Genomic DNA, 41559 nt, shown 5'->3' on the forward strand with positions numbered 1-41559 from the left:
GGGTTGGCAATCCGCGAGTTGGCAATCCAATCCGGCAGCGCAAGCCTCGCCTCCCGCGGGGACCCAACCCGGCTCATGGCGACAGCCGAACCCGGCATCGCCATTCGGGTGGGGGCCGCCGTTCGCGCCGCAGCCATCGGCGTACCCCGTTGCGCCGCCTCCATCGACCACAGGCGCCGGATGGGCGCAACAGCCCGCTGCCAACGGCGANCCGCCGGCAGCGCGCCCNCCGGCTCCGCCCCGGCCGGCTTCGCCGCCTGCGGGATGGTCTACCGTCAGTGACGACAGCGGCTCCGGCGCCCGTCGTTCGCGCGGATGGCCGGCCGGACCCGCGGGGAGCAGCGACGAGGGGCGTCGTTGAGCCCGCTGCCCCGCTTCGCCTCCCCGCAAACCGCTTCGCGCCTGCAAGCTTCCTGCATGGACGGATTTTTACGCTCGATCGGGTCAACCCCAATCGGACGCAGCCATGTCGCTCGCTCCCAGCGTGCAACAGTTTCTCCTGCGACGCGCGAGCGCCGGCGCGCAGACCTTCGACGCCATCGACGTGCGCGACGCGCGGCAGCGCTTTGCTTACTACACGCCGCTCGGTGACGTACCGCCGCGCGCGCTCGCAGCCGTCGAGGACCTCAGCATCGAAACGCGCGACCACGCCCGGCTCGACGCGCGCATCTACTACCCCGCGCCGCCCTGCTGGGCCGATCCGCAACCGGCGCTGCTGTTCTTTCATTCGGGCGGCTATGTGGTCGGCAGCATCGCGAGCGCCGACGCCCTATGCCGCACGCTCGCCGACGAAGCGGGTTGCGCGGTGGTCTCGGTCGGCTATCGTCTGGCACCGGAAAATCGCTTCCCCCGCGCCGTCGACGATGCACTCGACGCGCTCCACTGGCTGCATCGCAACGCGGCTTCGCTCGCCGCCGACGGCACGCGGCTTGCCGTCGGCGGCGAAAGCTCGGGCGCCACGCTCGCGGCGGTCTGCGCGGTCCACGCACGTGACAGCGGCATTCGCCTCGCGCTGCAACTGCTGGTCTATCCGGCGCTGTCGGCGGGAATGGAGACGCACGCGCATCGCCGCTACGGCGACGGCTATTTCCTGTCGCTCGACATCATCCGCTGGATCCAGCGGCATTACCTCGCCGACGCCGACGACCGCCGCGACTGGCGCTTTGCACCGCTCGACGGCGACCGCGACGCGCCGCGTGACTGGAGCTCACTTGCGCCCGCGTGGCTCGTCTCGGCGGAATACGACCCGCTGCAGGACGAGCACGCATGCTACGTCGACAAGCTCAGGCGCTATGGCAACGAGGCGAGCGTCGTCTATTACCCAGGCATGATTCACGGCTTTTTCTCGATGGGCGGCATGATTCCCGAGGCATCGCTCGCGCATCGCGACGCTGCCCGCATGCTGCGCTCAGCGTTGCGCATCCCTTGAAGCGGACACGCGTTCGATCCCGCCAGCGCTTGCGCGCCGCTCGGGCAGCACGTTCCACGAACGCAGGATCGCCGCGATCTGCCGCGCGTAGCGATCGCGCAGTGCGGGCGTCGCCGAATGGTAGGCGCCCACCGCTGCCCACGTGTTGCCGTACTTCACGATCATCCGGCGCAATTGCCAGGCGGCGATGTAGATGTTCTTGCACGGTGCCATCAGTTCGGCCCGCGTAATGCCATAGCGCGACAGCGCGGCAAGATGGATCGAGTTGATCTGCATGACGCCGTAATCGGTCGAGCCGTTGGCGTTCGCATGCGTCGCGCCCGGCTGGTTGCGCGACTCCTGCCACGCAATCGCGCGCAGTATCAGCGGATTGACATGCTGATAGGCGGCGGCATCGTCGAAACAGTTTGCCCGCGCGGGCGCGGCCGCGCTCGCGGCGCAGGCAATCGCGATCCCGGCGGCATACGCATGCACGCGCGACGCGCAACGCCCGCGCCGAGCGCGCGCGTCAACGCGATCACTCGCGCGGAAGATGGAAGGAGTCAGCGTTGCCATGAGAACGCGCGTTGCGAATGGGGCTCTCATCTTGCCCCGTGCGTCGCGCGCGACACGCTCTTCTCGCGAAACGGGGCGCGGCCAGGCGAAGCGCGCCGCCCGACTTCGCATTCCGTATTCCCTATTCCATCTGCGCAGATTTGCTTACGGCAAAAGATCGGTTCGTCAGGTCTACGCCGGCAGGTACGATGGCCTCGCGTATGCGCTTTTCTCGCGTTTCTCACGCGTTTCTCACTTTTCCGCCTGCCATGTCCAAGATCAAGACACCGAACCACCGCCGCTCGTTCATCCAGCTTTCGCTGGGCGCCGCCGCGGCTGCGGCAGCCGTCGCCGCCGCGCCGCTCGCGACACCGCTCGCCTTCGCGCAGGCGCCGTCCAAAGGCGCGCCGCGCTCGCTGCGCATCGGCAACCAGAAGGGCTACCTGAATTTGCTCAAGGGTCGCGGCACACTGGAAAAGCGGCTTGCGCCGCTCAACGTTTCGGTGAGCTGGACCGAGTTCGCCGCGGGCCCGGTGCAACTCGAGGCGCTGAACGTGGGCTCGATCGATTTCGGCGATGTGGGCGAAGCGCCGCCCATCTTCGCGCAGGCCGCGGGTGCGCCGCTCGCCTACGTCGCGGCCACGGTGCCGCGCCCGCAATCCGAAGCCGTGCTGGTCCCGCCGGGCTCGGCTATCCATACCGTGGCGGACCTGAAGGGCAAGAAGATCGTCCTGAACCGGGGCAGCAACGTCCACTACTTTCTGGTCAAGCTGCTCCGGCAGCACGGCCTGCAATACGCTGACGTCAAGGTGGTGTTTCTCGCGCCCGCCGACGCGCGCGCCGCGTTCGAGCGCGCCTCGGTCGACGCATGGGTCATCTGGGACCCGTTCCTTGCGGCCGCGCAGAAGTCGCTCGGCGCGCGCCTGCTCGCGGACGCGAGCGGCGTCGTCGGCAATCGCGGCTATTACTTCTCGTCGCAGAGCTACGCGGCGAAGAATCCCGACGTGATCGGCATCGTGATCGAGGAAATCGAAAAGATCGACCAGTGGGGCAGCCGCAACAAGGATCAGCTGTCGAGCGAACTGGCGCAGCTGTGGGGCCTGCCCAAAGCCGTGGTGGATGCCGTGGTGGCGCGCCAGCGGTTCGGCACGGAGCGCATCACGCGCGCCATTCTCGGCGAGCAGCAGCAAATTGCGGACGCGTTTCTCGACCTGGGCCTGATTCCGAAACAAGTGGACGTGCTGCGGGCCGGACCGCCAAATCTTGCTTGACCGGCGGACCGCGCGCACAGCCGGGTCCATGCGGCGGCAAGCCGCAAATCATGCGGCTGGCGCTTAAAAGCGCGCTGCATCGAACGCGCGGCAACCGCGTCAATGAAAAGCCCCGCGAAAGCTTGGGTTGCTCTCGGAAGAGCCGTGAACTACATCTAAAGCCGGGGCACGTCCGGTGCGTTCAGCGCGGCCTGGACCGCGAGGGCCGCGCCCCGGCCACACAAAAGGAGACACCGTCATGGGTATGCGCCCCGATCCCACCTTCCACGCGTCGCCCCGGCTCGCCATGGACGCACCGGCGGAAGAATACGCGTACACGCTGTTGCTCAGCCCCGATTTCTCGCAGCCGGACGCGCTCGCCGTGATCGACGTGAAGCCCGGCTCGCCGACCTACAGCCAGGTGGTTCACACCGTGCCGGTGCCGAACAAGGGCGACGAATTCCACCACTTCGGCTGGAATGCCTGTTCGTCGGCGCTCTCGCCGCTTACGGGACACGCCTTTCTGGAGCGGCGCTATCTGATCATTCCGGGCATGCGCTCGTCGCGCATTTACATCGTGGATACGAAGCCGCACCCCACCGAGGCGAAGATTCACAAGATCATCGAGCCCGAGGAAATTTTCCGCAAGACGGGCTATTCGCGTCCACACACCGTGCATTGCGGACCAGAGGGCATTTACGTCAGCACGCTCGGCGGCGCAGGGCCGGACGGCACCGACGGGCCACCGGGCATCTTCATCATGGACTGCGAAACGTTCGAGGTGCTCGGCCGCTGGGAGATCGACCGCGGTCCGCAGCAGAAGCACTACGACTTCTGGTGGAACCTGCCGCGTGACTACATGGTGTCGAGCGAATGGGCGCTGCCGCCGCAATTCGAGAACGGCATCGTGGCCGAGGACCTGCTGGCGAACAAGTACGGACACGCGGTGCACTTCTGGGACCTGCGCGCGCGGCGCAACGTGCAGACGATAGATCTCGGCGCGAATCATCAGATGGCGCTCGAGGTGCGGCCCGCACACGATCCGAGCCGCGAGTACGGCTTTATCGGCGTGGTGGTCGACACGACCAGCCTGGAAGGCTCGATCTGGACCTGGTGGCGCGAAGGCGGACAGTTCCATATCGAGAAGACAGCGACCATCGCGCCCGAGCCCGCCGACCCCGCGTCGCTGCCGCCGTTGCTGCAAGGCTTCGGCGCGGTGCCGCCGCTCGTCACGGACATCGATCTTTCGATCGACGACAAATTCCTCTATGTCGCCTGCTGGGGCACCGGCGAAATGCGCCAATACGACGTGACGGAGCCGCGCAAGCCGAAGCTCGTGGGCTCTGTGCACGTTGGCGGGATCGTGCGGCGCACGCCGCATCCGAACGGCGAGTCGTTCGCGGGCGGCCCGCAGATGGTGGAAATCAGCCGCGACGGCAAGCGGGTCTACTGGACCAATTCCCTCTACTCGACGTGGGACAACCAGTTCTATCCGAACGGCGTGCCCGCGGCACAGGTCATGGCGCATGCGGACCCGGCCGGCGGCCTCACGCTTGCCGACGATTTCTGGGTGAAGTTTCCCGACGGCTATCGTGCGCACCAGATTCGCCTGGAAGGCGGCGACTGCTCGACCGATTCGTTCTGCTACCCGTCGGTGGGCGTTTGAGCGCAAGCTGGTCGCAGGCGGGACTGTGGCTCGCGGTCGTGGCAAGCGGTTGTTATCACGGCGTCAATCCGGCGATGGGCTGGCCGCTCGCCGTATCGAACGCGCTGTTGCAGAGGAAAGCGTCCGCGCTGCTGGGCGCGCTTTGCTGGCTCGCCGCCGGACATCTGCTCGCCATCGTGTTGATGATGCTGCCGTTCGCCGTGCTGGGCATGCTGCTCGCGTGGCAGCGCGAGATCCAGGCGGGTGCGAGTGCGCTCGTCATCGGCTTCGGCGTTCTTCTGCTGCTGTGGCGGCGTCATCCGCGGGTTCTTGCGCGCATTGCGCCGTCGCGGCTCGCGCTGTGGTCGTTCACGATTGCGCTTGCCCACGGCGCCGGACTGATGCTGGTGCCGATCTACCTCGGCCTTTGCCGGGCCGACGAGCTTGACCGCGCGCATCAGGCCGCGCAGGCTCTGATGCAGTCGCGGCTTGGCATGGCGCTCGCCGTGTCAGGCGTGCATGCCGCCACGATGATGCTGGCGGGCGGCGTCATTGCGTGGCTCGTCTACCGTTATCTGGGGCTCAGATTCGTGTCGCGCAGCTGGTTCAATCTGGACACGGTGTGGGCCTGCAGTTTCATCGTAGTCGGCGCGCTCGCGCTGCTGCTGAATGCGAGCGACTTTTCGCGGTGATGAAGGGACGGGACGGCACGCGCGCCGCCCCGTGCGCCAGGTTCATCAAACTGCGCGGCCTGCGGCCCCATCCTGCGCCATGCGTGCCATGCGTGCCATGCGTGCCATGCGTGAGAGATGCGCGAAATGCGCCATACGTGCGATATGCGCGATATAGGGGCGATACGCGCGCTACTCCACGTTCGACGCCTCGCGCATGACAGCCGACACGCTGTCGAAGCTACGGTCAGCCATGCGTTTAAGCACGGCGAGCACTTCGCCATCCGCGCCGTTGCGTTGCGCGAGTTCGACGAGCTTGTCGCGCGTGGTCGGAAACTGAGCGCCTTCGAGCGCACGCGTAATTTCGTCGGGACGCGGTTCGTCGGGGTGCCGGTGGTTTTGCGAGCGAGCGGGATGCTGAGCCATATTCATCTCCTTGACGGTGAAAAATGCTTCGTCACCGTGATTTCGCATAACGTGTGCCGCGCTCGTTTTTCCGCATCAAGTTGTTATGTAAGCTGCCGTTAATCTTGTCGATGTTCCAGGACAGATTCACGCGAACCTACAGAGACAACTATGCACTTTCTGCGCGCACCGGGCGCTTTTACCGCCTTTCTCGCCGTGTTGCCGATTGCCCTCGCCGGCTGCGGCGGTGCGGCCAACCAGCAGCCTTCCATCAGCGGCAGCGTCTATCTCGGGCCGGTTGCGGGCGCGAACGTCGCGGCTTATGCGATCGACTCGAACGGACACGCTGCGGCGACGCCCGTTGCCACCATCGTCACCGACGCCAATGGTCACTTCGTGTTGCCGCGCGCGCTGCATTGGCCGCTGCTGGTGCGCGCGAGCGGCGGCAGCTATACCGAGGAAGCGACCGGCGCGAGCGCCTCTGCCGGTCAGGCTGAGTTGACGGCGGTATATGTCAGCGAACCGTCGAGCATGGTCATCACGCCCTACTCCACCGCCGTCGTTGCCGACGCGATGGCCGCCGGCGGCCTAACCGCGTCGAACGTGGCGGCAGCATCGGCGCGCCTGTCGGCGTTTCTCGGCGGCATCGATCCGCAGCAGACCGCGCCCGCGTTCGTCGCGCCTGGCGCCACTGCGGGCGCGCTCACAGACGGCAACCGCATGGCCCTCGCGCTTGGCGCGGAGTCGCAAAGCCGGGCCGACAACGACACAAGCGTCGCGGCCAGCGTGCAACATATCGTCGCGCAGGCGGCGAAAGGCGACACGCTCGCCGCCTGTCACGCCGGAGCGGGCGACGTTGCCGCGGACGGCTCGCTCGCCGCGCCCGCCGACGACACCTGTCATATCAGCAGCGGCGCCGCGAACTTCGCGGCGAATCCGCTTAACCGCTCGGGCGTCACGACGCTCTCGATGCTCGGCACCACCGCGGCATCCGGCCCGCAGACGGCCAGCGCGTCGGCCAACGCGTGCGGCGACCGCGTCGCCTTGCTCGAGCAGAACCGCTGGCTTTTCGAGGGCCGCAAGAACAGCGTGCAGGCGTCGCTCGTACCGGGCATGACGAGCAGCAACTGGTCGACCTATCCGACCGCCAGCACGTGGGGCCCTCATGCGGCGATCTATGGCACGATCTCGGCGCCGTCGGCCTGCACGAATCTCGACACGTTCCGGCGCGAGCTCGTGATGGCGATCGAGAACTACTGGGTCGACCAGAATCTCAACTACTGCCACCACCACATACCGGGCTGGACCCCGCCCGAAAACACCGCGAGCACGGACTATCGCGATTCGTCGGCGGGCAGCACGAGCGGCAGCTCGTCCGATCCGCATTCGCCGAAAATGACCTGCACCGCGCAGCGCGGCGCCGACGGTTCGCAAAGCGTGCAGACCTCCACTGCGCAAACGCCGGCTGTGATCGGCACGGCGCTCATGTGGAACGGCGCGGACTGCTCGAACTTCACGTCGTGGGTGTACAACTTCGCGGGGCTCGCAACCAATCAGTTGTCCGGCGCAATCGGCGTGCAGGCGTGCAGCACGCCGGCTTCGGGCACGGACCCGCTGACGGGCGTGCTGCTCGACATCAATCGCGGCAATCTGTCGAGCATGGAGCAATACCTGCTGCCGGGCGACCTGCTCTACATCACGCAGAAAGACACGGTGGGCAGCGGCAGTTTCGCCGCCGACTACAAGCTCGCGCACGTGATTACGTGGACCGGCAAGCGCTTTAGCGACCTGCAGGCTGGCGCGGACCGCGCGAAATACGACCTGAGCCGCATCGGCCAGCCGGATTCGCGCCTGGGCGGCGACTTTCTCGCGCTGCTCGGCCCGACCGACACAGCAGCGAACCTGGGTCAGCCGGGGCACGATCCGTGGATGATCATCGACAGCCACTACGCCGGTCCTGCTTATCGGCCGTTTCTCGGCTGGTATGCGGAGCGCCTGTCGCACGTGCGCCGCATCGTCGGTGCGGATCAGGTCGCGAACAATCCGCATCTGGCCGACTACGTGATCAAGCCTTTGCCGCCGACTCGCAAAGGGTGGCTGACGCTCGCCTCGAAGCACGCGAACGCAACGGCCACGAGCGGCTTCCGGCTCATCTACCAGACGAGCGGCACGCAGTCGTGCTACCAGGCGGGCACGCCTTGAAGGCATAGCGCGTCGCGCCGGCGTAACCCGCATCGTCTGACGATAGCGGCGTTACGCCGGCGAAAATTTCAACCGGCGTAGAGCAAATACACGCCGCGCTGCGCATCCTGATGCGGCTAGCGCTGTCGCACGCGGTACAACGCGGGGGCCCGGGGGACTATGGAACGGCATTTGCATGCCGGTTGCCATTGACTTCTGCCGACTGGTTATGAGCGAACCCGACCCCATGCAACCTGCACTGCTCGATCCGCCGTCGCGCGACACCGCGGACGCGCCGCCCGTCGTTCACGACGGCGAGGTGATGGACACGAGTTCGACCTGCGAATGGATCCTGCAGGCGCATCGCGCGAGCGTGCTGATCGACGCCGCCTCGTATTACGCGGTGCTACGCAAGATGATCCCGCGTGCGCGGCATTCCATTTTCATTCTCGGCTGGGACATCGACAGCCGTATCGAACTGGTGCCAGGCGGCGTCGATGATGGTTTTCCAGCCAAGCTCTCCGAGTTCCTCTGCGCGGTGCTCGACGAAAATCCGCACTTGCGCATTTACCTGCTCGGCTGGGATTTCGCGATGCTGTACGCGTTCGAGCGCGAATGGCTGCCTTCCTACAAGCCGGCGTGGCACGCACACCGGCGGCTGTGGTTCCGGCTCGACGGACGGCATCCGCTTGGCGCATCGCATCATCAGAAAATCGTCGTAATCGACGACAGCCTTGCGTTCACGGGCGGCATCGACCTCACCGGCTCGCGCTGGGACACGCCGGAACACCGGCCCGACGATCCGCTGCGCAAAAACCTCGGCAAGACGAGCTACGAGCCGATGCACGATGCCCAGTTGATGTTCGACGGCCCGGCCGCCGCCGCCATCGCGCATCTGGCGCGCGAGCGCTGGCGCCGCTCGCGCCGCAGCGGCAAGGCGGGCCGGCCGTTCAACGGCAAGCCGCCGCCGCGCACGGATTTGTGGCCGGCGGACATCGAACCGGATTTCGTCGACGTCGACCTCGGCATTTCGCTCACCGAGCCCGCCTACGACGGCAGGCCGGCCATCCAGCAGGTGAAGGCGCTGCATCTGGCCGCCGTGGCCGCCGCGCGCCGCAACATCTATATCGAGAACCAGTACTTCACCGCGAATTCGGTCGGCTCGGCGCTGCAAAAACGTATTGCGGAGCCGGACGGCCCCGATCTTGCCGTGGTGTGTCCTTACCGTCAGAGCGGCTGGCTTCAGGAGGCGACGATGGGCGTGTTGCGTGCCCGTCTGCACAAGCTGCTCGAGGCGGCCAACAGCAACGGCCGCTATGCGATGTACGCCCCTGCCGTGGACGCACCGAACGGGCAGTTCATCAACGTGCACAGCAAGATCATGATCGTTGACGAGCGGTTGCTCGTGATCGGCAGCGCCAATCTGAACAATCGCTCGATGGTGCTCGATTCGGAATGCTGCATCGTGATCGACGGGCGCGACAATCCTGAGCGCCAGGCCGCGATTGCGCGCATTCGCAATCGCCTGCTCGCGGAACACCTGGATTCGAGCGAGGCCGATGTTGAACAGGCGCTCGCACGACATGGCCGGCTGAACGCAGCGATAGCGAGCCTGAAGGGCAACCCGGTGCGCACGCTGCAACCGTTGACGCCAGAGGTGCCGCCCGAGCTGCGCGACATTGCCGACAGCGTTCACGTGCTCGATCCCGAGGCGCCGATTGCGGCCAACGAACTGCTCGCGCAGTTTCTGCCCGAGCCCACGCACCGTCCGGTGATCGCCAAACTGCTGGTGCTTGGCGCGCTCGCGCTCGGCGTCGTCGCACTGACCATTGCATGGCGCTTCACGCCGTTCGGCCACGAACTGAGCTTCGCGAAGCTGACCGCCGAAACGCAGCGGCTCGCCGCAACGCATTTCGGCCCGCTCGCCGTGGTGGCGATGTACGCGCTCGCCGCGCTGCTCTCGGTGCCGGTGACCTTGCTGATCGCCGTGACCGGTCTTGTGTTCGGCGCGGTAGCGGGCGCCGCCTACGCGCTCGCGGGCACGCTGATCGCCGCGGCGGCGGGCTGGGCCGCGGGCGCCTGGCTCGGCCGCGACGCCGTGCGGGAGCTGGCCGGCGCGCGCCTGAATCAGTTGAGCGAGCGACTGCGCAGCAAGGGGCTGGTTGCCGTCATCCTGTTGCGGCTCGTGCCGGTCGCGCCGTTTTCGATTGTCAATCTCGCGGCGGGCGCCTCGCATATCCGCTTCAGGGACTTCATGGCGGGTACGGCCATCGGCATGACGCCGGGCGTCGTGCTCGCGACCTCTTTCGCGCGCCAGCTGGTGAGCGCGGTGCGCCATCCGACGCCGCTTTCGCTGCTGCTGGTCGCCGTGATCGGCGTGGCGCTCGTGTCGATGTCGCTAGTGTTGCGGCGCATGCTGATGAGGCGGCAATGAGCGGGCGCGCGAACGAAACCGTCGCCCTCGAAGAAGCGCAACCTGCGCCGCGCGTACAGACGCGGCCCGCCCGCGCGAGCCATGCGGGCGAGCCGCTGCGCATCGTCACGTACAACATTCATGGCGCGGTGGGCACGGACGGCAGGCGCTCGGGAGCGCGCATCGCCGAAGTCATCTCCGCATTGAACGCGGATGTGGTGGCGTTGCAGGAAGTGCCGCTCGGCGGCGCGGCGAGCATCGACATACTGCGCGAATTGCAGGACCTGACCGGCATGCATGCGGTGCCGGGCCCGACGCTCGACGGCCCAGACCGGCGCTTCGGCAATGCGGTGCTCACCAATCTGCCGGTGCGCGCGATCCGCACGCTGGACCTTTCGTTCGGCAGCCGCGAGGCGCGCGGTGCGCTCGACGTGGATATCGACACCGGCAACGGCCTGATGCGGATCGTCGCGACGCACTTGGGGCTGTCGGCGCGCGAACGCCGCGCGCAGGTGAGATTGCTGCTCGAAGCGTTCGATACGCCCGAGCTTCCGGTGATCCTGCTTGGCGATCTGAACGAATGGTTTGTCTGGGGATGGCCGATGCGGGCATTGCTCACGCGTTTTGGCCGGGTGGCTGCGCCGCGCACCTTTCCATCGCGGTTTCCGACCTTCGCGCTCGACCGCGTGTGGGTCCATCCGGCCGCCCGGCTCGTCGACATTCAGGTGGATAAAAGCCGGCCGGCGCGTATTGCGTCCGATCATCTGCCGCTCGTCGCGCGCGTGCTGCGCTAGAGGCGCGATTTGCCGGTTCGTTCTGCGGGTTTGGCTCCTATGTGGCCATGCGCGAACGCGGTGGTCGCAACGTTGGAACGGCGCGTGCTGGGTATGTGGGGTGTGCCGTGTGTGCCGTGTGTGCCGTGTGTGCCGAGCGTACCCGAAACATCACGCGCAGATGCCGTTCGCTACCGACCTCAGCCAGGAGACGACTCATGACCGAGCAGCAAGACCCTTCTTCCAATCCGGCTTCCAACGCAACTTCCAACGCAAGCTCCAACCCGCCCCCGGAGCCTGCCGCGCCGCCCTCGCCGTCCACGCCCTCGCGCGAAGGCTTGTCGGGGCCCGGGCCGGCCCAGCCGCAGCCGATCCCTTCGCCCGCGCCGGGCACGCCGCGCACGCCGGGCGGCAACCAGCTCGACGCCATCGACGAAAAAGACGCCGACAAGGTCGTGCCGAAGGATTCCAAAGAGACGCAACTGCGCGACCCAGGCTCTGCACCCGGCGCCGGCAGCCATAGCGTGGACGATGCGGGCTCGCCGCCGAAACCGTTGTGAGCCGACGCGGCTTGCGCCTGCCCCGCAAAGCGGCAAACCCGCAGACTTGCGCAGCCGTCAGGCGTCGATCTTCGACATCACGGCAGTCGCCGGATCGTACCGATACCCTTTCTGCTCCAGACGTTCCGCGAGCGTCGCGCTAATGAGCTTTTGCTGCGCGTCGCGCGAGATCAGATCGTGGTCGGGTTTGAGCCGTTCCAGTTCCGACGAGAGCCTGCGCAAAAGCGCGACCTCGGCCGCGCTGCGCGCGTCGAGGAACGTCACCTTCTGATTGGTCGCGCCAAGCCGCTGCTTCAGTTCCTTCGCGTGCGCGATCCATTGCTCGGCCAGCGTGCGTAATTCGCCGTAGGCCTTTTCGTGCGCCTTCGCCTGACTGGCCATCTGACGGCGCAGCGACGCGAGTTCCTCGGCCATCGCGGCTTCCTTCGACTCCTGCTCGGGAGACGGCGCACCGACCGACGCGCCCTGTTGCTGAAGCTCCTGTAGCCGCTGTGCATGCATGCTTTCTGTTTCGGCAAGCTGACGCTCGAGCTCCGCCACGCGTTGTTCAGCCGTCTGCGCACGACTGGCAGCCGTCGATGCGTCGTGCGCGAGGCGGGTGGTCTCGGCGGTGGCGGCCGCGTTCGCTTCGCTCATCTGCGTAAGCTGTTCGCGCACGCTGGCCAGTTCCTGCTGCACGCGTTCCAGTTCAGCGCGCTGGGCCGAGGCTTCGTCGCCGCGAGCCGCATGCGCGTCGCGTTCGGCCGACAGTTCCGCGCGGGCCTGGTCCAGTTCGGTTTGCAACGCGGCGAGCTGCGCGAGATTCTCGCTGGCTTGCACTGCGGCGTCCTGGGCACGCGACGACGCTGCGCTCGATTCCTCCGCCCAGCGTTGCACTTCCCGCGCGTGCGCCTGACCCGCCTCGCCGAGCGCCGCGGCCTGTTGTCGCGCGGCGTCGCGTTCCTCGACGAGGCGCGCGATCTCTTCGTCCTTGGCAATGACCGCGGTGCTCAACGCTTCGCGCGCCTGACGGTCTTCGGCCGACGCGGCTTCAGCGGCTTGGCACCGGGCGTCGGCAGCGGACGCGCGCTCGTCGGCTTCGGCAATGCGGGCTTCGGCCGCCGTGGCGCGTTGCTCCAATTCCCCGGCGCGGGCTTCGGCGGCCGTGGCGCGCTCCTCAAACGCGGTAACGTGTGCTTCAGCGGTCGACGCACGTTGTTCGAATTCCGCGCCGCGTGCTTCAGCGGTCAACGCCCGTTGTTCGAACTCCGCGCCGCGTGCTTCGGCAGTCGCTGCGCGTTCCTCCAATTCCAGAGCCCGTGCTTCCGCAGCCACAGCACGTTGCTCGAACTCCGCCACCCGCGCCTGTGCAGTCGCCGCCCGCTCCTCGGCCTCGGCGATACGCGCTTCGCTCGCGGCTTCCCGCTCCTCGGTTTGCGCGACGCGCGACTCCGCTGCCGCCGTGCGGTCCTCGAGTTCCGCAACCCGGTCCTCGGCAGCCTTCGCGCGGTCGCGCAGCGCCGGCTGCTCGGCAGCGAGGCGATTCAGCGCCTCTTCCGCGATGCTCAGCGCGTTCGTGAGCGTCGCGACGCGCTCGCGCGCCAACTCGGCTTCGGCGAGCGCGTTCTGATATTCAGTGAGCGCCTCGTCGCGCTCGGCGGCAAGCGCATCCGCGTGGCCGCCCGCCAGTGCGAGCCGCTGATTGACGACGCGCTCTGCTTCCTCGCGCGCGCTCGCCCACAGCGTGCCGGCGACGCTCAGCATGGTTTGCGCTACATCGTCCGGCAAGCTGGTCATGACCGACGCCGGCGCCTGCGCGGCAGCGGGTTGCCGCGCCTGCCGCCAACGCTCGAGCGCCGCGGAGACGGCGACGATCGAACCGCTGCGGACTTCCCCCCAGATCGCCAGCGCGGACACCTTCTTGCCTTCGCCGGCCATGCGGTCCGCTATTTGAGCCACCCGTTCGTCGGTGACGGTGTCTGTTTCCATGAACATGAATGCCTCGAGATTCAAAGTAAGCAGGCGGCAACCGGGCCTTCCGCGCCGTCGTGAGTGGCAGGTATTTTACCGGGCAATTCCGCGGGCTCGCGGCGGCGCGTCGCGCCGCGCTCGCCAGCGCCAACAGGGCCCGTCGTCACCGGCCGCTGTAGACGACTTTCCATACGACGTTGCCCACGTCGTCGGCCACATAGAGCGCGCCCGCCCTGTCGACCACCACGCCCACGGGCCGCCCCCATGCGTGCCCGTCGGGGCTCAGAAAACCGCTCAGGAAAGTCTCCGGCATGCCGACCGGCCGCCCCTGGGCGAACGGCACGAAAATGACCTTGTAGCCGCTCGGTTCCTTGCGGTTCCACGAGCCGTGCTGGCCGACGAACGCGCCGCCCCAGTAATGCTGCGGAAAGCTCCGGCCGGTATAGAACGCGAGTCCGAGCGACGCGGTGTGATTGCCAAGCGCATAGTCCGGCGTGAGCGCGCTCGCCACCTTGTCGGGCCGCTGCGCCTTCACGCGCGTATCGACGTGCTGCCCGTAGTAGCTATAGGGAAAGCCGTAGAAACCGCCGTCTTTCACTGCGGTCATGTAGTCGGGCACGAGGTTGTCGCCCAGTTCGTCGCGCTCGTTGACGGCGGCCCACAATGCGCCGCTCTCGGGTTGCCAGTCCATGCCGTTCGGATTGCGCAGTCCCGAGGCGAACACGCGCGAGCGCCCGGTCGCCAGCGTGTATTCGAGAATCAGCGCGCGGCCCTCCTCCTCGTCGACACCGTTTTCGCCGACGTTGCTGTTCGAGCCGACCGTCACATACAGGCGCTGCCCGTCGCGGCTCGCCACCACGTTCTTGGTCCAGTGATGATTGATCGGTCCCGCAGGCAGATCGGCGACCTTCTCGCCGGGCGCCGTGATCTGCGTGTCGCCGGGGCGGTACGGAAAGCGCAGCAACGCGTCGGTGTCGGCCACGTACAGCGAGTTGCCGACGAGCGCCATGCCGAACGGCGAGTGAAGGCCCTCGATCAACACGCTGCGGCTTTGTGCGCTGCTGCCCGCGCCGCGCAGCAGTACGATTCTGTCGGGGCTCGGCACGCCAGCGCCTGCGCGCTTCATCACCAGCTTCATCACCTGCTTGCGAAACCAGCCGACAATGCCCTGATGCTCGTCGTGCTGCTCGGGCGCATTGCTTTCGGCCACCAGCAGATCGCCGTTCGGCAGCGCGTAGAGCCAGCGCGGATGCTCGAGCCCGCTCGCGAACGCGCTCACCGTGAAGCCTTCCGGAGCAATCGGCATGTTCTGGCTCGCGCGCTTCTGCACGGGCGCGATGTTGATGGTCGGCAGCAGCGAGGTTTGCGGCGCCGGCAGTTCAGGGTGCGGTCCGAGCCCCGTGTCGCCGATATCTTCGGCGGTCGACGCGCAGGCCGTCAGGCTGAGCGCGAACAGCACGCCTACAGCGCTCACGCGCGCCTTGCGCAATCCGGCGTAAAGCTTGTTCATCGCATAGTCTCGCAGGTTGGCAAATTCATGAGCGTGTCTAGATTTCGCTGCGTCTTAACAGATAATCGAGCCCGCCCACGCGATACCAGCGGTATCCATAAGGCTCGAGCACGACCGCATGGCGGCCGTCCTCGTTCTCCTCGCTGTGATCGTCCGAGAGAAGGTTGATGAGCCGCTTCTGGCCAGGCTCCGTGCAGCCCGAGCGGAACCGCACCGTGCAGGCCGCGGCGCCGAAGTTATGCAGGCACAGCACCGAGTTGTTGCGCCAGTCGTAGCGAAGCGCGAGCACGTCGCCGCGCGACGCACGCAGCACCTCGAAGTCGCCCCAACTGATCTCCGGCACTTCGCGGCGCATGCGGATCATGCGCTCCATCCAGTTGAGCATGGAATTCGGATCGCGCCGCTGGGTTGCCACGTTGATTCTCTCGAACCCGTAAGCGCCCCCCGTTATCACGCGGCACGGCGGCTTGGGGTGCTTGGTGAAGCCGCCGTGCGGCTCCGTCGACCATTGCATCGGCGTGCGCGCGCATTCGCGCTCGGGCAGGCTGAGGTCGTCGCCCATGCCGATTTCGTCGCCGTAACGGAATACCGGCGTGCCGGGTAAGGTCAGCATCAGGCTGTACGCAAGCTCGAGCCTGCGCCTGTCGCCCGCGAGCATCGGCGCCAGGCGGCGGCGGATGCCGCGCTCGTAGAGCTGCATGTCGGGCTCGGGCGCGAACGCGGCAAACACGGCCTCGCGCTGCTCGGGCGTCAGGCGGCCCAGATCGAGCTCATCGTGGTTGCGCAGGAACACGCCCCATTGCGCGGTCGGCGGACGCGGCCTCGTCGCCGTCAGTGCTTTCTTCAAGGGCGCCGTATCGCCTGTTGCAAGCGTGTAGAAGGTGTTCTGGTTAAGCTGGAAATTGAACATCATCTGCAAGCGCTCGCCTGCGTCGCCGAAATATTCGAGGTCCGTATTGGGCAGCACGTTGGCCTCGGCGAGGATGATCGCGTCGCCCTGACGCCACTGCAGAAACTCGCGAAAGGCGCGCAACATGTCGTATTGCTCGACCGGCTTGCGCACCTTGGGGCCTTTCGTTGCGATCACGAAGGGCACGGCGTCCATGCGGAAACCCGACACGCCAAGCTGGATCCAGAAGCCCATGATCTTCAGCAATTCGGCCTGCACGTAAGGATTGCTGGTGTTCAGGTCGGGCTGGAAGTCGTAGAAGCGGTGGAAATACCAGCGCTTTGCCTGTTTGTCGAACGTCCATGTGGATTTCTGCACGCCGGGAAAAACCACACCGTCTTTCGCATTGGGCGGCTGCCGCTCGGACCACACATACCAGTCGCGATACTGCGAGCCGGGATCGCTGCGTGCTTGCCTGAACCAGGGGTGCTGATCGGACGTGTGATTGACGACCAGATCGATCATCACACGCAGCCCGCGTTCGCGGCACGCATGCGTGAATTCGGAGAAGTCGCCGAGCGTGCCGTATTTCGGGTCGACGTTGTAATAGTCGCAAATGTCGTAGCCGTTGTCGCGGCCCGGCGAAGGCTGGAACGGCATCAGCCAGATCGTCGTCACGCCGAGCCCTTGCAGGTAGTCGAGGCGGCGCAACAGGCCCTTGAAGTCGCCCACGCCGTCGCCATCGGCGTCCATGAACGTGCCTACCGAGAGGCAGTAGACAATGGCGTTCTTGTACCAGAGGTCATTGAGCATGCGATCCGCGCCTCGCGCCTTGACAATCGATCGTTGAGAGGACTTGCAATGTCGGAACTGGCATGGTGGCAACGCGGCGTGATCTACCAGATCTATCCGCGCTCGTTTCAGGACAGCAACGGCGACGGCATCGGCGATCTCGCGGGCATCGCCTCGCGTCTTTCGTATGTCGCCGAGCTGGGCGTGGATGCAGTGTGGGTTTCCCCCATCTATCCGTCGCCCATGGCCGACTTCGGCTACGACGTCGCGGACTACTGCAACATCGACCCGATGTTCGGTACGCTTGCCGACTTCAAGCAATTAGTGGACCGGGCCCACGACCTGGGGCTCAAGGTGCTGCTCGATTTCGTGCCCAACCATTCGTCGGACCGGCACCCGTGGTTCGAGGAAAGCCGCGCCTCGCGTGACAATCCCAAGCGCGACTGGTACCTGTGGCGCGATCCGGCGCCCGACGGCGGCCCGCCCAACAACTGGCTGAGCCGCATGGGCGGCTCGGCGTGGGAATGGGACGCGCGTACCGGCCAGTACTATTACCACGCGTTCCTGCGCGAACAGCCGGACCTGAACTGGCGCAATCCACAGGTGCGCCGCGCGATGGACGACGTATTGCGCTTCTGGCTGGATCGCGGCGTGGACGGCTTTCGCGTCGACGTGCTGTGGCTGCTCATCAAAGACGCGCAGTTCCGCGACAACCCGCCGAACCCGGCGTACGAGCCCGGCCAGCCGGACCATCACCGGCAATTGCAGCGCTACACCGAAGACCAGCCCGAGGTGCACGAGATCGTGCGCTCGATGCGCGCCACGCTCGACGCCTACGGCGAGCGCGTGCTGATCGGCGAAATCTACCTGCCGGTGCCGCAACTGGTCCGTTATTACGGAGCGAACGGCGACGGCGCCGACATGCCGTTCAATTTCCAGTTGCTCAACGCGACGTGGCATGCGGGCGACATCGCCCGCATGATCGGCGATTACGACAGCGCGCTGCCCGAACACGCGTGGCCCAACTGGGTGCTCGGCAATCACGACAATCCGCGCGTCGCCTCGCGCGTGGGCGGGGCGCAGGCACGCGTAGCCGCCGTGCTGCTCCTGACGTTGCGCGGCACGCCGACGCTCTATTACGGCGACGAACTCGGTATGACGGACGGCGTGATCCCGCCGGATCAGGTGCAGGACCCGGCGGAACTGCGTCAGCCCGGCATCGGCCAGGGGCGCGACCCGGAGCGCACGCCGATGCAATGGGACGCGTCGCTGCCCAATGCCGGTTTTACAACCGGCAGGTCATGGTTACCGGTCGCGACTGGGACCAGCGTGCAAACCCAGGACGGCGACGCGTCGAGCATGCTGTCGCTGTATCGCCGGCTGCTGAAGTTGCGGCGCAACAATGCAGCGCTCGTGCAAGGCTCGATTGAGCATGTCGCCGCCTATGGCGACGTGCTCACTTACGAGCGGAATTACCGCAACCAACGCTTGTGGATAGCGCTGAACATGGGTGCAGCGGACGCGCAGGTGCAGTCGCCCGCGGGCACCGTGCTACTATCGACGCTCGCAGGCCGCGACGGTCAGCGGCTCGTCAACGGCATGAACCGTCTTGCGCCCGCAGAGGCGTTGATCGCCTCGATCTGAGGGCTAGGCGCCGCTTGCCGCGAGCGCCTCTGCGGGACTTTTCGGCAGTATCACGCGGAAGGTCGAGCCCTGTCCGACCTCCGAGCGCACCTCGATGCGCCCGCCCTGCTTGCGGACAATGCCGTAGGAGATCGACAAGCCGAGCCCCGCTCCGGTGCCGACCGGCCTCGTAGTAAAGAACGGGTCGAAGATGCGGTCGCGATGTTCCGGCTTGATGCCTTGCCCGGTGTCCTCGATCTCGACCCACACGGTGCTCTCGTCGTGACCGGTGCGCACGGTAATACGGCCGTGCCCTTCAATGGATTGCGCCGCGTTCATCAGCAGATTCATGAACACCTGGTTCAGCTGCGACGGAATGCATTCGAGCTCTGGAATCGCGCCGAACTCGCGCTCGAGCTCCACCTTGTACTTCAACTCGTTCCAGACGACGTTGATGGTCGTATCCAGATTGCTCTCGAGATTGGCCCACTGCTTTTCCGCCTTGTCGACATGCGAGAAGTCCTTCAGGCCCTGCACGATGCGCTTGACCCGCTGCAAGCCTTCCACCGATTCGGACAGCAGTGCGGGAATATCGGTGCGCAGATAGTCGATGTCGATCTCGCGCTTCAATGCGGCCAGCGTGGCGCGTGACTCGGCAATCAGTTCCGCCTCGGTGCGCTCGTAAGCGGCAAGCGCGGTCAGGAGGTCCGCTACATAGCGTTGCAGCGTGCCGAGGTTGGCGTTCACGAAGCCCACCGGATTGTTGATTTCATGCGCGACGCCCGCCGCGAGCTGCCCGATCGAGGCGAGCTTCTCCGACTGCAACAACTGGCTGTGCGCCTGCGCGAGCTCGTTGATGAGCGCCTCCTGGCGGACTTTTTCTTCGCGCAGCGCGGCATATGCGCGGGCCAGTTCGCGTCTGTCCTGCTGGAACTGCTCGACGGCGCGCGCCATGTCGCCGATCTCGTCGCGGCCCTTCACGACACGCGCGGCGTGGGGACCTTGCGCCGCTTCGCCGCTGCGCAGATTGCTGCTGACCACTTCGAGCCGCGCGAGCACGTGCTTGCCGAGAAACGCATGCGCGACGAGCCATGCGAACAGCAGGCTCACTGCAACGAGGCCCGTAATCCAGCGCTCGTTTCGGGCGGACGCCCCGGCGAGCTGCTGCACGGCCTGCTGGAACTCCTGCGTGCATCGATCTGACTGAAGCTGGGCCGACGCTACCATTGCGCTCGCCTGCTGGCTCAGACGGTCGCTGAAGGTATCGCGCGATGCAGACGGCGGCGAAGCAGTGCCCCCGCCTGCATCGCCCTGCCCTGTCGCCGCGCGCAGCGCGGGCTGGATGGCCGCGCGCAGTTCGCTCTCGCGCAACTGCGCGACGATATTCACCGTGTTGCGGAACAACTGGCTCGCCTGATGAAGATCGAGCACGCTGAGGTCGTCATTGGCGGCGGCCAGTCGGTCCGACAGGCGGTCGAAGGTTTCCAGCTGCCTGAGGATGTCGGCATAGCTCGCACGCATCGCGTCGAGCGAGCCGGCGCTCGCCAGCCGCGACGCTTCACGTTCGATCAGCAACGTGTGCTGCACGAGCGTGTCCGCGGCCTGCATGCGGGTGAGTTCGCTGGTGGCGAGCAGGCGCGTCTCGTTCGTCGCCACTCGCAGCGTGTAGACGGCGGTGAGGCCGCTCGTCGCGATCAGCAGTGTGAGCACGACAGTCGCGAGCGTGAATTGCCAGCGTAGCGAGCGCGGCAATCGCGCGAGGCGTATGGCGGCTAGGCGCATGTGCCGGTTCCTGCGGAGTTCTTCATCCTCATGACGGTCACCGCTTCCAGATGCCGCGGTAGATGTCGCGATAGCCGTTGCCGGGATCGAACTGGCCTTGCAAGCCGCCATCGAAGCGGATGTTCGCCGCCGTCACCAGATGAACCGGCGACACATAACCCGTAACCGGCTGATGCGCGAGCAGGCGATTCAGTTCGTCGACCAGTTGCCAGCCCTGCAGATTGAGCGGCTCGGCGACCGTGCCGGTCTGGAACGTTCCCGCCTGGATGCGCAGGAATGCCGCCGCGCTGCCGTCGCCCGCCGACAGCATGCTCAGACCCGGGTTGCGTTCGCCGGCCCGGGTCAGCGCGGGGGCGGCATAGTCGAAGTAGATGTCGTTGATCGCGAGTGCGTAATTCCAGCGCTTGCCGTATTGCGCGAGCAGTTCGTCGGTGAGCGCGGGCATCTGCTCGGCGCTTTTCGAAATCGCGACATCGTGCACGGCAAGCAGCCGGCAATCGCGGCACGCGCGAATCACGTCGAGCATGGCATCCGTCTTGGCTCGCGCGATCTGGAAATTACTGTCGGTAAATACCACCACGCCCGCGCGCGCGCCTGACTGGATCACGGCCGCCATTGCCGTGATACGCGCGACATCCAGCGGATTGGTGGACACGTTCATCGCGACCGGACCGTTCGTCATTGCGCCCGCGACCGGACCGACATGCCAGCCGACGAGCGGAACCTTGCGCGCGGCGAACGGCAGCAAATCCGGCTTCATGTCGGCCGCATCCACGCCGACCAGAATCGCGCCGTCCGGGTGCAACGCGAGCGCAGCCGCAGCCGCCTTGCTGCGGCCCGCGGCAGTTCCGCGCGCGTCGTAGACGCGGGTGTTCCAGCCCATCGCGTTGGCGGCTTCCTTGATGCCTTTGGCGACGCCCAGCACGCCGCCGTTGCGCAAGTCCTCGCTGATGATCGCAATGGTTGCGCCGGGCACTGCGGCCGGGCCCGAGCTCGGTCCGCTCCAGCGTGAAGCCGGCTCGCTCGCGCTATCCACGGCGCGCTGCATCGCGGCCAGATCGAGCGGCGCAGCCCCTGCCGCGCGGCTCGCGGACTGCGGCGCATCCTGCGCACATGCAAGGCGCATGCATAGGCCGCAGAGCACGAGCAGCGTGGCTGTGAGCGCAAGGCGTGAATGCATGACTCCTCCTGAACATTGCCGGACGATGGGCCTCGCAGCCGGTCGACGCAACCGGATTGCGCGCGGCGAGATGTCCCTCTTCATGCTGTTTACGGCGGATTCGCGGCCTGCTTGATACGCCGCGCATGACGGGAAACCCTTGGTCGCGGGCCGTTAGCGTGCGAGCGTCGCCAGCGGCTGTGATTGCGCCCGCGCCCGATGCGTTCTGGACCAGGGTAAATACCGCTCCGTGCCGGGCCCTTGCGCTCCGTTAATTGATTCATAGCGGCGACGCCGGGTCACCACGCAGCAGCACTCACAGGCCCGGCGATGAGAGCGCTGCATGCTTTGTCATTTCACGGGCCATTTCGGTGAAAACCAAACTGTCGGAAGCTATTGTCGAGCGGGTGAATTGCGGGGTCTTCACGGTGGATCGCTCGCTGCGCATTCTCACGTGGAATCGCTTCATGCACTCTCACAGCGGACGTTCGGCCGAATCCGTGGTCGGGCAAAACCTGCTCGACGCGTTTCCCGAGTTGCCGCGGCAGTGGCTGAGCCGCAAGATAGAGGGCGTGTTCGTGCTCGGCACACCTGCGTACTCGTCGTGGGAACACCGCCCGTATCTGTTTCGCTTCGAGCATTCGCGGCCCATCACCGGCACGATCGACGCAATGCGTCAGAACTGCAGCTTCATTCCAATCGAGGACGATCACGGCGAGGTGTTTGCGGTGGGCGTCACGATTGTCGACACGACCGATGTCTGCATCGCCTACGGCGAACTTCAGGACCGCGAGAAAGCGGTGAGCAGCGCGCTCGCCGAACTGACCGTGCGCAACGAGCAGCTTACTTCGCTTAACGAAGCGCTTGCGCATGCGCATCAGCAGTTGCTGCAATCGGAAAAGCTGGCCGCGATCGGTCAGCTCGCAGCGGGCGTCGCGCACGAGATCAACAATCCTGTTGGCTTCGTGCTGTCGAATCTGAACACGCTCGACAACTACGTAAAGACGCTGATCCGCTATGCCGCCGACGTCGAACGCATGGTGAGCGAGGCTACGCCCGCACTGAAAAAAGACCTGCAGACGCTCGCCGAACAGGCGGACCTCGAGTACCTGGTCGGCGACGCCCCCACGCTCGTGAATGAATCGAAGGAAGGGCTCGCGCGCGTGCGCACCATCGTGGTGGATCTGCGCGACTTCTCGCGCGTGGACAGCACACATGTTTGGGAGCTGGCGGACATTCATCGCTGCATCGAGTCGACGCTTAACATCGTGCATAACGAGGTGAAGTACTGCGCGCATCTCGTGCGCGACTATGCCGGAATACCGCTCGTGCGCTGCATCCCCTCGCAGATCAGCCAGGTCGTGCTGAATCTCGTAGTCAACGCGGCGCAGGCGTACGGCGGCAACCACGAGCAGCATGGCGCGCCGCGCGGCACCATCACCGTACGTACTGGCATGGACGCCGCCGATCCGTCGCACGTGTGGTTCGAAATCGCCGATGCCGGTTGCGGCATTCCGCCCGAGCATCTGAAACGTATCTTCGACCCGTTCTTCACGACGAAACCGGTCGGCCAGGGCACCGGCCTCGGTTTGTCGGTGACCTATGGAATCGTCAGCGCGCACCGCGGCACGATTTCCGTGGTGAGCACCGTCGGCGAAGGCACGACGTTTCGCGTCACGCTGCCTGTCGACGCAACCCAGTTTGAAGAAACCAGCGCAACCGAAGCGCTCGCGCCAAACGGCTCGCTGGATGCAATCGCGTTGCCGGCGCAGTCGCCGGCAGCCACATGAGGTAGACCTATGCCATTGCCCGTACTGGTTGTCGACGATTCGACACTCGCCCGAAAACTCTTGATCCGCTCCCTGCCGGAGGAATGGGACGTCGAGATCACCCAGGCGTCGGACGGCGCTGCCGCGCTCGAGCTGTATCGCGCCGGCAAGGGCGCCGTGATCTTTCTCGATCTGACGATGCCCGTCATGAACGGCTTTCAGGTGCTCGAAGCAATCCAGCACGAAGGCCTGGATACATTTGTGATCGTCGTCTCGGCGGACGTGCAGTGCGGCGCCGTCGAGCGTGCGAAGGCCCTCGGTGCGATCGGCTTCATTTCCAAGCCGGTCTCCCCCGAAGCAATCCGGCCGATTCTCGCGGAGTACGGTCTCCATGAATGAACAGTCTCTGAACGAAGACCAGCGCGACGCCTTGCAGGAAATCTGCAACGTAGGCATGGGCAAGGCCGCCGCCGCGCTGGCCAAACTGCTGGGCGCATTCGTCACGCTTTCGGTGCCCGACATCCGTCTGGTCGGCGTCGAACAGTTGCGCACCGCGCTCGGCGCGCAGGACGAAGGCGAATTGCGGCCCGTGCGCCAGGCGTTCCAGTCCGACATATCCGGCGAGGCTATTGTGCTTGTCGGCAAGGACGGCCAGCGCGAACTGCAACAGCTGATGGGCCATGACGTGAGCGCGCCGGACACCGAAGTCGAAGTGTTGTGCGACATCACCAACCTGCTGGTCGGCGCGTGCGTGCAAAGCGTGTTCGAACAGTTGGGCCGGCACATCTGTTTCTCGCAGCCGACGCTGTTGCCGCTCGCGGGCAAGAAGCAGGACGCCCTGCTGCCCGGCGGGCGCTGGGACGTCGCGCTGCTGCTGGAGATTCACTTCACACTCGAGCAAGGCGGCTTCGGCGCGCGCATGGTGCTGCTGTTGCCCGATGCGGCGATCCGCGGAATGAAGGAAGCGCTCGACCACTTTCTCGAGGCGTTGTGAGGTGCGCTCATGCGAGCTGACGCAACAGGCGCTGTCGCGCGAAATCAATCAAGAGGTTAATCATGTCTGAACTCCAGGCAAGCGCTACGCCGGGCGAACCCGGCAACGCCGAACAGGCGGAGCCTGCGTCGTCCGCCGCCGTCGATACGGAAGCCGCACCGGTCCCCACCCTGCTGCTGGTGGACGATGAGCCGGGCGTGATCTCGTCGCTCAAACGCCTGCTGCGCCCATTGAAGTACGAGGTGCTGAGCGCGAACAGCGGCGCGGAGGCGCTCGCGCTGCTCGAATCGGCGCGGGTCGACGTGATCATCTCCGACATGCGCATGCCGAACATGGACGGCGCCGAATTCCTCGCGCGCTCGCGCACCATGACGCCCGACGCCATTCGCATTCTGCTCACCGGCTACTCTGAAGTGGATGCAGTGGTGCGCGCGGTCAACGAAGGCCACGTCTATCACTACCTGCACAAGCCCTGGGACGACCAGGACCTGCTTCTGACGATCCAGCGCGCGCTCGAACAGCTCGCGCTGCACCGCAAGGCCGAACGGCTGACCGCGCTGCTCCAGGAGCAGAACGGCAAGCTGGCGTCGTTCAACATGGAACTGGAGCGCGAGGTCCACGCACGCACCGAGGAAATACGTCAGACTGTGATGTTTCTGGAAGGCGCGCAGCAGGATCTGAAAAGCAACTTTCTGACGATGGTAAAGGTGTGCGCGAACATGGTCGAAATGCGCTGCGGTCTGCCTGGCCATTCGGCGCGCATCGGCGAAACGGCCCGACAGCTGGGCGCCGCGCTGGGCTTAAGCGACTACGCGTGCAACGAACTGCTGATGGCCGGTTTGCTGCATGGCATCGGCAAACTGTTTTTGCCCGATGCATTGCTGAAAACGCCTATCGCCAAGCTGCAACCGCAGGAGGCGAAGCTGTATCAGCTTCATCCGCTGCATGGGCAGATGGCGCTCACGCCGGTGTCGCAATTGAGCGGCGTGCAGACCATGATCCGTCACCAGTACGAACGTTACGACGGGCGCGGCACGCCGGATGGCCTGATCGGCGGACTGATTCCGCTCGGCGCGCGCGTACTGGCGCTCGCGCGCGACGCGGAAGATTTGCGCATCGGCGTAATCGCCCCGCAGAAGATGGGCGACGCGCAGATCATCTCCACCGTGCGCGCGCAGAGCGGAATTCGCTACGATCCCGCGATCGCCGAGAAATACATCGAGCTGCTGACGAAGCACGCCGAATTGACGCCGGAAGGCGTGCCCGACCGCGTCGACGCCTCGCATCTGAAGGAAGGCATGAAACTCGCCGACGACCTGCGCACCTCGCGCGGCACGCTGCTGATGACCAAGGGCAAGGTGCTGTCCGCCGACCAGGTTGCGCAGATTCGCCGCTATGAGCTCCACGAGGGCGAGCCGTTCGTGATTCTGGTCGAGCGCGCGGCGGATGCACGCAAGGTGGAAACGGCCTGAACCTGGAGCCTGGACTTCGAGCCTGAACTCCGGCGCGAAGCCGGGCAGCGGCGCGAGATCCTGCTGCTCGCGCCGGTCGCATTCCGTGCGGTTCAGTCGCTGCTGTTGCCGCGGTAGAGCGCGGCTGCGGCGAAACCGGCCGCAAGCGCGGCGTAGACGTAGAACATCGAGCGCTTCGACAGATGCGCTTCGAAGCCCGGCGTGAGGCGGCTTGGCACCGCGTGATAGTCGACGGTATAGGCGATCGCCGCGGTGGTCGCAGCGGTCGCCGCGATGTCCGCCACGCCCGCGCGGCGCCTGACGCGGCACTGCCAGCGCTCCAGCAGTCCTTCGAACAGCACGCCCCAGAAAATCGCCGACGCCTGGTGGATCGCGAGCCCCGTCAGCGTGAAGCGAGCGCTGGGTCCCGTCTCGCTGAAGGCGCGGCGCGGCCACAGACAATGAGTAACTGCGTTTAGCGGCGCGTACGGCGTGCTGCCGTCCGCGCGCCCCCGCGCGCCCGCTGTGACGGCTGCGGCGCCGCCCGCCGCGGTGCCCGTCACCATCGCGCGGCAGATGAGGTGGACGAGGTGGTTCATCAGCTTGCTCCCGAACCGTGCGCGGAATCCTCGAGGCCGTGGCCGGCCGTTCGCTCGACCAGATAACAGCCGCGCTCCACGCCGTCGCGCAGGGCCTCGGCGTGCGTCGTCCATTCCGGCGTAACCGGTTCCACGTCGGGCAACGGCAAGGGTCGGCCCTCGACCGAAGCCTCGATTAGCGCGACCCACGCGCCGCGGTCGTTCTGCTTCGCGCTGACCACGATGTCCACGCCGCGATGCTTGACGCTCATCGTGCCGTCGCTGTGCGTCTCCAGGTCCGTGCTGCGAAAATCCGTGCCTGCCATGCGTGCCTCCAGAGTGTTTGCGCGCCATGCGTTAAGCGGTGCATGGCGCGATGCGGTTGCGCCATGCGTTAAGCCATGCGTTGCCCACCATCGCGCGATCCGCCGTGTGCGGATGCATTGCCCAATACGCGGGTGCAGCAACCTCTGTGCCCCGCAATGGCACGCGCATTGCTGCCCTCGGGGTCCACACCTCGATCTTCAAGACGATCCGGACAGCGAAGTGAAAAGCACATCAGACGGAATTCACATCGGCATTTCGGGCTGGCGCTACAAAGGATGGCGCGGAACGTTCTATCCGAAGGGCCTGAAGCAGGCCAACGAGCTGCAGTACGCGGCGGGCCTCATGCAGACGATCGAAATCAACGGCACGCACTACAGCCTGCAATCGCTCGACAGTTGGCAGAACTGGTATGCGCAAACGCCGCCCGGATTCGTGTTCAGCGTGAAAGGCGCGCGCTATCTGACCCACCTGCTGCGCTTTCGCGACGAAACAGCCACCGTGGCATGCGCGAATTTCTTCGCGCAAGGGCTGCTTGCGCTGAAGGACAAGCTGGGGCCGATACTGTGGCAGTTTCCACCATCGCTGCGCTTCGACCCTGAGCACATGGAGCGGTTTCTGAGCCTGCTGCCGCGCGACACGGAAGCTGCGCTGGCGCTAGCGCAGCAGCACGACCAGCGCGTGAAGACGCCCTATCTGCAGATCGACCGCAAGCGCAAGCTGCTGCACGCGGTGGAAGTGCGTCATGAGAGCTTCGTCGATCCGGCGTTCGTCAGGCTGCTGCGTCGGCACAAGGTTGCGCTCGTCGTGTCGGATTCGACCGAAGCCTGGCCGCAGTTCGAGGATCTGAGCGCGGGCTTTGTCTACATGCGGCTGCACGGCACCGAAACCAAATACTCGGGCGAGTACTCCGATGCATCGCTCGAACGCTGGGCGCGCAGGATCGAGGCATGGAGCCGTGGCGCACAACCCGTCGATGCGCGTCTTGCCGCACCGCAACTGCAGCCCCCTCGCGCGCAAACGCGCGACGTGTACTGCTATTTCGACAACGACGCAAAGACGAACGCGCCTTTCGATGCACAAAGACTCATGGAGCGCCTTGGGCTGCACGCGCACGAAGCGGCGGCCTGACAGCATGTCAGGCCGCCGCTATTTTTTGTGCCGCTGCGCGAGCTTTTTCGCGTCTTGCAGCGCGGCGACAATTGCCGCGTAGGCACGCTGGCGCGTTTCGGGGTCCGGCGCCCGCAGAGCAAACGACGGGTGATACGTCGCGACCACCAGACGGTCGCCATGTTCAATGACCTTGCCGATCGAATCCTGCAAGCGCGACTTCGAATCTTCGAGCACGGCCCTCAAGGCAGTAGCGCCCAACGCCACGATCACCTGTGCGCCCACGCTTTCCATTTCGCGCTCCAGCCAGTAGTGGCACGCGTCCACCTCGCGTTGCGCCGGCGTTTTATGCATGCGGCGCTTGCCACGTGGCGTCCATTTGAAATGCTTGACGGCGTTGGTCACATACACTTCCTTGCGCGCAACGCCCGCCTCTGCGAGAGCATCGTCGAGCAATGCGCCGGCCGGTCCGACAAACGGCAGGCCCGCCAGATCCTCCTTGTCGCCGGGCTGCTCGCCGACCATCATGATCGGCGCGCGCCGTGGACCCGCGCCGGGCACGCCCTGCGTCGCATTGGCCCACAACGCGCAGCGGCGGCAAGCGTCGAGCGTTGCGGGGTGCTGGTCGGGATCGACTTCGGGGCTCGCAGCGGTTTCACCTTCTGCCGCTGGCGTGCCTTTGGATGTGCGCCGGGTAGTGGCCATGATTCGTCGCGTTACGCTTCTCGCTTGTGGATGGAGCATGTGGCGGATAACGACGCCAAGCAAACCTCGTTCCGGACAGGCTCGCGTGGCGACGCCAGGTTCAGGCGCGCAATGTGCTTGAAGATGGTCCCGCAGACGATCTCGCGGTAGCAGCGCTAGCGGCGCTACCGGCGCGCGACTCGTGCGCTATTGCACCGTGACTGGATCTGCGGCTCATCGGGGCGCACGGTAAGTTTTTCACGGCAGGCTGCCGGCGCCATGAGCCGAAACTACAAGGAGAAAAACGATGACCCTGCTTATCTACCTGGTCGGATGGATTATTTTTATCGGCGGCGTGGCGTGGGGATTGATGGCGCTTCATGTCGCGCAGCATGTCATCGCGATCGTAGCTGTGATTCTGTTAGGTATCGCGGTGATCACCGGCGCGACGCGAGCGCGCAATCGCGACCGCTCGTAGCGCGATGCGTGCGCCTGCGCGCGCCGGATGCGAGCGCGCGGGCAAGGCGCCGCGCGCGGATCGCAAGCAGTCCCCAGCTCGAGTTGACGATCTGCGTGGTCCATGCGCTCGACGCTTCGCCGCGCGCCCAATACGCCTTAAAACGCTCCGCGCCGACACCGAAGTCGAGGTCGTAGCCGTTGTCGAACGCCCACTTCACGCATTGCTCGACTGCGATGAGGCCCGGGCAGCAGCGTCCGTAATATGGGTCGTAGCCTGCGAAAATCGCGCTCGCCCACGGGTTGCCCACACTGACGATAATCCCCGCAACCGGCGCGTCGTTTAATGTCACGACAATGAGGCGCGCCATCGACGGCACCTGCCCCGAATGAATCAGCTTGCCGAGAAACAGTTCGAACGCGGTCGAGTCGAGCCACACACTGCGTTTGCCGACGCGGTCGCTCCAACTGCGCTTACAGTTGAACATCCATTCGATAAGCGAGGCCGTCTCGCGCTCTTCGGCCGGATCGAGCACGCGCACTGCGACCGTGCCTTCCTTCGACAGACGTTTGGCGAAAGTGCCGGGCCGCTTGCCGAACAAGGTGCCAAGCGAGCGGCAATAGTCGTCCCACGTGCCCTGCCCGCGCAACCGCGCAGCCGACGCCTGGTGTGCCTCGGTAAACAGCACGTGCCGTTCGCCTGACACAAGCGCGTGCAGGTGAAGCGTCTCGCGAACGTAGGGCAGATGGATGAAGTCCGCGCCGCAGCGCCTGCGCGCTGTGTTCCAGGCGCCTTCTATGAGCGCCGTGGCTGTGGGGTCGTCCGCGACGAGCACGCTCGTATAGTCGCCGCCTTCGGGTCCGAGCGGCACGACGTAGGTCCAGAGCGAGCGCTTGACGGCTTCGAGCGGCCAGATCATGACCAGTTGTCCATCCTCGCGGCCGACGATGCACCGGAGCAGACGTCCGTGCGGCTTCGACACGTGCTGCCATGCCAGCCAGCAGTAGCTGAACGACTGATAGTAGTGGCCCTGCGCGCGAGTCCACAGTGTGTCCCATTCGGGCTGTAGCGCGCGAAATTGCGCTTCGTCGGTGATCACGTCGTAGCGGCGTGCGCGAGGCGTTGTCTTGTCCATACCATCTCACAGGGTGCGGGTCCGCTGGCCGCTTTCTCGTGGCGCTCAGCGTGCGCGGCATGGCTGCGCGGCGGCAGCGCACGCTTGCCGGCGCGGCTTCGCGCAGATGTGACGACGAGCATGCACCTCGCGCGTGGCGGCGTGTGTGCGCGGCCGCACGCTTGACTGCTCATGTGGGTGTGATGCGGACTCATGCGGGACTCATGCGGGACTCATGCGGGACTCATGCCGGACTCATGCCGGAGTCATGCCGGAGTCATGCCGGAGTCATGCCGGAGTCATGCCGGACTCATGCCGGACTCATGCCGGAGTCATGCCGGGCTCATGCCGGAGTCATGCCGGGCTCAGGCCCGCGACCATTTCGCTTCTGCTGCTAAGAATCGGCCAAATGCTTCGTTGCTCCGGGCGTGCCGTATGCCGTACCGTTGCCGGATTGCGCATTGCGCGCCTCAATGGAGAACCCATGTCTGCACTTATCTCGCACGACGCTGCGCCGCATGCGGCAGGCATTGCCGACGCCGCGCAGCTTTTCGACGACAGTCCTCTCACGCGCCGTTTCGCGCCTGTCTTTGAGCGCATTGCCCAAGGCGCGGTGCATCGCGAACGGCACCGCGAGCTTGCCTACGCCCCGGTCGAGTGGCTGCGCGAGGCCGGCTATACGAAGCTGCGCGTGCCCGTCGAATACGGCGGCGAAGGCGTCTCGCTCAGCGAGTTCCTCGCCCTCGTCACACGCCTCGGCGAAGCGGACTCGAACCTGCCGCAGATTCTGCGCGTGCACGGCGGTTTTATCGAATCGCTGCTCGAAGATGGCGACGACGCCCTGCGCGAGCGCTGGTTCACGCGCATCGCGCAAGGACAGATAATCGGCGGCGCCGTGGCCGAGCGCACTGCCGTCACGAGCAACAGCGTGCGTCTCACACAAAGCGAAGGCGCGTGGCATCTGCACGGAGAAAAGTACTACACCACCGGCACGCTCTATGCGGACTGGGTGGACGTCGCCGCGCACGATGGACAGAGCGACGTGCGCGTGCTCGTGAGGACGGATGCGCCGGGCCTCGAACGTATCGACGACTGGGACGGCTTCGGTCAGCGCCTGACAGGCAGCGGCACCGCACGCTTCACGCACGTGCCGGTGACGGCCGGGAACGTGTACCGGCGCTACGACGCGTCCGCGCCGCGTCGCAACAGCGTGCTCACCTCGTACTACCAGGCGCTGCACGTAGCGAATCTCGCCGGCATTAGCCGGGCTGCGCTGCGCGACGCGGTCGCGTTCACGCGGGGCAAAACGAGAACCTTCGGTGTCCCAGGCGAATCCAGTCCGCGCGACAATCCGCTCGTGCAACGCGTGATAGGCAGACTGGCAAGCCTCGCCTACTCGACGCAAAGCATCACGGCCTCGCTCGCGCGTGCGATTGACGACGTAGTGGTCGCACGGCAGCAAGGCCGCACGACGGAAGACACTTATTTTCGCCTCGACATTCAGACCTTTCAGGCGCAGCAGATCGTCATCGAGCAGACCTTGCAGGCCGCCACGCTGCTCTTCGAAGCAGGCGGCGCTTCGGCGACCAGCGAAACGCGGCGCTTCGACCGCTACTGGCGCAACGCGCGGGTGCTCGCGTCGCACAACCCGGCCATTATTCGCGAGGCGGCCATCGGCGACTTCTATCTGAATGGCAATCCGCACAACGAGCGCTTCGGCGTGGCGCGCACGGCGGCCGTGGCTGCCTGAATCAGCGGACTGCCGGCCGCGCTTTCATGTGGCACAGTAGCGTCAGTGCACGCGCATCGCGCGCGGCACGCCTGCCCTGACGAGCCCCATGAAAGATCTGCCAGCCTACGAACCGCCGGTCGACGAACAGCAGTTGCTGCTGAAGTGGATCCGCCGCGCACGCGAATCCCAGATGAGTCACTACGATATGGCCGACCTCCTGTCGGCGCGCGACCGTCAGATCGGCTGGCTCGTCACCGTGCTGGCCGCGTTCGTGGGGACGGCCGTGTTCGCCTCGCTGAACTCGAGCGGCGTGTCGTTCCAAATCAGGCTGCTGGTCGGGGTCGTGAGCGTGGTCGCCGCTGTCTCTTCAGCGCTGCAAACCTATCTGCGTTATGCGGAGCGCGCGGAAAAACATCGGACCGCAGGCGCGCGCTACGGCGCGGTGCGGCGGCGGCTCGAAGCGGTGTTTGCGGGCGACGCAGGTGTGCTCGACGGCCACTACCTGAGCGCGATACGGGAAGAGCTGGACCGCCTCGCGCAGGACTCGCCGAATGTGCCGCCGCGCAACTTCTACCGCACGCAGCGTGCGTTATCCACCGATTCGCGGCGCGGCACGGACGCCTGAGCCGTGTCGCTCACCCATCGAGATCGTTCGCATCGATGCCCAGTTCGGCGGCCATGCGCCGCACCACTGCCTGAAGCCGGCTGACTTCGTCGGCGAGTCTTTTCTGCTCGGCTTTCAAGGCCTCGAACGCGGAGAGCGGCACGCTTTCGTCCGCGCTGCCTGCGGACTGCGCGAACTCGCTCGCGCTCACTTCGCCGCACAGCAGATGCATCCACCGATGCTCGCGCTCGCCTGGCGTGCGAGGCAGCCTGACGACGCGCGGCGGTTCGTTGGCGGCGAGTTCATCGAGAAACGCCTCCACTGATGAAATATCGGCAAAGCCATGCAGGCGCGCGCTGTTCAAACGCAATTCCGCGGCCGTCTGCGGGCCGCGTAGCAGCAAGGTGGTGAGCAGCGCCGCGGATTGGCTCGGCAGACCGAGCACGCGGTTCATGTTGTGTTCGAAACGCGGCACGCGGCTGCTGCTGCCTTCCATGACGAGGCTTAGGCGCTTCAGACCGTCGAGCGCCGTCAGCACTTCGGCTTCGGTCGCGTTCATGACCGGCGAGCGGCCGGTCTTCTGATTGCAGCCCAAGGTCAGCGCGTTGAGCGAAAGCGGGTAACTGTCGGGCACGGTGTGCTGCTTTTCGACGAGCACGCCGAGCACGCGCCCCTCGAGTAGGGTCAACGCACGGATGGAGGGGCGCGAGGGAACGTCGGGAGTCGAATTCATGTGATGTAGCGGGCAGGCCGCTGTGGTGGTCAATGAAACGCCTTACCATTGCACAGCGAGGCGGCGGGTTTCTGGTTGTGGGCACTATGATAAACGGCTCGCGCGCTGGCGGCGTGATTCGGGCGAGGCGGCGCCTGCGCCGAACGTGTGTCCGTGCAATGCCTGCACCGCGCGAAGAAGCCCGAGTTATGCGGCGCGCGGGATGACGGACAACGCGACGCCACGCCGCGATGGCAGACCGCGACGGCAGACCGCGATGCCGCACGGCCATGCACAAGCGCGCGGCTACACCGCGACGCCGGACACCTCGCTGCCGCACCGCGATGCCACACCGCGGTGCCGGACACCGCGACGCCGCGCCACGACACCGGACGCCGCGATGCCCGAACACTACGCCGCTAGGCATATTGTCTGCTTGCCTGTCCCCTGTTTGCCGACATGGAGTGTTCGTTACCTATGCGTTCTTCCCGATTAGTGCTGCGCGCAAGCGCTATCTCGCTTGCGGTGGGCGCTGTCTGCCTGCTTGGCGCCTGTGCGCTCAGTCCGGCCGGCAAGAGCGGCAATGCGCGGGTGCCCGAGCCGGCCAAGCCGGTGGACCTCGCGCGCTACCTGGGCCGCTGGTACGAGCTCGCGCGCTATGACAACCGCTTCGAGAAGAACTGCGAGGCCGTGACCGCCGACTACGCCGCTCGCGAAGACGGCCTGATCGACGTTACGAATAGTTGCCGCAAAGGCGGCATCGAGGGACCACTCGACGTCTCCAAAGGGCGGGCGAAGGTCGTGGCGCGTTCGGGCAATGCGAAGCTGAAAGTGTCGTTCTTCGGGCCGTTCTTCTTCGGCGATTACTGGGTGCTCGATCACGCGGATGACTACAGTTGGTCGATAGTCGGCGCACCGGGAGGACGCTACCTGTGGATTCTCACGCGCGAAGCCAAACCGGCCGCCAGCCTGAAAGACGCGTTGATGGAGCGCGTGCGCGCACTCGGCTACGATACTTCGATGCTGCGCATCACACAGCACGGCTAAGACCGCGGCAATACAGTGTGCGGGATTTGTCCGCGTGCTATCGTCGCGGCAGTTCCGCCACCGCTGACGCGCCACTGTTTTATTCAACCGTCATGACCCGTTCGCGCTTTGCCACGCCGCACGATGAAGGCTCCTACGACGCCAACGGCGCGCGTCTGAGCGACGCCGCGATCGCCGCCGAGGCAATGAGGCGTCTCGCATGGGACGCCGCTGTGCCACCGCGCATGGTCGATGTCGACGTGCATGACGGCCGCGTCACCCTTTACGGTGAACTGGAAAGGCTCCCCCAAAAGCTCGCGGCGCTCGAGGACGTGACCCGGCTGTTCGGCGTGAGCGGCGTGTGCGATCGGCTGGTGGTGAAGGCTGACTGAGGGCGGGGCTCGGGTCTGAAGTCCCGGGTCCCGGGTCCCGGGTCCCGGGTTTCGGGTTTCGGGTTTCGGGTCTCGGGTCTCGGGTTTCGGGTCTCGGGTCTCGGGTCTCGGGTCTCGGGTCTCGGGCGTCGAGCCTCTAGCCTCGGCGTCGGACCTGCACCTCGCGCCCGCTGCCAACCTCACTCACTCACGCATCAACGCGCGGCAATGCCTCGCGATCTGTTTCTCTTCTTCCGTATGCAGCACCCTCACCTTGCCCGCCGGGTCGTCTTCATGAAGCCCGAGAAACCCCAGCCCCTCGCAAATCCGTTTGCGCATGCCCGCGCTGTGCTCGCCAATGCCGCCGGTCAACACCAGTAGGTCGATGCCCCCCAGCAAGGCCGCATATCCGCCGATAGTCTTGCGCACCGCGGCCGCGAACGCGTCGAGCGCCAGCGCCGCATGCGCGTCGCCCGCCGCCGCGCGTTGTTCGAGCGCCTGCATGTCGCTTTCGCCATCGGCGTAACCGGCAAGACCGCTGTGGCGGTTGAGCAGCGTTTCGAGCGCATCGGCGTCGAGCTTGTCGACCCGCAGCAGATATAGCAGCACGCCCGGATCGAGGTCGCCGCAGCGCGTGCCCATCGGTACGCCGCCCGTGGGCGTCATGCCCATCGACGTATCGACCGACTTGCCGTCCTGTAACGCGCACACGCTCGAACCGTTGCCCAGATGAGCAAACACGGCGCGCGGCGGCAACGCCGCGCCCAATTGCGTGACGAGCGATTCGTACGAGAGCCCGTGGAATCCATAGCGAATTACACCGGCATCCGCATAGCGCCGCGGCAACGCGAGCTGCGCCGCACGCGGCGGCAGCGTCGCATGAAACGCCGTGTCGAAGCAGGCAAAGTGGACGGCGCCGCCAAAAATCTTTTGCGCTTCGTCGATCAACGCGAGTGCGGGTGGAATATGCAGAGGCGCGAAATGCACCGCATCCGCGAGGCGGCGGCGCACCTCAGGCGTGAGCCGCTGATGCGTCCTCAGATGCGGCCCGCCATGCACGACCCGGTGCCCGACCGCGACCGGTTGCGCATGATGCTGCCCGGCCAGCACTGCGGAGAGCTTCTGCAACGCATCGGTTTGCGACTCGAGCACATGCTCCTCGCGCACCAGCACACGGCCGTCGGGCGCCGAGATCCGCAAGCTGCCGTCGCCGCGGCCGATGCCTCGCGCGCTGCCTTCGAGCAGCAGCGACTCGTCGCCGTCCGCGTGCGCGAACAGGCCAAACTTCAACGACGACGATCCGCTGTTCAACACCAGAATGGTTTGCGCCAAAGCGCCTTGGTGCGCGTCGCTGCGAACGCGTCCGTGCGCGTCGTCGTGAGCGCCTTCGTGCGCGCCGTTGTCCGGATTCATCACACGCCTCGCTCAGTCTGTCCATGTCCAGTTGCGGATCTCTTCCTTGTCGATGCCCTCCGCATGCGCATAGGCGAGATGCTCGATAATCTGCCCGCGCAGCCACTCCTTCGTGTGATCGCCCACACCGCGCAGCTTCGGCACGCGGTCGATCACGTCGATAGCCAGCGAAAAGCGGTCCACCTGGTTGACGATCGCGAGTTCGAGCGGCGTGTTGATGTTGCCCTTCTCGTGATAGCCATGCACATGCAGATTGTCGTGATTAGTGCGGTTATAGGTCAGCTTGTGAACCAGCGACGCATACGAATGGAAATTGAAAATGACCGGCTTGCTGGTGGTGAACAGCGAATCGAAGTCACGGCTCGAAAGTCCATGCGGATGCGCATGCTCCGGCATCAGGCGGAACAGATCCACCACATTGACAAAGCGGATCTTCAGATCCGCAAAGTGCTGCTTGAGAATCTGCACGGCGGCGAGCGCTTCCATGGTCGCGATGTCGCCCGCGCACGCGATCACCACGTCCGGCTCGGCGCCCTGGTCGGTCGACGCCCACTCCCAGATGCCGATGCCCTTGGTGCAATGCGTGACGGCCGACTCCATGTCGAGATACTGCAGATGCGGCTGCTTGTCCGACACGATCACGTTCACATAGTCGCGCGAGCGCAGGCAGTGATCTGCAACGCTCAGCAGGCAGTTCGCGTCGGGTGGCAGATAAATGCGCACCACGTCAGGGCTCTTGTTGGTCACCACGTCGAGAAAACCGGGGTCCTGATGCGTGAACCCGTTGTGGTCCTGACGCCAGACGAGCGACGTGATCAGCAGGTTGATCGACGGCACGGGCTGCCGCCAGCCCAGTTCGCGCTTGGCTTTTTCGAGCCACTTGGCGTGCTGGTTGAACATCGAATCGATCACGTGCACGAAGGCCTCGTAGGTGGCAAAAAGGCCATGCCGCCCGGTCAGCACGTAACCTTCGAACCAGCCTTCCAGCGTGTGTTCGCTCAGCATTTCCATCACACGGCCGTCGGGCGACAGCGCGCCGCCGTCGGCGTCGTTCGGCTGGGAGTCGGCCAGCCAGGTCTTGTCCGAGGCTTCGTAGATGGCGGTGAGCTTGTTGCTCGCCGTCTCGTCGGGCCCGAATACGCGGAAGTTGTTCATGTTCCTGCGCATCACGTCGCGCAAGAACGTGCCGAGCACCTGGGTGGGCGACGTGTACGCAGACGCCGGCTGCTTGACGTCGACCGCATAGTCGCGAAACGCGGGCATATCCAGCATCTTGCACAGCACCCCGCCGTTCGCATGCGGATTCGCGCTGATGCGGCGCGCGCCCTTTGGCGCCAGTTCGCGCAACTCCTCGACAAGCCGCCCGGTTTCGTCGAACAGCGACTCAGGCTCGTAGCTGCGCAGCCACGCCTCGACCAGTGCGAGGCTCGTGGGGTTGGTCGCCGGGTCGGCAATCGGCACCTGGTGGGCGCGCCATGAGCCTTCCACCTTGTGGCCGTCCACTTCCTTGGGGCCGGTCCAGCCTTTCGGCGAACGCAGCACGATCATCGGCCAGCGCGGGCGCGTGGCGTCGTTGTTTGCGCGTGCATGCTGCTGGATCGCCCGGATTTCGCCGATGCATTGTTCGAGCGTGGCCGCCATCTGCTGATGCATCGACTCCGGTTCGTCGCCTTCGACGAAATACGGTTTGTGGCCGTAACCGGTGAGAAGCGCCTCGAGTTCCTCACGCGGAATGCGCGCCAGCACCGTGGGGTTGGCGATCTTGTAGCCGTTCAGATGCAGCACCGGCAGCACGGCGCCGTCGCGTACCGGGTTGAGGAACTTGTTCGAATGCCACGAGGTGGCGAGCGGACCCGTTTCGGCCTCGCCGTCGCCGATCATCACCGCGACGATCAGGTCCGGGTTGTCGAAAGCCGCGCCATAGCCGTGCGACAGGCTGTAGCCGAGTTCGCCGCCTTCGTGAATGGAGCCCGGCGTTTCCGGCGTGCAGTGCGACCCAATGCCGCCCGGAAACGAAAACTGCCGGAAAAAGCGCCGCATGCCGGCTTCGTCCTGGCTGCGGTCCGGGTAGATCTCCGAGTAATGCCCTTCGAGATAGCAGTTTGCGAGCGTGGCGGGAGCGCCGTGTCCGGGGCCCGACACGTAGATCACGTTGAGGTCGAGCTTGTTGATGAGCCGGTTCAGATGCACGAGCAGGAAACTCTGCCCAGGGTCCGAGCCCCAATGTCCCAACAGGCGATTCTTGATGTGCTCGGGCGCAAGCGGCTCGCGCAGCAACGGGTTGTCTCGCAGGTAGATCATGCCGGCGGACAGGTAGTTGCACGCGCGCCAGTAGCGATCCATGTTGCGCAGCGTATCGGGGTCCAGCGTTTGCGGCGGGGTGGGACGGGAGACTGCTTCAGCCATGGCGTCACTCCTCGTAAGGACTGTCAGGCAGGTTGGCGGGCGTTGCGAAGCTTTGCCGAAGAGCGTCATGCACAGGACATGACGGGCGTGTGGAGCGAAGCACTCGATGCAGCGGCTCGTGCCGTTAAGCATCGGTCGTCAGCCGTGTGACCGGATGCGTACATCATGGTTCGTGAAAAGCCGGCGCAAAGGTTGATCGTGCTCAAAGTCGCTGGAGCCGCGAACCTCGAGCCGCGTTGCAAGTCCTGCGCCAGGCAGAGTGCACAGTTCCGGCGAAACGCTTAAGCTGTGCAACGGGGCTACCGGTATCGTGTTGCTCGTCCTTAACCATACACATTCATCATGCCGACATCCAACCGTCTGAAAGCACCGCTCGTTCTTCTTCTCACGCTGGTTGTGCTGTGCGCGGGCGTGGCCGTGCTGGTCGGCGTGTTCGGCCTGCTGGTGAAGCTGTTCGGCCACCTCTGAAACCTGTGAGCCGGCACGCACAGCGCGCCGGCGGCCCAAACTGTGTATGCTGCCGGTGTTCACGCGCGAAGCCGCGCAGCATTCCTGCAAGGAGCTTTCATTGACGAATCCGGCCGACTCCTCTTCGCCTTCCGGTCAACCTGTCGACCCGCAACTGATCGAGCTCGCGCAGCAGGTGTTCGATCTCGCGCGCCGTGGCGACGCCGCGATGCTCGCCGCCGTGATCGAAAAAGGCGTGCCGCCGAATTTGCGTAACGACAACGGCGACAGTCTGCTAATGCTCGCAAGCTATCACGGACACGTGGACGCGGTGCGTACGCTGCTCGAACGCGGCGCCGACCCGGACCTGCGCAACAACAACGGCCAGACGCCGCTTGCAGGCGCGGCGTTCAAGGGCTTCGAGGGCGTGGTGCAGACCCTGCTCGCGAATGGCGCTGACGTGGAAGGCGCTTCGCCGGACGGCCGCACCGCGCTAATGGTGGCGGCCATGTTCAACCGCACCGCCATCATGGACCTGCTGATCGCGCACGGCGCGAATCCGGACGCGCGCGATGCGGCCGGCGTGAGCGCGCTGGACGCCGCGCGCAGAATGGGCGCCGCCGACGCACAGGCGAAGCTGGGCAACACCTAGGTCTTGCCGGCCAGCAGGGTCTTTACATCGAGCTGGGCAAGATCGCCGATCCGCTCGATGGTCACGTCCGCCCGCGGATTGCCCAGTATCTCCTTGGGGTCCAGCGCATAATGACCCTGGCGCGGAAATACCGTGGTGAGCCTGCCGCCCCAGGCTTTCTTCATGGCGGTGAGAATGCGCAGTTTGTCGTCGACCATCACATAGTGGCGCGCCGGGTAGCATTCCATCACCTGGTCGAGCATCAGTTCCTTGTGAATGTAGATCAGCACCCGGCCCTCGACCTCCTCCCACAAGCCCGAACGCGCAATCTTGCGCGGCTGGAAAACCACGTCCCCGTCCGACAGGATCACCGTGGGTCCGTACTGGCCGACGTGGCGCAACGCATCGAGCGCGCCGGGATAGAGCCGGTTCGCAAACGGATAGTCGATCAGGAATGACGACATCAGCAACAGCCGCGTGTCCCGCGGATGTTCCGTGCGGTAGCGCTGCAGCGCGCCGAGATAGTCCGCGTAGCCGAGTTCGCTGCGCAACTGTTCGAAGATTTCCCAGTAGCGCGTGCTGTTGTCGGTGCCGAACTCGCGCATCATATGGGCGCGCAGGTCCGACAGCACGTGATCGTTGTCGAGCAAGGTGTTGTCGCAATCGAACAGGAACACGACCTCGTGCGGCGCGGTTCTCGCGGCCGTGCTGGTGGTGGCTTGTGCGGCTGGCATGTGCGGCTCCGGTGGATTGTGCTGTTGCGGCGAACTGGCAAACGCTCAGCCTTGCGGACTTTGCGGCGGCTCGGCGGGTTTCTCGAGGTGGCCGCCGAAGTCATGGCGCATGGCGGACAGCACGCGGTTTGCGAAGTCCGCTTCGCCGCGCGAACTGAAACGCGCGAAGAGCGCGGCGCTGAGCACCGGTGCCGGCACGCCTTCGTCGATGGCCGCCGCCATTGTCCAGCGCCCTTCGCCGGAATCGGACACGCGGCCCGCGTAGCGTTGCAAATCGGCGTCGCCCGCGAGCGTTCCTGCGATCAGGTCGAGCAGCCACGAGCCGATCACGCTGCCGCGCCGCCATACCTCGGCGATATCGGCCAGATTCAGATCGTATTGATAAAACTCGGGGCGGCGCAGCGGCGACGTTTCGGCGTCCGCCTCGCGTGCGTGCTTGCCGGCGTCGGCGTGACGCAGAATGTTGAGGCCCTCGGCATACGCGGCCATCAGACCGTACTCTATGCCGTTGTGGACCATCTTGACGAAGTGCCCCGCGCCGAGCGGACCGCAATGCAGAAAGCCCTGCTCCGCCGTACTGCTGCCGGGCATGCGCCCTGGCGTGGCAGGCGCGGCGGCTGCGCCCGGCGCGAGCGTCGCAAAGATCGGCTCGAGCCGCGCCACCACCTGCGCTTCGCCGCCGATCATCAGGCAATAGCCGCGCTCGCGGCCCGCCACGCCGCCGCTCGTGCCGACATCCACGTAATGCAGCTGGCGCGCGGCGAGCTCGGCGCCGCGGCGAATGTCGTCGTGATAATAGGAATTGCCGCCGTCTATCACGATGTCGCCCGGATCGAGCAGCGGCACCAGCTTTTCCAGCGTGCCGTCGACCACTGCGGCGGGCACCATCAGCCACACGGCGCGCGGCTTGTCGAGCCTCGCCACCAGGTCTTCCAGCGACGACGCGCCGCTTACGCCTTCCTGCACGAGCCGCTCGACGGCGGCAGGCTGCACGTCGTAGACAATGCACTGCTGAGCGCCCTGCGTAAGGCGCCGCACCATGTCGGCCCCCATGCGTCCCAATCCGATCATGCCTAGCTGCATTTCACCGCTCCCGAAAGTGCCTTGCAATGCTGCGTGGTTTTAGTCAGATGCCGATGTGGCGGCTGTTTGCCTGTTGCGTTGTTCGCCTGTTGCGTTGTTCGCCTGTTGCGTTGTTCGCCTGTTGCGTGTTCGTCCGCTGCGTGTTCGTCCGCTGCGTGTTCGTCCGCTGCGTGTTCGTCCGCTGCGTGTTCGTCCGCTGCGTGTTTGCTTGTGGCAGTTGTTTGCTTATGCCAGTTCTTTGCTTGTTGCGTTGTCTGCGAGACGTGAATCCGGTGCGCACGCGGCATGGCCTGATCGACCCTGTCCCAGCGCCAGTGCTCCGGCTACGATACGCCTCATTGCAGAGGTTGTGA

General features: G+C 65.6%; 37 protein-coding genes. 21 read left to right on the forward strand and 16 right to left on the reverse strand.

Annotation, left to right across the window (positions count from 1 at the left end; all coding sequences use genetic code 11):
• The first annotated feature begins 466 nt into the window (after window positions 1-466).
• Window positions 467-1429, forward strand: coding sequence for an alpha/beta hydrolase (locus F757_RS0127810; protein WP_027214240.1), 963 nt, complete (start codon window positions 467-469; stop codon window positions 1427-1429).
• Here F757_RS0127810 and F757_RS0127815 read toward each other — a convergent pair.
• Entirely contained in the window at window positions 1409-1984 is a 576-nt protein-coding gene (locus F757_RS0127815; protein WP_442856668.1) for a lytic transglycosylase domain-containing protein, read from the reverse strand. The two genes, F757_RS0127810 and F757_RS0127815, sit on opposite strands and share 21 nt — an antisense overlap.
• A 248-nt stretch (window positions 1985-2232) precedes the next feature.
• On the opposite strand from F757_RS0127815, the gene F757_RS0127820 reads away from it, so the two are divergent.
• From F757_RS0127820 to F757_RS0127830, 3 genes are all read left to right on the forward strand, one after another.
• Window positions 2233-3234 carry a sulfonate ABC transporter substrate-binding protein gene (locus F757_RS0127820; RefSeq protein ID WP_027214242.1) on the forward strand — a complete coding sequence of 334 codons (1002 nt, stop codon included), beginning with the start codon at window positions 2233-2235 and terminating at the stop codon, window positions 3232-3234.
• A gap of 238 nt (window positions 3235-3472) precedes the next feature.
• On the forward strand, window positions 3473-4879 hold the full coding sequence (locus F757_RS0127825; RefSeq protein WP_027214243.1) for a selenium-binding protein SBP56-related protein: 1407 nt from the start codon (window positions 3473-3475) through the stop codon (window positions 4877-4879).
• Complete coding sequence (locus F757_RS0127830) at window positions 4876-5550, forward strand: membrane protein (protein WP_027214244.1); 675 nt, start codon at window positions 4876-4878, stop codon at window positions 5548-5550. Before F757_RS0127825 ends, F757_RS0127830 begins: the two co-directional genes overlap by 4 nt.
• Before the next feature lie 171 nt (window positions 5551-5721).
• On the opposite strand, the gene F757_RS0127835 is transcribed toward F757_RS0127830, so the two are convergent.
• Window positions 5722-5955 (reverse strand): DUF2795 domain-containing protein, encoded by a 234-nt coding sequence (locus tag F757_RS0127835; RefSeq protein ID WP_027214245.1) that lies wholly within the window; start codon window positions 5953-5955, stop codon window positions 5722-5724.
• 150 nt (window positions 5956-6105) lie between these two features.
• Here F757_RS0127835 and F757_RS0127840 point away from each other — a divergent pair, with 150 nt between their 5' ends.
• The 4 genes from F757_RS0127840 to F757_RS0127855 all read left to right on the forward strand — a co-directional run bounded on the left by F757_RS0127840 (window position 6106) and on the right by F757_RS0127855 (window position 11861).
• On the forward strand, window positions 6106-8136 hold the full coding sequence (locus F757_RS0127840; RefSeq protein WP_027214246.1) for a hypothetical protein: 2031 nt from the start codon (window positions 6106-6108) through the stop codon (window positions 8134-8136).
• A gap of 208 nt (window positions 8137-8344) precedes the next feature.
• The gene (locus F757_RS0127845) at window positions 8345-10549 is read left to right on the forward strand and encodes a VTT domain-containing protein (protein ID WP_027214247.1); all 2205 of its coding nucleotides are present in this window, start codon (window positions 8345-8347) and stop codon (window positions 10547-10549) included.
• Window positions 10546-11322 (forward strand): endonuclease/exonuclease/phosphatase family protein, encoded by a 777-nt coding sequence (locus F757_RS0127850; protein ID WP_027214248.1) that lies wholly within the window; start codon window positions 10546-10548, stop codon window positions 11320-11322. The genes F757_RS0127845 and F757_RS0127850 overlap by 4 nt, the downstream gene beginning before the upstream one ends.
• Window positions 11323-11519: 197 nt before the next feature.
• Entirely contained in the window at window positions 11520-11861 is a 342-nt protein-coding gene (locus tag F757_RS0127855) for a hypothetical protein (protein ID WP_027214249.1), read from the forward strand.
• 57 nt (window positions 11862-11918) lie between these two features.
• Here the strand turns inward: F757_RS0127855 and F757_RS0127860 are convergent, their stop codons facing one another.
• The 3 genes from F757_RS0127860 to F757_RS0127870 form a co-directional block, all read right to left on the reverse strand.
• Window positions 11919-13835 (reverse strand): DNA-binding protein, encoded by a 1917-nt coding sequence (locus F757_RS0127860; RefSeq protein WP_027214250.1) that lies wholly within the window; start codon window positions 13833-13835, stop codon window positions 11919-11921.
• Between the two features lie 139 nt (window positions 13836-13974).
• Window positions 13975-15321 carry a PQQ-dependent sugar dehydrogenase gene (locus F757_RS0127865; protein WP_027214251.1) on the reverse strand — a complete coding sequence of 449 codons (1347 nt, stop codon included), beginning with the start codon at window positions 15319-15321 and terminating at the stop codon, window positions 13975-13977.
• Between the two features lie 37 nt (window positions 15322-15358).
• Window positions 15359-17023 carry an alpha-amylase family protein gene (locus F757_RS0127870; protein WP_027214252.1) on the reverse strand — a complete coding sequence of 555 codons (1665 nt, stop codon included), beginning with the start codon at window positions 17021-17023 and terminating at the stop codon, window positions 15359-15361.
• A gap of 48 nt (window positions 17024-17071) precedes the next feature.
• On the opposite strand from F757_RS0127870, the gene F757_RS0127875 reads away from it, so the two are divergent.
• Complete coding sequence (locus tag F757_RS0127875; protein WP_027214253.1) at window positions 17072-18646, forward strand: alpha-amylase family glycosyl hydrolase; 1575 nt, start codon at window positions 17072-17074, stop codon at window positions 18644-18646.
• Between the two features lie 3 nt (window positions 18647-18649).
• On the opposite strand, the gene F757_RS0127880 is transcribed toward F757_RS0127875, so the two are convergent.
• Window positions 18650-20407, reverse strand: a complete 1758-nt coding sequence (locus tag F757_RS0127880) for an ATP-binding protein (RefSeq protein ID WP_027214254.1) — start codon at window positions 20405-20407, stop codon at window positions 18650-18652.
• A 37-nt stretch (window positions 20408-20444) separates the two neighbouring features.
• Window positions 20445-21587: a substrate-binding domain-containing protein gene (locus F757_RS0127885; RefSeq protein ID WP_027214255.1), complete on the reverse strand. Its 1143-nt coding sequence runs from the start codon at window positions 21585-21587 to the stop codon at window positions 20445-20447.
• Window positions 21588-21937: 350 nt separating this feature from the next.
• On the opposite strand from F757_RS0127885, the gene F757_RS0127890 reads away from it, so the two are divergent.
• The 4 genes from F757_RS0127890 to F757_RS0127905 all read left to right on the forward strand — a co-directional run bounded on the left by F757_RS0127890 (window position 21938) and on the right by F757_RS0127905 (window position 25801).
• Window positions 21938-23356: an ATP-binding protein gene (locus F757_RS0127890; RefSeq protein ID WP_027214256.1), complete on the forward strand. Its 1419-nt coding sequence runs from the start codon at window positions 21938-21940 to the stop codon at window positions 23354-23356.
• Window positions 23357-23365: 9 nt separating this feature from the next.
• Complete coding sequence (locus F757_RS0127895; protein WP_027214257.1) at window positions 23366-23734, forward strand: response regulator; 369 nt, start codon at window positions 23366-23368, stop codon at window positions 23732-23734.
• Window positions 23727-24329: a chemotaxis protein CheC gene (locus F757_RS0127900; RefSeq protein WP_027214258.1), complete on the forward strand. Its 603-nt coding sequence runs from the start codon at window positions 23727-23729 to the stop codon at window positions 24327-24329. Before F757_RS0127895 ends, F757_RS0127900 begins: the two co-directional genes overlap by 8 nt.
• 62 nt (window positions 24330-24391) lie before the next feature.
• Window positions 24392-25801: an HD domain-containing phosphohydrolase gene (locus F757_RS0127905; protein WP_027214259.1), complete on the forward strand. Its 1410-nt coding sequence runs from the start codon at window positions 24392-24394 to the stop codon at window positions 25799-25801.
• Between the two features lie 92 nt (window positions 25802-25893).
• Here F757_RS0127905 and F757_RS0127910 read toward each other — a convergent pair whose 3' ends face one another.
• Complete coding sequence (locus tag F757_RS0127910; RefSeq protein ID WP_027214260.1) at window positions 25894-26379, reverse strand: hypothetical protein; 486 nt, start codon at window positions 26377-26379, stop codon at window positions 25894-25896.
• Window positions 26379-26684 carry a DUF6566 family protein gene (locus F757_RS0127915; protein ID WP_027214261.1) on the reverse strand — a complete coding sequence of 102 codons (306 nt, stop codon included), beginning with the start codon at window positions 26682-26684 and terminating at the stop codon, window positions 26379-26381. Before F757_RS0127915 ends, F757_RS0127910 begins: the two co-directional genes overlap by 1 nt.
• Window positions 26685-26904: 220 nt before the next feature.
• Between F757_RS0127915 and F757_RS0127925 the strand changes: the two genes are divergently transcribed.
• A complete protein-coding gene (locus tag F757_RS0127925; RefSeq protein ID WP_027214262.1) occupies window positions 26905-27813 on the forward strand; it encodes a DUF72 domain-containing protein in 909 nt (302 codons plus the stop codon).
• An 18-nt stretch (window positions 27814-27831) separates the two neighbouring features.
• Here F757_RS0127925 and F757_RS0127930 read toward each other — a convergent pair whose 3' ends face one another.
• On the reverse strand, window positions 27832-28497 hold the full coding sequence (locus F757_RS0127930) for a UdgX family uracil-DNA binding protein (protein ID WP_027214263.1): 666 nt from the start codon (window positions 28495-28497) through the stop codon (window positions 27832-27834).
• A gap of 286 nt (window positions 28498-28783) precedes the next feature.
• Between F757_RS0127930 and F757_RS36325 the strand changes: the two genes are divergently transcribed.
• Window positions 28784-28954: a hypothetical protein gene (locus tag F757_RS36325; RefSeq protein WP_198017965.1), complete on the forward strand. Its 171-nt coding sequence runs from the start codon at window positions 28784-28786 to the stop codon at window positions 28952-28954.
• Here the strand turns inward: F757_RS36325 and F757_RS0127945 are convergent.
• Complete coding sequence (locus tag F757_RS0127945) at window positions 28914-30068, reverse strand: GNAT family N-acetyltransferase (RefSeq protein WP_027214264.1); 1155 nt, start codon at window positions 30066-30068, stop codon at window positions 28914-28916. The genes F757_RS36325 and F757_RS0127945 overlap by 41 nt on opposite strands.
• A 463-nt stretch (window positions 30069-30531) precedes the next feature.
• Between F757_RS0127945 and F757_RS0127950 the strand changes: the two genes are divergently transcribed.
• Window positions 30532-31797 carry an acyl-CoA dehydrogenase family protein gene (locus F757_RS0127950; RefSeq protein ID WP_027214265.1) on the forward strand — a complete coding sequence of 422 codons (1266 nt, stop codon included), beginning with the start codon at window positions 30532-30534 and terminating at the stop codon, window positions 31795-31797.
• Window positions 31798-31885: 88 nt separating this feature from the next.
• Complete coding sequence (locus F757_RS0127955; protein WP_027214266.1) at window positions 31886-32404, forward strand: SLATT domain-containing protein; 519 nt, start codon at window positions 31886-31888, stop codon at window positions 32402-32404.
• Window positions 32405-32414: 10 nt separating this feature from the next.
• Here the strand turns inward: F757_RS0127955 and F757_RS0127960 are convergent, their stop codons facing one another.
• Window positions 32415-33116, reverse strand: a complete 702-nt coding sequence (locus tag F757_RS0127960) for a YceH family protein (RefSeq protein WP_027214267.1) — start codon at window positions 33114-33116, stop codon at window positions 32415-32417.
• A gap of 456 nt (window positions 33117-33572) precedes the next feature.
• Here F757_RS0127960 and F757_RS0127965 point away from each other — a divergent pair, with 456 nt between their 5' ends.
• Together F757_RS0127965 and F757_RS0127970 are read left to right on the forward strand one after the other, a co-directional pair.
• Complete coding sequence (locus tag F757_RS0127965; RefSeq protein WP_027214268.1) at window positions 33573-34142, forward strand: lipocalin family protein; 570 nt, start codon at window positions 33573-33575, stop codon at window positions 34140-34142.
• A 92-nt stretch (window positions 34143-34234) separates the two neighbouring features.
• On the forward strand, window positions 34235-34513 hold the full coding sequence (locus F757_RS0127970) for a BON domain-containing protein (protein ID WP_027214269.1): 279 nt from the start codon (window positions 34235-34237) through the stop codon (window positions 34511-34513).
• 183 nt (window positions 34514-34696) lie between these two features.
• Here the strand turns inward: F757_RS0127970 and F757_RS0127975 are convergent, their stop codons facing one another.
• Both F757_RS0127975 and F757_RS0127980 read right to left on the reverse strand, forming a co-directional pair.
• The gene (locus tag F757_RS0127975) at window positions 34697-35905 is read right to left on the reverse strand and encodes an acetate/propionate family kinase (protein ID WP_232221471.1); all 1209 of its coding nucleotides are present in this window, start codon (window positions 35903-35905) and stop codon (window positions 34697-34699) included.
• 12 nt (window positions 35906-35917) lie between these two features.
• Complete coding sequence (locus F757_RS0127980) at window positions 35918-38311, reverse strand: phosphoketolase family protein (RefSeq protein WP_027214271.1); 2394 nt, start codon at window positions 38309-38311, stop codon at window positions 35918-35920.
• Window positions 38312-38653: 342 nt separating this feature from the next.
• Here F757_RS0127980 and F757_RS36895 point away from each other — a divergent pair, with 342 nt between their 5' ends.
• Window positions 38654-38779 (forward strand): hypothetical protein, encoded by a 126-nt coding sequence (locus F757_RS36895; protein ID WP_269661262.1) that lies wholly within the window; start codon window positions 38654-38656, stop codon window positions 38777-38779.
• A gap of 100 nt (window positions 38780-38879) precedes the next feature.
• Window positions 38880-39410: an ankyrin repeat domain-containing protein gene (locus F757_RS0127990; RefSeq protein ID WP_027214272.1), complete on the forward strand. Its 531-nt coding sequence runs from the start codon at window positions 38880-38882 to the stop codon at window positions 39408-39410.
• On the opposite strand, the gene F757_RS0127995 is transcribed toward F757_RS0127990, so the two are convergent.
• Window positions 39407-40123, reverse strand: a complete 717-nt coding sequence (locus F757_RS0127995) for an HAD family hydrolase (RefSeq protein WP_027214273.1) — start codon at window positions 40121-40123, stop codon at window positions 39407-39409. The genes F757_RS0127990 and F757_RS0127995 overlap by 4 nt on opposite strands.
• Before the next feature lie 45 nt (window positions 40124-40168).
• Window positions 40169-41206, reverse strand: a complete 1038-nt coding sequence (gnd, locus tag F757_RS0128000; RefSeq protein ID WP_027214274.1) for a phosphogluconate dehydrogenase (NAD(+)-dependent, decarboxylating) — start codon at window positions 41204-41206, stop codon at window positions 40169-40171.
• Window positions 41207-41559: the final 353 nt, after the last annotated feature.

The sequence above is a fragment of the Burkholderia sp. WSM2232 genome (genome assembly GCF_000472545.1).
Taxonomy (GTDB): Bacteria; Pseudomonadota; Gammaproteobacteria; order Burkholderiales; family Burkholderiaceae; genus Paraburkholderia.

Excerpts from the sequence above, each read along its gene's own strand:
- F757_RS0127810 (WP_027214240.1), top strand. The coding sequence starts at position 467 with ATGTCGCTCGCTCCCAGCGTGCAACAGTTTCTCCTGCGACGCGCGAGC.
- F757_RS0127815 (WP_442856668.1), bottom strand. The coding sequence starts at position 1,984 with ATGGCAACGCTGACTCCTTCCATCTTCCGCGCGAGTGATCGCGTTGAC.
- F757_RS0127820 (WP_027214242.1), top strand. The coding sequence starts at position 2,233 with ATGTCCAAGATCAAGACACCGAACCACCGCCGCTCGTTCATCCAGCTT.
- F757_RS0127825 (WP_027214243.1), top strand. The coding sequence starts at position 3,473 with ATGGGTATGCGCCCCGATCCCACCTTCCACGCGTCGCCCCGGCTCGCC.
- F757_RS0127835 (WP_027214245.1), bottom strand. The coding sequence starts at position 5,955 with ATGGCTCAGCATCCCGCTCGCTCGCAAAACCACCGGCACCCCGACGAA.
- F757_RS0127840 (WP_027214246.1), top strand. The coding sequence starts at position 6,106 with ATGCACTTTCTGCGCGCACCGGGCGCTTTTACCGCCTTTCTCGCCGTG.
- F757_RS0127845 (WP_027214247.1), top strand. The coding sequence starts at position 8,345 with ATGAGCGAACCCGACCCCATGCAACCTGCACTGCTCGATCCGCCGTCG.
- F757_RS0127850 (WP_027214248.1), top strand. The coding sequence starts at position 10,546 with ATGAGCGGGCGCGCGAACGAAACCGTCGCCCTCGAAGAAGCGCAACCT.
- F757_RS0127855 (WP_027214249.1), top strand. The coding sequence starts at position 11,520 with ATGACCGAGCAGCAAGACCCTTCTTCCAATCCGGCTTCCAACGCAACT.
- F757_RS0127860 (WP_027214250.1), bottom strand. The coding sequence starts at position 13,835 with ATGTTCATGGAAACAGACACCGTCACCGACGAACGGGTGGCTCAAATA.
- F757_RS0127865 (WP_027214251.1), bottom strand. The coding sequence starts at position 15,321 with ATGAACAAGCTTTACGCCGGATTGCGCAAGGCGCGCGTGAGCGCTGTA.
- F757_RS0127870 (WP_027214252.1), bottom strand. The coding sequence starts at position 17,023 with ATGCTCAATGACCTCTGGTACAAGAACGCCATTGTCTACTGCCTCTCG.
- F757_RS0127875 (WP_027214253.1), top strand. The coding sequence starts at position 17,072 with ATGTCGGAACTGGCATGGTGGCAACGCGGCGTGATCTACCAGATCTAT.
- F757_RS0127880 (WP_027214254.1), bottom strand. The coding sequence starts at position 20,407 with ATGCGCCTAGCCGCCATACGCCTCGCGCGATTGCCGCGCTCGCTACGC.
- F757_RS0127885 (WP_027214255.1), bottom strand. The coding sequence starts at position 21,587 with ATGCATTCACGCCTTGCGCTCACAGCCACGCTGCTCGTGCTCTGCGGC.
- F757_RS0127895 (WP_027214257.1), top strand. The coding sequence starts at position 23,366 with ATGCCATTGCCCGTACTGGTTGTCGACGATTCGACACTCGCCCGAAAA.
- F757_RS0127900 (WP_027214258.1), top strand. The coding sequence starts at position 23,727 with ATGAATGAACAGTCTCTGAACGAAGACCAGCGCGACGCCTTGCAGGAA.
- F757_RS0127905 (WP_027214259.1), top strand. The coding sequence starts at position 24,392 with ATGTCTGAACTCCAGGCAAGCGCTACGCCGGGCGAACCCGGCAACGCC.
- F757_RS0127910 (WP_027214260.1), bottom strand. The coding sequence starts at position 26,379 with ATGAACCACCTCGTCCACCTCATCTGCCGCGCGATGGTGACGGGCACC.
- F757_RS0127915 (WP_027214261.1), bottom strand. The coding sequence starts at position 26,684 with ATGGCAGGCACGGATTTTCGCAGCACGGACCTGGAGACGCACAGCGAC.
- F757_RS0127930 (WP_027214263.1), bottom strand. The coding sequence starts at position 28,497 with ATGGCCACTACCCGGCGCACATCCAAAGGCACGCCAGCGGCAGAAGGT.
- F757_RS36325 (WP_198017965.1), top strand. The coding sequence starts at position 28,784 with ATGACCCTGCTTATCTACCTGGTCGGATGGATTATTTTTATCGGCGGC.
- F757_RS0127945 (WP_027214264.1), bottom strand. The coding sequence starts at position 30,068 with ATGGACAAGACAACGCCTCGCGCACGCCGCTACGACGTGATCACCGAC.
- F757_RS0127950 (WP_027214265.1), top strand. The coding sequence starts at position 30,532 with ATGTCTGCACTTATCTCGCACGACGCTGCGCCGCATGCGGCAGGCATT.
- F757_RS0127955 (WP_027214266.1), top strand. The coding sequence starts at position 31,886 with ATGAAAGATCTGCCAGCCTACGAACCGCCGGTCGACGAACAGCAGTTG.
- F757_RS0127960 (WP_027214267.1), bottom strand. The coding sequence starts at position 33,116 with ATGAATTCGACTCCCGACGTTCCCTCGCGCCCCTCCATCCGTGCGTTG.
- F757_RS0127965 (WP_027214268.1), top strand. The coding sequence starts at position 33,573 with ATGCGTTCTTCCCGATTAGTGCTGCGCGCAAGCGCTATCTCGCTTGCG.
- F757_RS0127970 (WP_027214269.1), top strand. The coding sequence starts at position 34,235 with ATGACCCGTTCGCGCTTTGCCACGCCGCACGATGAAGGCTCCTACGAC.
- F757_RS0127975 (WP_232221471.1), bottom strand. The coding sequence starts at position 35,905 with ATGAATCCGGACAACGGCGCGCACGAAGGCGCTCACGACGACGCGCAC.
- F757_RS0127980 (WP_027214271.1), bottom strand. The coding sequence starts at position 38,311 with ATGGCTGAAGCAGTCTCCCGTCCCACCCCGCCGCAAACGCTGGACCCC.
- F757_RS36895 (WP_269661262.1), top strand. The coding sequence starts at position 38,654 with ATGCCGACATCCAACCGTCTGAAAGCACCGCTCGTTCTTCTTCTCACG.
- F757_RS0127995 (WP_027214273.1), bottom strand. The coding sequence starts at position 40,123 with ATGCCAGCCGCACAAGCCACCACCAGCACGGCCGCGAGAACCGCGCCG.
- gnd (WP_027214274.1), bottom strand. The coding sequence starts at position 41,206 with ATGCAGCTAGGCATGATCGGATTGGGACGCATGGGGGCCGACATGGTG.